This is a genomic window from Dokdonella soli, from assembly GCF_039523175.1.
Classification (GTDB): Bacteria; Pseudomonadota; Gammaproteobacteria; order Xanthomonadales; family Rhodanobacteraceae; genus Dokdonella_A; species Dokdonella_A soli.
Map to the genome: position 1 here is coordinate 56,661 of NZ_BAAAEU010000001.1, position 56,813 is coordinate 113,473.

The 56,813-nt window shown below is 65.8% G+C and carries 52 protein-coding genes (2 of these 52 cut by a window edge); 21 read left to right on the plus strand and 31 right to left on the minus strand.

Annotated features, from left to right (window positions below; translation table 11 throughout):
* The 3 genes in view from carB to carA are tightly spaced (at most 5 nt apart) and all read right to left on the minus strand, a layout consistent with a single transcriptional unit that may run on beyond the window.
* On the minus strand, positions 1-1,657 hold the 5' portion of the coding sequence (gene carB, locus ABD002_RS00260) for a carbamoyl-phosphate synthase large subunit (protein WP_343785938.1). Its footprint begins 1,568 nt before the window's first position; 1,657 of the gene's 3,225 nt are visible here — the first part of the coding sequence; the start codon lies at positions 1,655-1,657; its stop codon lies off the left edge, out of view.
* A gap of 5 nt (positions 1,658-1,662) precedes the next feature.
* Positions 1,663-2,061 (minus strand): hypothetical protein, encoded by a 399-nt coding sequence (locus tag ABD002_RS00265; RefSeq protein WP_343785940.1) that lies wholly within the window; start codon positions 2,059-2,061, stop codon positions 1,663-1,665.
* Positions 2,062-2,066: 5 nt separating this feature from the next.
* Complete coding sequence (gene carA / locus ABD002_RS00270; RefSeq protein ID WP_343785942.1) at positions 2,067-3,206, minus strand: glutamine-hydrolyzing carbamoyl-phosphate synthase small subunit; 1,140 nt, start codon at positions 3,204-3,206, stop codon at positions 2,067-2,069.
* A gap of 210 nt (positions 3,207-3,416) precedes the next feature.
* Here carA and ABD002_RS00275 point away from each other — a divergent pair, with 210 nt between their 5' ends.
* The 3 genes from ABD002_RS00275 to ABD002_RS00285 all read left to right on the plus strand — a co-directional run bounded on the left by ABD002_RS00275 (position 3,417) and on the right by ABD002_RS00285 (position 6,557).
* Complete coding sequence (locus ABD002_RS00275; protein WP_343785944.1) at positions 3,417-4,145, plus strand: 2OG-Fe(II) oxygenase family protein; 729 nt, start codon at positions 3,417-3,419, stop codon at positions 4,143-4,145.
* A 121-nt stretch (positions 4,146-4,266) separates the two neighbouring features.
* On the plus strand, positions 4,267-5,778 hold the full coding sequence (locus ABD002_RS00280) for a trypsin-like serine protease (protein WP_343785946.1): 1,512 nt from the start codon (positions 4,267-4,269) through the stop codon (positions 5,776-5,778).
* A complete protein-coding gene (locus tag ABD002_RS00285) occupies positions 5,778-6,557 on the plus strand; it encodes a TatD family hydrolase (RefSeq protein WP_343785948.1) in 780 nt (259 codons plus the stop codon). Before ABD002_RS00280 ends, ABD002_RS00285 begins: the two co-directional genes overlap by 1 nt.
* 54 nt (positions 6,558-6,611) lie before the next feature.
* On the opposite strand, the gene tcdA is transcribed toward ABD002_RS00285, so the two are convergent.
* Entirely contained in the window at positions 6,612-7,409 is a 798-nt protein-coding gene (gene tcdA / locus ABD002_RS00290) for a tRNA cyclic N6-threonylcarbamoyladenosine(37) synthase TcdA (protein WP_343785950.1), read from the minus strand.
* 76 nt (positions 7,410-7,485) lie between these two features.
* On the opposite strand from tcdA, the gene ABD002_RS00295 reads away from it, so the two are divergent.
* From ABD002_RS00295 to ABD002_RS00310, 4 genes are all read left to right on the plus strand, one after another.
* Complete coding sequence (locus ABD002_RS00295) at positions 7,486-7,878, plus strand: hypothetical protein (RefSeq protein ID WP_343785952.1); 393 nt, start codon at positions 7,486-7,488, stop codon at positions 7,876-7,878.
* 198 nt (positions 7,879-8,076) lie between these two features.
* Positions 8,077-9,570, plus strand: a complete 1,494-nt coding sequence (locus tag ABD002_RS00300) for an efflux transporter outer membrane subunit (protein WP_343785954.1) — start codon at positions 8,077-8,079, stop codon at positions 9,568-9,570.
* Positions 9,567-10,748 carry an HlyD family secretion protein gene (locus ABD002_RS00305; protein WP_343785956.1) on the plus strand — a complete coding sequence of 394 codons (1,182 nt, stop codon included), beginning with the start codon at positions 9,567-9,569 and terminating at the stop codon, positions 10,746-10,748. The genes ABD002_RS00300 and ABD002_RS00305 overlap by 4 nt, the downstream gene beginning before the upstream one ends.
* Before the next feature lie 12 nt (positions 10,749-10,760).
* Entirely contained in the window at positions 10,761-12,314 is a 1,554-nt protein-coding gene (locus ABD002_RS00310; protein ID WP_343785958.1) for a DHA2 family efflux MFS transporter permease subunit, read from the plus strand.
* A 37-nt stretch (positions 12,315-12,351) separates the two neighbouring features.
* Here ABD002_RS00310 and ABD002_RS00315 read toward each other — a convergent pair whose 3' ends face one another.
* The 6 genes from ABD002_RS00315 to ABD002_RS00340 all read right to left on the minus strand — a co-directional run bounded on the left by ABD002_RS00315 (position 12,352) and on the right by ABD002_RS00340 (position 19,952).
* Positions 12,352-13,248, minus strand: a complete 897-nt coding sequence (locus tag ABD002_RS00315) for a hypothetical protein (protein ID WP_343785960.1) — start codon at positions 13,246-13,248, stop codon at positions 12,352-12,354.
* Between the two features lie 217 nt (positions 13,249-13,465).
* Positions 13,466-16,663, minus strand: a complete 3,198-nt coding sequence (locus tag ABD002_RS00320) for a WD40/YVTN/BNR-like repeat-containing protein (protein WP_343785962.1) — start codon at positions 16,661-16,663, stop codon at positions 13,466-13,468.
* Positions 16,664-16,680: 17 nt separating this feature from the next.
* Positions 16,681-17,424: a hypothetical protein gene (locus ABD002_RS00325; protein ID WP_343785964.1), complete on the minus strand. Its 744-nt coding sequence runs from the start codon at positions 17,422-17,424 to the stop codon at positions 16,681-16,683.
* A 117-nt stretch (positions 17,425-17,541) separates the two neighbouring features.
* Positions 17,542-18,732: an acyltransferase family protein gene (locus ABD002_RS00330; protein ID WP_343785966.1), complete on the minus strand. Its 1,191-nt coding sequence runs from the start codon at positions 18,730-18,732 to the stop codon at positions 17,542-17,544.
* Positions 18,733-18,756: 24 nt separating this feature from the next.
* Complete coding sequence (locus ABD002_RS00335) at positions 18,757-19,059, minus strand: Mpo1-like protein (protein ID WP_343785968.1); 303 nt, start codon at positions 19,057-19,059, stop codon at positions 18,757-18,759.
* 17 nt (positions 19,060-19,076) lie between these two features.
* Positions 19,077-19,952: a pirin family protein gene (locus tag ABD002_RS00340; RefSeq protein ID WP_343785970.1), complete on the minus strand. Its 876-nt coding sequence runs from the start codon at positions 19,950-19,952 to the stop codon at positions 19,077-19,079.
* Between the two features lie 72 nt (positions 19,953-20,024).
* Here ABD002_RS00340 and ABD002_RS00345 point away from each other — a divergent pair, with 72 nt between their 5' ends.
* Positions 20,025-20,981 (plus strand): MBL fold metallo-hydrolase, encoded by a 957-nt coding sequence (locus ABD002_RS00345; protein WP_343785972.1) that lies wholly within the window; start codon positions 20,025-20,027, stop codon positions 20,979-20,981.
* A 30-nt stretch (positions 20,982-21,011) separates the two neighbouring features.
* On the opposite strand, the gene ABD002_RS00350 is transcribed toward ABD002_RS00345, so the two are convergent.
* From ABD002_RS00350 to ABD002_RS00370, 5 genes are all read right to left on the minus strand, one after another.
* On the minus strand, positions 21,012-22,115 hold the full coding sequence (locus ABD002_RS00350) for a DUF2235 domain-containing protein (RefSeq protein ID WP_343785974.1): 1,104 nt from the start codon (positions 22,113-22,115) through the stop codon (positions 21,012-21,014).
* 107 nt (positions 22,116-22,222) lie between these two features.
* On the minus strand, positions 22,223-22,483 hold the full coding sequence (locus ABD002_RS00355) for an RNA recognition motif domain-containing protein (protein ID WP_343785976.1): 261 nt from the start codon (positions 22,481-22,483) through the stop codon (positions 22,223-22,225).
* Positions 22,484-22,907: 424 nt separating this feature from the next.
* Positions 22,908-23,117, minus strand: coding sequence for a cold-shock protein (locus ABD002_RS00360; RefSeq protein WP_343785978.1), 210 nt, complete (start codon positions 23,115-23,117; stop codon positions 22,908-22,910).
* 261 nt (positions 23,118-23,378) lie between these two features.
* Positions 23,379-24,539 (minus strand): DUF4124 domain-containing protein, encoded by a 1,161-nt coding sequence (locus ABD002_RS00365; protein ID WP_343785980.1) that lies wholly within the window; start codon positions 24,537-24,539, stop codon positions 23,379-23,381.
* 24 nt (positions 24,540-24,563) lie between these two features.
* Positions 24,564-25,082: a DUF2127 domain-containing protein gene (locus ABD002_RS00370; protein ID WP_343786718.1), complete on the minus strand. Its 519-nt coding sequence runs from the start codon at positions 25,080-25,082 to the stop codon at positions 24,564-24,566.
* Positions 25,083-25,207: 125 nt separating this feature from the next.
* Between ABD002_RS00370 and ABD002_RS00375 the strand changes: the two genes are divergently transcribed.
* A complete protein-coding gene (locus ABD002_RS00375) occupies positions 25,208-25,840 on the plus strand; it encodes a hypothetical protein (protein ID WP_343785982.1) in 633 nt (210 codons plus the stop codon).
* A 105-nt stretch (positions 25,841-25,945) separates the two neighbouring features.
* Entirely contained in the window at positions 25,946-26,266 is a 321-nt protein-coding gene (locus tag ABD002_RS00380) for an EF-hand domain-containing protein (protein WP_343785984.1), read from the plus strand.
* 115 nt (positions 26,267-26,381) lie between these two features.
* On the opposite strand, the gene ABD002_RS00385 is transcribed toward ABD002_RS00380, so the two are convergent.
* The 4 genes from ABD002_RS00385 to ABD002_RS00400 form a co-directional block, all read right to left on the minus strand.
* Positions 26,382-26,681, minus strand: a complete 300-nt coding sequence (locus ABD002_RS00385) for a hypothetical protein (protein WP_343785986.1) — start codon at positions 26,679-26,681, stop codon at positions 26,382-26,384.
* A gap of 83 nt (positions 26,682-26,764) precedes the next feature.
* Positions 26,765-27,832, minus strand: a complete 1,068-nt coding sequence (locus ABD002_RS00390) for an aminopeptidase (RefSeq protein WP_343785988.1) — start codon at positions 27,830-27,832, stop codon at positions 26,765-26,767.
* Positions 27,833-27,909: 77 nt separating this feature from the next.
* Positions 27,910-28,671 (minus strand): NAD kinase, encoded by a 762-nt coding sequence (locus ABD002_RS00395; protein WP_343785990.1) that lies wholly within the window; start codon positions 28,669-28,671, stop codon positions 27,910-27,912.
* Between the two features lie 77 nt (positions 28,672-28,748).
* Positions 28,749-33,692 carry an NAD-glutamate dehydrogenase gene (locus tag ABD002_RS00400; protein WP_343785992.1) on the minus strand — a complete coding sequence of 1,648 codons (4,944 nt, stop codon included), beginning with the start codon at positions 33,690-33,692 and terminating at the stop codon, positions 28,749-28,751.
* Between the two features lie 364 nt (positions 33,693-34,056).
* Here ABD002_RS00400 and ABD002_RS00405 point away from each other — a divergent pair, with 364 nt between their 5' ends.
* Positions 34,057-34,845, plus strand: a complete 789-nt coding sequence (locus ABD002_RS00405) for a lytic transglycosylase domain-containing protein (protein WP_343785994.1) — start codon at positions 34,057-34,059, stop codon at positions 34,843-34,845.
* A gap of 56 nt (positions 34,846-34,901) precedes the next feature.
* The gene (locus tag ABD002_RS00410) at positions 34,902-35,657 is read left to right on the plus strand and encodes a class I SAM-dependent methyltransferase (RefSeq protein ID WP_343785996.1); all 756 of its coding nucleotides are present in this window, start codon (positions 34,902-34,904) and stop codon (positions 35,655-35,657) included.
* Positions 35,658-36,233: 576 nt separating this feature from the next.
* Here ABD002_RS00410 and ABD002_RS00415 read toward each other — a convergent pair.
* Together ABD002_RS00415 and ABD002_RS00420 are read right to left on the minus strand one after the other, a co-directional pair.
* Positions 36,234-37,394, minus strand: a complete 1,161-nt coding sequence (locus tag ABD002_RS00415; RefSeq protein WP_343785998.1) for an acyl-CoA dehydrogenase family protein — start codon at positions 37,392-37,394, stop codon at positions 36,234-36,236.
* 83 nt (positions 37,395-37,477) lie between these two features.
* The gene (locus ABD002_RS00420; RefSeq protein WP_343786000.1) at positions 37,478-38,278 is read right to left on the minus strand and encodes a carboxylesterase family protein; all 801 of its coding nucleotides are present in this window, start codon (positions 38,276-38,278) and stop codon (positions 37,478-37,480) included.
* Positions 38,279-38,388: 110 nt separating this feature from the next.
* On the opposite strand from ABD002_RS00420, the gene ABD002_RS00425 reads away from it, so the two are divergent.
* From ABD002_RS00425 to metH, 3 genes are all read left to right on the plus strand, one after another.
* The gene (locus ABD002_RS00425) at positions 38,389-39,315 is read left to right on the plus strand and encodes an ArsR/SmtB family transcription factor (RefSeq protein ID WP_343786002.1); all 927 of its coding nucleotides are present in this window, start codon (positions 38,389-38,391) and stop codon (positions 39,313-39,315) included.
* Positions 39,312-40,421 carry a homocysteine S-methyltransferase family protein gene (locus ABD002_RS00430; protein WP_343786004.1) on the plus strand — a complete coding sequence of 370 codons (1,110 nt, stop codon included), beginning with the start codon at positions 39,312-39,314 and terminating at the stop codon, positions 40,419-40,421. The genes ABD002_RS00425 and ABD002_RS00430 overlap by 4 nt, the downstream gene beginning before the upstream one ends.
* A 186-nt stretch (positions 40,422-40,607) precedes the next feature.
* Positions 40,608-43,316, plus strand: coding sequence for a methionine synthase (gene metH / locus ABD002_RS00435; RefSeq protein ID WP_343786006.1), 2,709 nt, complete (start codon positions 40,608-40,610; stop codon positions 43,314-43,316).
* Positions 43,317-43,408: 92 nt separating this feature from the next.
* Here the strand turns inward: metH and ABD002_RS00440 are convergent, their stop codons facing one another.
* From ABD002_RS00440 to ABD002_RS00475, 8 genes are all read right to left on the minus strand, one after another.
* A complete protein-coding gene (locus ABD002_RS00440; protein WP_343786008.1) occupies positions 43,409-43,822 on the minus strand; it encodes a DUF4279 domain-containing protein in 414 nt (137 codons plus the stop codon).
* A gap of 44 nt (positions 43,823-43,866) precedes the next feature.
* Positions 43,867-44,196: a lipid-A-disaccharide synthase N-terminal domain-containing protein gene (locus tag ABD002_RS00445; RefSeq protein ID WP_343786010.1), complete on the minus strand. Its 330-nt coding sequence runs from the start codon at positions 44,194-44,196 to the stop codon at positions 43,867-43,869.
* 125 nt (positions 44,197-44,321) lie between these two features.
* A complete protein-coding gene (locus tag ABD002_RS00450; protein WP_343786012.1) occupies positions 44,322-45,389 on the minus strand; it encodes a class III poly(R)-hydroxyalkanoic acid synthase subunit PhaC in 1,068 nt (355 codons plus the stop codon).
* Between the two features lie 20 nt (positions 45,390-45,409).
* Positions 45,410-46,693, minus strand: coding sequence for a class III poly(R)-hydroxyalkanoic acid synthase subunit PhaE (gene phaE, locus ABD002_RS00455; RefSeq protein WP_343786014.1), 1,284 nt, complete (start codon positions 46,691-46,693; stop codon positions 45,410-45,412).
* Positions 46,694-46,766: 73 nt separating this feature from the next.
* Positions 46,767-47,426 carry a class I SAM-dependent methyltransferase gene (locus ABD002_RS00460; RefSeq protein WP_343786016.1) on the minus strand — a complete coding sequence of 220 codons (660 nt, stop codon included), beginning with the start codon at positions 47,424-47,426 and terminating at the stop codon, positions 46,767-46,769.
* Positions 47,427-47,632: 206 nt separating this feature from the next.
* Positions 47,633-48,097, minus strand: coding sequence for a hypothetical protein (locus ABD002_RS00465; RefSeq protein ID WP_343786018.1), 465 nt, complete (start codon positions 48,095-48,097; stop codon positions 47,633-47,635).
* A gap of 77 nt (positions 48,098-48,174) precedes the next feature.
* Positions 48,175-50,367, minus strand: coding sequence for a bifunctional 23S rRNA (guanine(2069)-N(7))-methyltransferase RlmK/23S rRNA (guanine(2445)-N(2))-methyltransferase RlmL (gene rlmKL, locus ABD002_RS00470; protein WP_343786721.1), 2,193 nt, complete (start codon positions 50,365-50,367; stop codon positions 48,175-48,177).
* Positions 50,368-50,371: 4 nt separating this feature from the next.
* The gene (locus ABD002_RS00475; protein WP_343786020.1) at positions 50,372-50,884 is read right to left on the minus strand and encodes an alpha/beta hydrolase; all 513 of its coding nucleotides are present in this window, start codon (positions 50,882-50,884) and stop codon (positions 50,372-50,374) included.
* 146 nt (positions 50,885-51,030) lie between these two features.
* Here ABD002_RS00475 and ABD002_RS00480 point away from each other — a divergent pair, with 146 nt between their 5' ends.
* From ABD002_RS00480 to ABD002_RS00500, 5 genes are read left to right on the plus strand one after another with little or no spacing between them, the layout of a single operon-like run.
* The gene (locus tag ABD002_RS00480; protein WP_343786723.1) at positions 51,031-51,615 is read left to right on the plus strand and encodes an N-acetylmuramoyl-L-alanine amidase; all 585 of its coding nucleotides are present in this window, start codon (positions 51,031-51,033) and stop codon (positions 51,613-51,615) included.
* A gap of 46 nt (positions 51,616-51,661) precedes the next feature.
* The gene (gene tesB / locus ABD002_RS00485) at positions 51,662-52,534 is read left to right on the plus strand and encodes an acyl-CoA thioesterase II (protein ID WP_343786022.1); all 873 of its coding nucleotides are present in this window, start codon (positions 51,662-51,664) and stop codon (positions 52,532-52,534) included.
* Positions 52,535-52,593: 59 nt separating this feature from the next.
* Positions 52,594-52,983: a hypothetical protein gene (locus ABD002_RS00490; RefSeq protein WP_343786024.1), complete on the plus strand. Its 390-nt coding sequence runs from the start codon at positions 52,594-52,596 to the stop codon at positions 52,981-52,983.
* Positions 52,977-53,213 carry a hypothetical protein gene (locus tag ABD002_RS00495; RefSeq protein ID WP_343786026.1) on the plus strand — a complete coding sequence of 79 codons (237 nt, stop codon included), beginning with the start codon at positions 52,977-52,979 and terminating at the stop codon, positions 53,211-53,213. Before ABD002_RS00490 ends, ABD002_RS00495 begins: the two co-directional genes overlap by 7 nt.
* Positions 53,214-53,222: 9 nt before the next feature.
* On the plus strand, positions 53,223-53,930 hold the full coding sequence (locus ABD002_RS00500) for an arginyltransferase (RefSeq protein ID WP_343786028.1): 708 nt from the start codon (positions 53,223-53,225) through the stop codon (positions 53,928-53,930).
* A gap of 8 nt (positions 53,931-53,938) precedes the next feature.
* Here the strand turns inward: ABD002_RS00500 and ABD002_RS00505 are convergent, their stop codons facing one another.
* Both ABD002_RS00505 and purT read right to left on the minus strand, forming a co-directional pair.
* The gene (locus ABD002_RS00505; RefSeq protein ID WP_343786030.1) at positions 53,939-54,205 is read right to left on the minus strand and encodes a hypothetical protein; all 267 of its coding nucleotides are present in this window, start codon (positions 54,203-54,205) and stop codon (positions 53,939-53,941) included.
* 33 nt (positions 54,206-54,238) lie between these two features.
* Positions 54,239-55,420: a formate-dependent phosphoribosylglycinamide formyltransferase gene (gene purT, locus ABD002_RS00510; protein WP_343786032.1), complete on the minus strand. Its 1,182-nt coding sequence runs from the start codon at positions 55,418-55,420 to the stop codon at positions 54,239-54,241.
* Positions 55,421-55,556: 136 nt separating this feature from the next.
* Between purT and ABD002_RS00515 the strand changes: the two genes are divergently transcribed.
* Positions 55,557-56,813: the 5' portion of a transglutaminase-like domain-containing protein gene (locus ABD002_RS00515; protein WP_343786034.1), read on the plus strand. Its footprint extends 195 nt past the window's final position; only the first 1,257 of its 1,452 coding nucleotides appear in the window; its start codon is at positions 55,557-55,559; its stop codon lies beyond the right edge, outside the window.

Genomic DNA, 56,813 nt, shown 5'->3' on the forward strand with positions numbered 1-56,813 from the left:
CGCACTCTTCCTCGTAGGTCGAGTACATGTAGGCGGTCGTCGTCGCGAACTCGGCCGCGCAGGAGTCGACGCGCTTGTAGACCGGCCGCACGTTGAACGCGCGACGCAGATGGCGCACGGCGTTCTCGTCGGTGCCGACCAGTTCGGCCAGGCGCGCGTCGGAGAAACCCTTGCGCTTCAAGCGCAGCATGCGCGCGGCATCGAGCGCGGCGAGACCGCCGGTCTTGATCTCCGCTTCGGTTCGCACGAGATCCTCGATCTGCACGAGGAACCATGGATCGATATGCGTCAGCGCGAACACGTCCGCGCCGGAAAGCCCCGCGCGGTAGGCGTCGGCGACATAGAACACACGGTCCGGACCCGGCTCCTTGAGTTCGCGCTTGAGCGTCGCCAGCCCTTCCGGCGTCGCCGTGTCGAGCTTGCTCGGGTTCAGTCCGTTCTTGCCGGTTTCCAGTCCGCGCAAGGCCTTCTGCAGCGATTCCTGGAACGTGCGGCCGATCGCCATGACTTCGCCGACCGATTTCATCTGCGTGGTCAGGCGCGAATCGGTGGCCGGGAACTTCTCGAACGCAAAACGCGGAATCTTGGTGACCACGTAGTCGATCGCTGGCTCGAACGAGGCCGGGGTCTTGCCGCCGGTGATTTCGTTCCTGAGTTCATCCAGCGTGTAGCCGACCGCGAGCTTGGCCGCGACCTTGGCGATCGGGAAGCCGGTTGCTTTCGATGCCAGCGCGGACGAGCGCGATACGCGCGGATTCATCTCGATCACGACGACGCGGCCATTCTCGGCATTCACGCCGAACTGCACGTTGGAGCCACCGGTGTCGACGCCGATCTTGCGCAGCACCGCGATCGAGGCGTCGCGCAGGCGCTGGTATTCCTTGTCGGTCAGCGTCTGCGCCGGCGCGACCGTGATCGAGTCGCCGGTGTGCACGCCCATCGGGTCGAGGTTCTCGATCGAGCAGACGATGATGCAGTTGTCCGCAGTGTCGCGGACGACCTCCATCTCGAATTCCTTCCAGCCGAGCACGGACTCCTCGACCAGCACCTCGTGCACCGGCGAGAGGTCGAGGCCGCGCTTGACGATCTCCTCGAATTCCTCGCGGTTGTAGGCGATGCCGCCGCCGCTGCCGCCGAGCGTGAAGCTCGGCCGGATGATCGTTGGATAGCCGACCTTGGCCTGGATCTCCAGCGCCTGTTCGAACGACTTGGCGACTTCCGCCTTCGGACAGTCGAGGCCGATGTCGGCCATCGCGTGGCGAAACAGTTCGCGGTCCTCGGCCATGCGGATCGCATCGCGCGAGGCACCGATGAGCTGCACGCCGTACTTCTCGAGCACGCCGTGGTCGGCGAGGTCCAGCGCGCAGTTCAGCGCGGTCTGGCCGCCCATCGTCGGTAGCAGCGCGTCGGGTTTCTCCTTCGCGATGATCTTCTCGACGGTGCGCCAGTTGATCGGCTCGATGTAGACCGCATCCGCGGTCTCCGGATCGGTCATGATCGTCGCCGGGTTCGAATTGACCAGGACGACGCGGAAACCCTCTTCCTTCAGCGCCTTGCAAGCCTGCGCGCCGGAATAGTCGAACTCGCAGGCCTGGCCGATGACGATCGGGCCGGCGCCGATGATGAGGATCGTGTGGAGATCAGTTCTCTTGGGCACTGCGTTTACCTTGATTCCTGCTTTGCGCCTTGCTCTGGCTTCGCACCCGGCTCCGGCTGGGCCGGCACCGTGGACGGCAGCAGGCGGATGCTGCGCACGGTTTCGCGCGGCACCGACAATTCGATCGAGCCCGCTTCCGGGCCGAGCTGCAGCGTCAATGCCGGATTTGTGTACTTGACCAGCTTGCCGCGGCGCACCGTGTTCAGCGTGGTCTCGACGGCGATCTCGGCGCCGATGTGATGCTCGAGCGCCTCGTAGGCGACCGCTTCACCGACCGGGCGCACGACTTCGACCGTCTTCGCAACGGCCGCCGCGTGCTGCGCAGCGTGTACGGGCAGGCAGGCCGAGCACAGCGCGAACGCCGTGGCGGCGACTACGAGATGCAGATGGCGAGGTTTGAGCATATCGATTACGCCGCGGCAGCCGCGCGCGCCTCCATGAGTTGGATGAATCGATCGAACAGGCCGGCCACGTCGTGCGGGCCGGGACTGGCTTCCGGATGCCCCTGGAAACTGAATGCCGGTGCATCGGTGAGCATGATGCCCTGCAACGAACCATCGAACAGCGAACGGTGCGTCGTCTTCGCGTTCGCGGGCAGGGTCGACTCGTCGACCGAGAAGCCGTGGTTCTGGCTCGAGATCATCACGCGGCCGGTTTCGAGATCGATGACCGGGTGGTTCGCGCCGTGATGGCCGAACTTCATCTTGAGCGTGCGCGCGCCGACGGCGAGACCGAGCAACTGGTGGCCGAGGCAGATGCCGAACAGCGGCAGTCTGGCGCGGATGAACTCGCGCATCGCCGCGATCGCGTAATCGCAGGGCTCCGGATCGCCGGGGCCGTTGGACAGGAACACGCCGTCCGGGCGCAGCGCGAACACCTCGCTGGCCGGCGTCTGCGCTGGTACGACGGTAATGTCGCAACCGCGGTCCGCCAGCATGCGCAGGATGTTCTGCTTCACGCCGAAGTCGTAGGCGACCACACGGAAGCGCGGCGTACGCGCGGCGAACGCGGCGCGATCGAGGTCGTAGCTGCCTTCGCGCCAGACGTAGCGCTCGCGCACCGAGACGACCTTCGCGAGATCCATGCCGCTGAGTCCCGGGAACGCACGCGCCGCAGCCAGTGCTGCCTCTTCCGAAATCTCCGCTCCAGCGACGATGCAACCGCTCTGGGCGCCCTTGTCACGCAGGATGCGCGTGAGCCGGCGCGTGTCGATCTCGGCGATCGCGACCACATGATTGCGCTTGAGATACGCGTCCAGCGTCTCCTCGGAGCGCCAGTTGCTCGCCGCCAGCGGCAGATCGCGGATCACGAGGCCGGCGGCGTGCACCTGCGTCGACTCGGCGTCCACCGCGTTGCAGCCGGTGTTGCCGATGTGTGGATAGGTCAGAGTGACGATCTGCCGCGCATAGGACGGATCGGTCAGGATTTCCTGATAGCCGGTCATCGCGGTGTTGAACACGACTTCGCCGACCGTCTGTCCCTCCGCGCCAATGGAAACGCCGCGGAACAGGCTGCCGTCGGCAAGTGCGAGGAGAGCGGGAATCGTCATGCTTTCGCCTAAGGTCGTCGTGGGATGCACATCAGGGGTCGCGTCGACACCGGATGCGACAGCACCCGCGGGCTGGCAACGACCAGTCCGTGGGGCGTAAAAAAGGAATCAAGGCGAGCGCGGATTTTAGGGCTGCGCCGCCGCGCTGTCCACCGCGGAGTCTACAATCCGCATCATTGGGCAGCCTGACGACCGCAAGCCGGATGACCGATGAACGCTGTACCGCTTTCGCCTGACCGCAGCGCCGACGATGGTCACCTGCTCGATCCGGCGCGCCTGGACCGGCCGGATACGCTCGTGTGCACGCTGCCGTTTCCGTTCATGGTCGCGCATGCGCAGCTGCCGAGCGCTGCATCGGACGAGCTCGCGCGCGACTTCCCGCGTTATCCCAGCGCCGGCTTCTTCCCGCATGAGGTCGGCGACTGCGGCGCGAGCATCAACCGCCTGATCACCGAGCTGACATCGAGTGAATTCGCCGACGCGATCGGTGCGCGGCTCGGCGTACCGGAGCTCGGCACGTATCCGAGTCTGGTCACGATCTGCCGTGCCCTGAACAAGCGCCACGGCACGATCCATACCGACAGCAAGTCCAAAGTCGTCACCGCCCTGCTCTACCTCAACGAGAGCTGGCCGGATATCAGTGAAGGCTGCTTCCGTTTCCTGAACAGGATCGATGATATCGACGATGTCGTCATGTCCGAGATTCGCCCGCTGTACGGCAATCTCGTTGCGTTCAGGCGCGCCGACAACTCGTTCCACGGCCACCTGCCGCATGAAGGCGAGCGCCGCGTGATCCAGGTCGCGTGGCTGACCAGCGAGGACGAAAAGCTGCGCAAGACCCAGCGCGGAAAGCTCTCGCGCCTGTTCAAGAAGCTGTTCGGCGGTCTCGATCGCAGGCTCGGCGCCGGCCGCGATCGCAACGCGGCGCATCGCGACTGATCTGGCAGCCGCGCAGCGCGGTCTGCACACTGCACCACTCGCGGAGTGGCATCGCATGTTCGGCTTCCACTCGCGTCGCGGCACGCCGTATGCTCGCGCCCGTCGCGACAATGGACGAACCATGCGCCACCCCTTACTGAGCGCCGCCCTGACGTCGTTGTGCGCGCTGCTCGCCATGAACGCCGCACCGGCCCTGGCCCGCCAAGGCGAGCTTCCCTACAGCCTCGCGCACCGCGCCAAGTCCTCCATCGTCATACCTGTCGAGGACGTCGCCGCCATCGACGCTGTGCAGCAGCGTGCGGAGACGGACGCGGCGGCCACCATCATCGGCCCGCATGCGAAGCGTCTGCAGGTCGCGATCGGCAACCGCGTCTCGATATCGCCCGATCGCAGCGGTGTCTGGCAGACCTTGCCGGACGGATCACAGCTTTGGCGCGTCCAGCTGCGCGCAGTGGGCGCCACCGACCTGCGCCTGGGATTCGCTCGGTTCGCGTTGCCAGCCACTGCAACGCTCTACGTGATCGGCGCCGACGCGTACTACCAGGGCCCCTACACCGCGGCCGACGCGCTGAATGCGCGCTTCGATGCGCCGGTCGTGCCGGGTGATACCGCGACGGTCGAGGTGCGCGTGCCCACGAACACGTGGTTTTCACCCCGGATGCTGGAAGTGGTGAATGTCGGCGCGGGCTTCCGCGATCTGTTCGGCCGCAGCAAGGCCGTCTCCGGACCGGGCACCTCAGGCGCCTGCAACATCGACGTCGTCTGCCCGGCCGGCCAGCCCTATCCCGACGAGATGCGCGCGGTCGCCCGCTACGAATACCAGGCTGACGCCGACCGCAATCACTATTACTGCACCGGCACGCTGCTCGCCGACGTACCACGCGATCGCAGGAATTACTTCCTGACGGCTGCGCATTGCGCATCGACCGACAGCGAGGCCGCCTCGATGGTGGTCTACTGGAACTACCAGTCGACGCAATGCGGCATCCTGAGCGCGCCCGCCGCCGGCTTCTTCAACGACGACCAGCACGGCGCCACGCTGCGCGCGACGCGCGCCGATGTCGATTTCACCCTGGTCGAACTGGTCCAGGCACCCGATCCCGCGTGGAACGTCTACCGTGCCGGCTGGGATGCGAGCAACACGGTCCCTGTGGGCACGATCGGCATCCACCATCCGTCCGGCGACGTGAAGAAGATCACCGTGGGCCCGTCGCCCGCGACGACCGGCAATTGCATCGCCTCCACCCAGACGCTTGCGAGTACGCACTGGCGGACCGGACCGTACTCGCTCGGAACGACCGAGAGCGGCTCGTCGGGTTCCGGCCTGTTTTCGGTTGCCGACAGCAGCCCGCACGCGCGCCAGCTGATCGGCGTGCTCAGCGGCGGCGACGCCGCATGCGCGACCTCGCCGCCGACTTCGCCGAACGCGGGCAATGACTGCTACGGCAAGCTGGCGGTCGCCTGGGACGGCGCCAGTGCCGTGACGCGCCTGCGCGACTGGCTCGACCCCGCGAACACCGGCACGAAAAGCCTTGCAGGCGGTGACCAGCTCGTACCGCCGCCTCTGCCCCGATTGCAGCATTCGACGCACGTCATCCCGACGATCCTCCTGCAGCAGTCGCGACGGCGCTGATGCTGATCGACTCGCACTGCCATCTTGACGCCGCCGAATTCGACGCGGATCGTGCCGAGGTGATCGCGCGCGCCGAAGCCGCCGGCGTCAGCGCGCAGATCGTCCCCGCGATCGCGTTGTCGGGTTTCGCGAAACTGCGCGACTTGTGCGCCTCGAACACCAGCCTGCATCCGGCGTATGGATTGCACCCGATGTATCTCGCCGAACACCGGCCCGAGCACCTGCGTGCGCTGGGTGAGTGGCTCGAGCGCGAGCGGCCGGTCGCGGTGGGTGAATGCGGGCTGGACTTCTTCGTCGAGGGTCTCGACCACGACGCGCAGCGCATGTACTTCACGCGCCAGCTCGAACTCGCACGTGATTTCGACCTACCGGTGATCCTGCACGCGCGCCACGCGCTCGACGACGTGATGGCGGCGATCCGCCGCGTCGGTGCATTGCGTGGCGTCGTACACAGCTTTTCCGGCAGCGAAGAGCAGGCGCGCCAGTTGTGGAAGCTCGGATTCTGCATCGGCCTGGGCGGGCCGCTCACCTACGATCGGGCCAAACGCCTGCGTGCGATCGTGGCACGCATGCCCATCGAATATCTTCTGCTCGAGACCGACGCACCGGATCAGCCGCTCGCCGGCCATCGCGGCGAACGCAACGAGCCGGCACGGCTGGCCGAGGTGCTGGCAACCGTCGCCGAGCTGCGCGGTGAGGAAACCGCCGCCGTGGCGCTCGCGACCTCGCGGAACTGCGAAAGGTTGTTCCGATTGCCGCGCGCCGTCTCCGTCAACTGATGCCGGCGAATCAAGTGGTTCGCAGGCGAAATTCCGGCCTGCCGAGGACCAGGATCAACTGCCCGCGGCGACGCCGGAAAGCAGCTTCGACAACGCGCGCGACACCGCCGCGAACGCGAAGGCGGCGGTCACATGGGTCGCAGCGCCGAGGCCCGTGCCGCAGTCGAGTTTCAGCGCCTCGCCGTGCCCAGGCCGCGTGCCACAGACGCTGCCGTCGGCCTGCGGATAGCGCACGTTCTCGCGCGAATAGACCGCCTGTACACCGAAATAGCGTTTCGGCCCGCGCGGGAAGTTGAATTCCTCGCGCAACTTCTTGCGCACCAGCGCGAGCATCGCGTCGTGTTCGGTCTTCGACAGGTCGCGCACCGCGATCAGGGTCGGATCGGTCCGTCCGCCGGCCGAACCGCAGGTGATCAGCGACAGCTTGCGACGCCGGCACCAGGCGATCGTCTCGACCTTGACGCGGAACGCGTCGCAGGCGTCGATGACGAGGTCGTAGCCGCGATCGAGCAGGCCCACGAGATTGGAAGGCGTCACGAATTCCTCGACCGCATCGACCTCGATGCGCGGATTGATCGCACGCAGGCGCGCCGCCATCGCGGCGACCTTGGGCTTGCCGAACTCGCCGTCGAGCGCGTGCAACTGGCGGTTCGTGTTGCTGATGCAGATTTCGTCGGCATCGATCAGCGTCAGTCGACCCAGGCCGCTGCGCGCCAGCGCCTCGACCGCCCACGAGCCGACACCGCCGATGCCGACCACGCAGACATGCGCGCGCGCCAGGCGCGCGACGCTGCCGGTGCCATACAGGCGGTCGATGCCGCGGAAACGTTCGTCGATCAGTGACTGTTCCATGAGGGCGCGCAGGGTACCTTGTTTTGGCACTTCTGCGTCCGCACTAGAATTGCCGATCCCCGATTGAAATACTGCCATGCGCTACCTCGTCTGCCTGATCGTCGGCCTTGCCATCGGCGCCATCGTCGCGAGCATGACCGTCAATGCGTTCGCGCGCCGCGACGCCTGGCCGCGCGGGCTGATGAACGTGATGCAGCACGAACTCGTCGACGCACGCGCGGCGGCGCGCAGCGGCCAATGCGCAGCGCCGGCAACGCGCAACTCGGCGGCGCACCTGCAGTTGATCGCGGACGATCTCGAACGCGCCCTGCTCGCGCCGGGCACGAAGGATCGGGTACTCAGCCAGTATGCGAGTGACTTCCGCGCAGCCGTCGCCCAATGGGACAGCAGCGCCGATTGCGCGCGTCAGACCGCGGCACTGACTACCGTCGCGAACGCCTGTGATGCGTGTCATCGCGACTACCGCTAGTTCTCCTAACTCGCGAGCGGGCATTGCAGCCAATTATAAAACTCGATAGTATCGTTATTCCGATCTCCTCGTGACAAAAGAGATGACTGAGGCAGGCGTTTCGCGCGCAACATCGCGCCTGCAGCGGTTCACGGCACGGTTCATCACACGCGACGTGCGGACCGACTGTCCACCCCGATCCCCCGCACCAGTGCCCCGATGACCGCATCCGCTGCTCGTCCGCTCGTTGCCCTTGCCACCGCGCTCGCGATCGCGAGCTGTTCGATTCCCCCGAAACCGGATCTGCCAGACCTGCGCAACGAGGCGCCGCTGGCTGGCGTGGCCGCGCCGCAGGGCGGCGCCTGGCCGGACTCCGAATGGTGGAGACGTTACGCCGACGACCAACTCGATGGACTCGAACAGAAGGCGCTCGCGAGCGCGCCGTCACTCGACGAGGCGCGCAAGCGCTTTGGCACCGCGCTGAGTTCGGTCGAGATCGCACGCGCGGCCGGCGGTGCCTCGTTCCAGGCGAATGCGCAGGCGCAGCGTCAGCGCCTCAGTGAGCACGGACTGATTCCGCCGGAGTTCCTCGGCTTCACCTGGTACAACCAGGGCGACCTCAGCCTGCAGTTCCAGTACGACTTCGATTTCTGGGGCAAGACCCGGGCGGCGGTTGCCGCCTCGGTCGACGAGGCTCATGCGGCCGAGGCCGAACGCAGCGCCGCCGCCCTGCTGCTGACCACCGCGGTAGCGGATACCTACTTCGGCTGGCAGGCCGATCAGGTGCGGCTCGCGCTGGCGAAGGACACGGTTACCGCACTGGAACGCACTCGCGAGCTCGCGGCGAAACGCGTCGCACGCGGCATCGATGCGCCCGACACGGTGCACCAGGCCGACGCACAGATCGCAGCTGCGCGGGAACTCGAGGCCGGCTATGCGGGTTCCGCGCCGATCCGGCTCGCGGCGCTCGCGGCGCTGCTCGGTGTCGCACCGGCGGAACTGCCCGCGCTCGCCGCAAAGCCGCTGCCAATGGCCGAGGCCGCGTTGCCCAATGATGTCGGCATCGACCTGCTCGCGCGCCGCCCCGATATCGCGGCCAGCCGCTGGCGCGTCGAGGCAGCGCTGCAGCGCGTGAACCAGGCGCGCGCCGAGTTCTATCCGGACATCAGCCTCGGCGCGATGGTCGGGCTGTCCTCGATCGACCTCGACAAGCTGCTCACCGGCGGCAGCCGCGTTGCCGGCATCGGACCGGCGCTGCATCTGCCCGTGTTCGGGCAAGGCCGGTTGCGCGCGGCGTATGGAGTCACGCAGGCACAGCTCCAGGCCGCTGCCGCGCAGTACGACGCCGCCGTGGTCGATGCCGCGCGCGATGTCGCCACGCAGGCCCTGAACCTGCAGCAGATCGACGCGCGCCGCGGCCAGCGCATGCAGCAGGTCGATGCAACGCGTGCGCTCGAGGACACCGCTGCCGCCCGCGTGCGCCGCGGCGTCACCGACGATCGCAGCCTGCTCGGAGCCAAGGCGCAGGTGCTGCAGCAGCGCGACGCGGTCGCGACGCTGGATGCGCAGGCGATTTCCGCGCAGATCGCGCTGACCAAGGCGCTCGGCGGCGGCTATCGCATGCAACGCGCGACCGCTCCCGATGCTGCGGGCGGCGACACAACCGAATCCCCGAAACCCCCGATCAACGCCGAACGAGCCGACTCCCGATGAGCGATTCCCCTGCACTCACCGCCGAACAACCGAACGGCAATGGCAACGGAAAGCGCCGCGCGATCCTTCTCGCGATCGCCGCGGTCTTCGTGCTGGCCGGCATCGGCTGGTATCTGCTCTGGCTGTTCGTATTCTCGCTGCGCGAGACGACTGACGACGCCTACGTCGCCGGCAACCAGGTCACGATCTCCGCGCAGGTGGCGGGCACCGTGATCGCCGTGCTCGCTGACGACACCCAGCGCGTCGATGCAGGTCAGGTGCTGGTCAAGCTCGATCCGACCGACGCCGAAGTGAATCTCGCCAAGGCCAGGAGCGCGCTCGCCAACGCGGTACGCCAGGTGCGCCAGCAGACCGAGATGGCTTCGCAGTACGACGCCGGCATCACCGCACGCAAGCTCGACCTCGCGCGCGCCGAAGCCGATCTCACGCGCCGCCAGCCGCTGCTCGCCGACAAGGCGATCGCCCCGGAGGAAGTCGCGCATGCACGCGAGGCTGTCGACACCGCGAAGGCTGCGCTCGACGTCGCGACGCGCCAGGCGGCGGCCTCGCATGCGCTGGTCGATGGGACGGATATCGCGCGGAACGCGTCGGTGATGCAGGCCAAGGCCGCATTCCGCGAAGCCTGGATCAATGCCGAGCGCAATGCGATCGTCGCGCCGATCGGCGGCTACGTTGCGCAGCGCAGCGTGCAGGTCGGTTCGCGCGTGCAGCCGGGTCAGCCTTTGCTCACCGTGATCCCGCTGCACGACCTCTGGGTCGACGCGAACTTCAAGGAAAGCCAGCTCGCACATATCCGCATCGGCCAGCCCGCGAAGGTCGAGAGCGATCTGTACGGCGGCCGCGTCGAATACGAAGGCAAGGTGGTCGGACTCGGCGCCGGCACCGGTTCCGCGTTTGCGCTGCTGCCGCCGCAGAACGCGTCCGGCAACTGGATCAAGGTCGTGCAGCGTGTCGCGGTGCGCATCTCGCTCGATCCGGCACAACTCGACAAGCATCCGTTGCGCGTGGGTCTGTCGACCGCGGTCGCGGTCGACACGCACGACCGCTCGGGCCGGATGCTCGCCAGCGCGCCGGCAAACATGGCCGTCGCGCAGACCGGCGTCTACGAACGCGACTTCGCCAAGGCCGAGGCCGAAGCGGACGCGATCGTCGCCGCGAACCTCCCCGGCGCGCGCTGAGGCAAGACACCGATGGCCGCCGTTCCGAACGAGCGCCCTGCCCTGCCGCCGCTGCACGGCACGCCGCTGGCGCTGCTGACCGTCGCGATCGCGTTCGCGACGTTCATGGAAGTACTCGACATCACGATCGTCAACGTGTCGGTGCCGCATATCGCCGGCAGTCTCGGCGTGAGTCCGCAGGAAGGCACCTGGGCGATCAGCTCGTATTCGCTGGCCAGCGCGATCATGCAGCCGCTGTCCGGCTGGATCGGCAAGCAATTCGGGGAGGTTCGCGCGTTCTGCGTGTCGGCGATCCTGTTCGTACTGATGTCGATGCTGTGCGGCGTCGCGACGAGCATGCCGATGCTGGTCGTCGGGCGCCTGCTGCAGGGCGCCGGCTCGGGGCCGATGGTCGCGTTGTCGCTCAGCCTGCTGCTCAACAACTATCCGAACGAGAAGAAGGGGCTCGCGCTCGCGCTGTGGGCAATGACCGTCGTGGTCGCGCCGATCTTCGGGCCGATCCTCGGCGGCTGGATCACCGACAATTATTCCTGGCCGTGGATCTTCTACATCAACGTGCCGGTCGGCGTGCTCGCGGTGATCATCACCTGGGTTCTGCTGCGTCACCGCGAGTCGAAGATCATCAAGGCACCGATCGACACGATCGGCCTCGTGCTGCTCGTCGTCGGGGTCGGCTGCCTGCAATTCATGCTCGACAACGGCAATGACAAGGACTGGTTCTCGTCGCCCTTGATCGTGACCCTGGGGATTGTCGCGCTCGTGTGCCTGACGTTCCTGATCGCCTGGGAATTGACCGACAAGCATCCGATCATCGATCTGCACCTGTTCGCCAAGCGCAATTTCACGATCGGTGTCGCCGCGATGTCGCTCGGCTACTTCGCGTTCTTCGCCATCAACATCGTGTTCCCGCTCTGGCTGCAAACCGTGGTCGGCTACACCGCGACGTGGGCGGGACTCGCGGCTGCGCCCGTCGGCATACTCGCGTTCCTGATGTCGCCGATCGTCGGCCGCAACCTGCAGCGACTGGAACTGCGCTCGGTGGTCACATTCGCGTTCCTCGTGTTCGCGTTCACCTCCTACTGGTTCGCGAGTTTCCCGATAGATACGTCATTTGGGCAGTTCGTGCTGCCGCGCTTCATCATGGGCATCGGCATCCCGTGCTTCTTCATTCCGTTGAACCAGGTGATCCTGTCCGGTTTGCAGCCGCACCAGCTGGCGTCTGCATCTGGCCTGTCGAATTTCTTCCGCACGATCGCCGCGAGCATTTCGACCGCGGTGAACGTGACGCTTTGGCAGCATCGCAGCGATTACCACCACGCGGTGCTCGCCGAGCACCTCAGCAGCACGAGCGCGGCCACGACCAGCTACGTCAACGGCCTGAGTGCTCTGGGCGGTCCGCTGCAACGTGCCTGGACGGGCGTCGAAATGCTGGTCAATCAGCAGGCACTGACCCTCGCGGTCAACGACGTGTTCCTGCTTTGCACATTCATGTTCCTGGCCATGATCCCGGTGGTCTGGTTCGCGAAGCCGCCATTCGGAAATGTCGCGGCCGGAGCGAGTCACTGAACATCGAGCGCGGTCGGTTTTGCGTCCTCCGGCAGCATCACCTGGAGCCGGCGGATGCACGGCATTGCGCCAGCCGGTCGGGATCCACGGCGGACGGTTTGTCCAGTGCATCGAGCGCGTGACTCAACGCCGCGGGATCGGCGATCTCGTGTCCGCGCCGTGGCATCACCTCGCTCTCCAGATCGAACACGCACCGGGTACGCATGGAGCGCTGGCTGACCAGATCCGCGTGGCGATTGAATTCGTCGCGTTCGCCGGTCAGGTAAACCAGCCGCGTGGATTCCTGGAACCGGCGGAACAGGTCGGCGGGCGGCAAAGGCACCTGCTCATCGCCGATGGGGTCGCTGCCGGCGTTCAGCAGCGCGCCGCGGAATACATCCGGATAGGCCAGCGCGATGCGCAGGGCGACGCGCGAGCCGCCTGACAGGCCGCCGACATAGATGCGCCCGGGGTCGAGCGGATAGCGCCGGCGAATGTTCTCGTAGGCCAGCAGCGCGAGCGGCACGCGTCGATCGAACACGTTGGCGTCGTTGCCCGAATTCGCGGCACTGACATAGATCAGGTGATGCCGATCCAACGCCGGCGACCAGCTATCGGGCAGCTTCGCCTGCGGCCACGGCGGCACGAAAACCAGGAGGCCATAGCCCGTTTCAGGAGGCGCGCCTTCTGGGACATGGACGACGAACGTTTCCTGCGCCAGATCGATCGGCTGTTCGCGCAACGCATGGCCCTTCGCGGCCAGATAGGCCTGCGCGCGCTGCAACGCCAGCGGCGTCAACATGCGACGCGCGATTTCAGCACTGCGCGACAGCGGCGAGTAGTCGGTAAAGGTTACATTCTGCAGAAGCCCCGTCGCCGCAGGCTGGGCAGTCCATCCGTTGCCTGCCGCCGCGCAACTGCCGACAGCGACGAACGTGATAGAGCTGCGCGCCACCAGCAGCGGACCCTCATCATGGCGCGTGCGCCGACACGTCAGACCTCACTGCGACAGGACGATCTCACATCGCTGGCACGTATATCCCGCGGGCGGGCAATGGAACGACCGGCGAGCTCGGGGGTCCACTCCCGCGTCGCAGGCGTCCTGCGCTGCGACGCACCGCACTTCGCGCTCCGGATTGCACCGGAACGCGAAGTGATCCAGCGACTGCGCTTCAGTCGCGATCCCACGGCGCGTGCGCTTCCTCGCGCTCGGGCGAACTGGTCGTCGCCATCGCCGGCGCGGCCGCCGGCACCTTGATCTCGGGCAGCGTGGATTCACGCAGCTTCGCGTTGGTCTTCTCGAGATCGCTACTCTGGAAGTCGGCGAACTGTTTCTCGACGTCGCCGAGTTCGCGCTTGAGCGCATCGATGCGCGCCAACTGATAGTCGGTCGGCTTGCCGTCGTAGGCCATGATCGAGCCGTACAAGGTATCCATGTGCTCGCGCAGGCGTTCCTCGCCGGTGATCGCACCGCCTTCCTTGGTCGCGACGATCTTCTTGCGGATCTCATCGGCCTTGGCGGACAGCGCGGCGAGCTGCTTGCGCGTGGCATCCGTTTCGGGAAGTTTCGCGGCTGCCGCATCGGCTTGCCCGCGCACCGCGTTGATCTTGAACACGAGGTCGCTCATGTCGCCAAACAGAGCACGCACGTGCATCGCGGCATCGTATTGCGCACGGCGATCGACGACCGAGTACTTGGCGCGACGATCGAGGCCGACATCCATCTTCGTCTCGTAGACGTCCTTGCCCTTGGTCATGCGCACCGTGTAGGTACCGGGCGGAACGCGCGGACCTTGCGTCGAGTTGAACGCGATCTGCGCGGCGGGCGGCACGTGCGGCGGCTTCACGCGCATCGACCAGGTCACGCGATTGATGCCGCGGCGCACGCTGGCCGGAATCGTGTCGATGAGTTCACCCTTGTCGTCGAGCACGTCGATTTTCAGCTTGCCGAACAGATGACGACCCTTCTGGTAATAGGTGATCTCGGCACCGGTCGCGGGGTTCGGACCGCTGAAGGCTGCATCGCCCTCCGACCAGCCACCGAACGAATTGATGCGCTGCTGCACCGGCCGCGTCGCAAGGAACGCAGCCTCGCTCGCCAGCGTCTTCGCATCGAGCGCGCGCAGCGGAGTCAGGTCGTCGACGATCCAGATGCCACGGCCATGCGTCGCCAGCGCGAGCGAAGCGTCGCGGTTCTGGAACGCGAAGTCGCGCACCGCGACGGCCGGGAAATCGCCGCCCTTGAACTGCGCCCACTCCCTGCCACCGTCGATCGAGATCCAGAGGCCGAATTCGGTGCCGGCGTAGAGCAAGTCCGGCTTGACCGTGTCCTCCTTGATCACGTGGACATAACCACGCAGGCCCTTGTCCTTCGAGGTGCCCAGTGCAGTCCAGGTCTTGCCGTAGTCGCGTGTGCGGTAGATGTACGGCGCCATGTCGCCGAAGGTGTGACGGTCGAACGCGACCAGCGCGCTGCCGGCATCGAAGCCGCTGGCCTGCACCCACGACACCCAGGCATGCTCCGGCAGACCCTTGACGTTCTTCACGACGTTGGTCCAGCTCTTGCCATCATCACGCGTGAGCTGCACGTTGCCGTCGTCGGTACCGACCCAGATCACCCCTGCCTGCTTCGGCGATTCGCTGATCGAGTAGATCGTCGTGTGCATCTCGGCCGCCGAGTTGTCGACCGTGATGCCGCCCGATTCCTCCTGCTTCTGCTTCACCGGATCGTTGGTGGTCAGGTCCGGCGAGATGCGGTCCCAGCTCTGGCCGTGGTCACGCGAGCGGAACAGGAACTGCGCGCCGATGTAAATCGTGCCCTTCTCGTTCGGGCTCAACGCGATCGGTGTATTCCAGTTCCAGCGCAACTTCTCGTTGTAGTTCGCGGTGGGCTGGATGCTGCGGATCTCGTGCGTATAGCGGTTGACGCGAGCGATCGTGCCGCCCTGGTACTCGGCGTAGATGTAGTCGGCATCGGCCGGATCCTCGAACATCCAGAAGCCGTCGCCGCCGTACATGTTCTCCCAGCGCGAGTTGGTCACGCCGCCGGGATACGCGCTGTCGCCGACCCAGGAACTGTTGTCCTGCAGGCCGCCGTAGACATGGAACGGATCGGAGCCGTCGGTGCTGACATGGTAGAACTGCGACACCGGCAGGTTGTTTTGCTTCCACCACTTGTTGCCGCCGTCCCAGGACTGCCAGAGGCCACCGTCGTCGCCGCTGATCACGTGCTGCGTATCGGTCGGGTCGATCCAGATGATGTGGTGGTCGCCGTGCGTGCCGCCGCCGACGTTCGCGAAGCTCTTGCCGCCATCGAGGCTCTGGATCAGCGCCAAATCCGGCTTGAACAGACGATCGGGATTCTTCGGATCGACGATGAGGTTGGCGAAATAGAACGGACGCCAGACCATCATCTGGCTCTTGTCGCGCTTGTCCCAGGTCTTGCCGCCGTCATCGGAACGGTACAGCGCCGAATCGGTCGATTCGACGAACGCGTAGACGATGTTCGCTGCGGACGGCGCGACCGTGACCGCGATGCGTCCGTAGGGCTTCTTCGGAAAGCCCTTGTTGGCTGCATCGGTGACCTCGGTCCACGAACGGCCGGCGTCCGCGGAGCGGAACAAGCCGCTGGCGGACGGCGCCTCGGCGGAATCGCCACCGGAACGGAACGTCCAGCCCTTGCGGCGGAAATCCCAGAGCCCGGCGAAAACCACGTTCGCATCCTTCGGGTCGAAGCTGATCGAAGAGCAGCCCGTCGAAAGGTTCTTGCCCTTCAATACCAGGTTCCAGCTCTTTCCGCCGTCGGTCGTCTTGTACAGGCCGCGGTCGGCCGAATCGCTCCACAGCTTGCCGGGTACGCAGGCGTAGACCGTGTTGCCGTCACGCGGATCGACGAGGATCTTGGCGATGCGCTCGGAGTTGTCGAGACCGACGTGACTCCAGGTCTCGCCGCCGTCGGTCGACTTGTAGATGCCGTTGCCGATCGACACCGAATTGCGCGTCCACGGTTCGCCGGTGCCGACCCAGATCGTGTCGTGCTGCGACGGATCGATCGCGATCGCACCGATCGACTGCACCGGCTGCTTGTCGAATACGGTTTTGAACGTCGTGCCGCCGTCGGTCGACTTCCACACGCCGCCCGAGGCAGCGCCAACGAACAACGTGGTCTTGCCGTCTTTGCCCGGCACCGCGTCGAGCGCGGCAATGCGCCCGCTCATCGTCGCCGAGCCGATGTTGCGCGCGCCGAGACCGGAGATGACGCCGGCGTCGAAGCGCGGCGCCGGCGTTCCCGCCGTGCCGGCGAGCGCGACACCGCCGAACGAGACGGCGACCAGCGCCGACAGCGAAACCTTGCCGATAATGGATGTCATGGTCGTAGGTCCCCTGCTCATTTGCCGGCACCGGCGTGCGCCGCCGGGAATGCGAACTGGCTGTCGTCGATCGGTGCATTCGCTTCGGCATGCTCGATCGTGGTCTGCGAGCGACCGTCGCCTTTGGTTTCGGTCGCGATCGAGAACGGGAAGTACACGCCGGCGACCTGTTCGTAGTCGCCATAGTCGGTCACGCTCTCGACCTGGGTGCCACGCACGCTGCGCTGCGCGACCGTGCGGATCTCGAGGAAATGGTCCGGATCGAGGTAGACGTATTCGACGTCGCCGTTCTTCAGCGTGACCTTGAGCTTGTGCGCGTCAGTGCCGTCGACGTCCTCGGTGCCGAGGTATTCGATCTTGCTGCCGCGCTCGTGCGCGCCGATCAGCTGCCCGGCGATCGGTGCATCGTCGGCGAGCGACTTGGCATCATCGGCCGACATGCGTTCCGGATCCTTGCGGCCCTGGAACGGAGAGATCTGCCAGGCCTCCTTGCCGTCCCAGGCCTGCACTGCGGTCAGGCCCTGAATGCTGGCCTCGCTGCGCACGGAGTCGGGTGCCTTCTGGTATTGCGCCAGCCGCAGCTCGAACTGGCCGCCGAACAGCAGCTTGCCTTCGGTCTTCAGCGTCTTGATCACGGCCACCTTGTCGGCACCGCCGCGCGCCGCGAGATTCTTGGCGAGCAATTCATCGAGGCTGGTCGCGTGCGCGCCCGCGGAGGCGAGCATGAGCACGAACAAGCCACTTCCCAATCGAATGGACATGCGATTCTCCCGGCTTGGGCCGGTTCGCGACGTGAACCCCTGCAACGCACGCTCGCGATCCGGACATGGACACGTCGAGAGTATCGGATGAGTCTCATCCACGCGATGGGCAGAAAGTCATGCCGCCGGAGGCGCTGGCTCGTTCCCCGGCACGAAGCGCACGGTTTCCGCGAAGACCGCACCTTCGTCCTGTGCGCTCCGGCGTGCCCGATACTGCGCCCAGCGTGACGCGATGCGGTGACCGCATGCGATGCTCGGCTTTTCGACAAAGCGGTACACACAGGCGGCGACCACGATCGTCAACGCCGCGTTGACGAACAGGTACACGCCAAGATGCTGCGTACGCCACCACGACGTGGCCGGCTGTTGCAGCAACCACCACCACAGCGCCATGAACACGACCGGATGGAACAGATAGATCGAGTAGCTGATCCGTCCCAGCCAGTCGGTCAGTCGTGTCGATACCCGCAGCCAGCTCGTGCCGCCGATGAACACGGCCATTCCGAGCGCGCACGGAATCCATGCGTCGCGCTCGGCTCCGGTCATCAGGAGGCCGGCCGCCGGCAGGATCGCGAGATACCCTGCGAACAAGGCATACACGCTCGCACGCAGCCATGGCGCGCGCCGGGCTGCGCCATCGACCACGCAGGTGCGGTAAAGCGTCCCGCACAGCATGATCGACAGGTAGAAGCATGCAAGCGACACTTTCGCGTCCAGCAGCGGCATGCCCAGCGAGCGCGTCACCTCCGCCAGCGCATGGGCCAGACCGAGCCCAATCGCGAGCGCGCAGACACGACGCATGTTGGCCAGGCTGTTGGTCAGCAACAGCACGACGCACAAGGCATAGAACGTCCACTCGGCGAGCAGCGTCCAGTACAAGCCCTCGGCCGGACGCGCGCCAAGCACGTTCTGCAGCAGCGTGAGATTGATCGCGAAATCACGCGCGCTGAACTCGTTGCCCCAGATCCAGAAACCGGTGAGCGCACCGAGCGGTATCGACAACCAGTACGCCGGATAGATCCGGAAGAAACGCTTGATGACAAAACTGCCGACCGCCGCCGGGCGCCCGGCATGCATGCTGAACGGGATGACGAAACCGCTGATCAGGAAGAACACGATGACGCCGATACGGCCGACATCGACCGAATCCGCGATGGCGCGCAGCCAGCGCCCGCCGGCCATTCCGCTGGGGTCGGCGTGCACGTAGATATCGGCCACGTGTCGCCACAGCACCAGCAACGCGGCGATCGCGCGCAACGCGTCGATGTGACGCAGGCGCCGATCCTCTCCCACAAGGATGCTGTTCATGCGGTGATCATCGCGCAGTGCAACTCAGAGCCGCACACGGCCGCGCAGGATGTCCCAGTACATCACCCAGTCGCCGGCGAGGCTGTAGAAGGGTTGCTGGAACGTGGCCGGGCGATTCTTCTCGAACGCAAAATGGCCGATCCAGGCGAAGCCATAGCCGAACAGCGGCGCCAGCCACAGCCAGCGCGCATCGTGCATCAGCACTGCGGCGGCGACCGTCGCCAACACCAGCGTGCTGCCGACGAAATGCATGCGCCGGCAATTCCGGTTCGAATGCTCGGACAGATAGAACGGGTAGAACGCACGGAAATTCGCGTAGCGGGACATCGGAAACCTCGCAACCGTCAACGCTCCGGCAACGGGATGAATTCCGTCTCGCCGGGTACCTGGCCGAAGCGCTGCGCGAGCCAGTCGGCCTTGGCGCGTTCGATGCGTTCCCGGCTCGACGCGACGAAGTTCCACCACAGGTAGCGCTCGCCATCGAGCCGCGCGCCGCCGCAAAGCAGGAGGCGCGCGCTATCCGTGGCCACGATCTCGACGTCGCCCGTGCCGGGCAGAACGTACATGCGCTCGGCCAGCACCGCTTCTCCGTCGATGCGTGCCGTGCCACTGACGACATAGACCGCGCGCTCTTCATGTTCAGCCGGAACCGCCAGCGTGGCGCCCTGCGCGAGCTCCACGTCGACGTACAGCGTCGGCGCATAGATGCGTACCGGCGACTCCATCCCGAACGCGCGACCCGCGATCACGCGCAGACGTACGCCGTCGTGCGTGGACTCGGGCAGCACCTGCGCGTCGTAGTGACGGAACTCCGGCGCGTCATCTTCGTGCGCCAGCGGCAACGCGACCCAGGTCTGGATGCCATGCATGCGATGGCCGGCGGCGCGCTCCGCATCCGGCGTGCGCTCGGAATGCACGATGCCACGGCCGGCGGTCATCCAGTTCACGTCGCCGGGACGGATCACCTGCGCGAAACCGAGGCTGTCGCGGTGGGTCAACGCGCCTTCGTAGAGATAGGTGACCGTGGCGAGGCCGATATGCGGATGCGGACGCACGTCGAGTCCGCGGCCCGGCGGCAGCTCGGCCGGGCCGATATGATCGAAGAACACGAACGGCCCGACGTTTCTGCGCAGGCGGAACGGCAGCAGGCGGCGCACCATGAACCCCTCTCCGAGATCATGCAGACGCGGTTCGATCAGTAGCGGTTTCTCGGGAGACATGGAGCGCATGACAAGATGACGATGCATCATGATGCCATCATCGGGCCCGCGGTGAGAGGAATCTGTCCACCCATGCAGGAATCATCGCCGTTTGAATATCTCGGTGACGGCATCACCGCCATCGATATCGGGCTGGGGCGGCAACGCTTCGGCGCGTGCTATCTGATCGAGTCGAACGGTGCCGCCGCGCTCTTCGATGCGGGCACGAACTACAGCGTGCCGAGAATCCTGGCGGCGATCGCGGAACGCAGCCTCGCGCCGGATGCCGTGCGCTATCTGATCGCGAGCCACGTACATCTCGACCATGCCGGAGGCATCGGCGCGCTGCTGCGCGAGCTGCCGAACGCGAGCGTGCTCGCGCATCCGCGCGGTGTACCGCATCTGGTCGATCCGTCCATGCTGCAGGCAAGCGCCGAGGGCGTCTACGGCGTCGACGTGGTGGCGCAAACCTATGGCGAGCTGGTGCCGGTTCCGGCGCAACGCATCCGTGCCTTGGCCGACGACGAATGCATCGATCTCGATGGACGCACGCTGCGCTTCATGGACAGCCCCGGACATGCACGCCATCACCTGACGCTGTACGACGAAACCAGCGCCAGCTGGTTCACCGGCGATTGCTTCGGTATCAGCTACCGCGATTTTGATGGCGGCTCGGCACCCTTCATCTTTCCGACCACGAGCCCGATCCAGTTCGACCCGGACGCGATGAAAGCGACGATCGCGCGCATGCTCGAGCGAACGCCGCGCGCGATGCTGCTCACGCACTATTCGCGCGTCGAACACCCCGTCGAACGCTCGCGGGCATTGATCCGGATGATCGACGCGCAGGTCGAACTCGCGCGCGGATTCCACGGCCGCGCCGACGCGGTCGCCGCGCTGACCGAAGCCTTGCAACGGCTGTATTTCGCCGAAGTCCGGCGTCTGGGTGCGCCGGTCGCTGAAGCCGAATCGCGACGTCTGCTCGCGGTCGATGCGGAACTCAATGCGAAGGGCATGCTGATCTGGCTCGATCGCGAAGGAAAAGCCTGATCAGTACGGCAGGCGTCGGCATCGCCGACGTCAGGCGGTGATATCCGGCGGCAGCGCAATCGCGCGATTGCGCACGGCCTGCACCAGCGACGGCGGACGATATGCGGTATCGACACGCCAGCGCTGCCAGACCGAGTCGTCCACGGTTTCGTTGACACCGCCGCCGAGCACGCGGTCTTGCGGCGGTTTGACCAGATGGTAGAGGCCATCCATGAATTCGCGCCAGGAATCGCGCGGCACACCGAGGTCTGCGTCAGGTGGCGGCTCGCACAGCGTGCTGCAGCCGAGTCCGGCGCCGAACGCCTTGCGCTGCAACCAGGCCAAGGCAAGATCGGGCAACGGATCAGGCGCGCGGCCGACGCCATCGCGGTCGTTGCCGCCGCCGACGTCGCCGTGCGAGCCGATGAACCAGCGCTGCTCGATCTCGATCTGTCCCGCCTTCTTCGAGGTCAGCGTTTCTCCCGGCCCCAGCGTCGCCGGATTGCGCGTCCACAAGGTCGGCGCGAAGTCCGCGCGGCGTTCGTCGAGTGCCAGTGCATGGTAGGCGTACTTGACGATGCTGCTGAGCTCGGTGTCGTGGAAGCGATAGCGGGCCCGTGCATAGGGAAACCACGACGCGACATCCGGAATGCCGAGCGCACCCACGGTTTCCCATACGCCGATGCAGCGAATCTCGATCTCGACCGAATGCTGTGACCGCCAGTCGATCGCCTCGGCAGCATCCGGGTGGATGTCCGTGCGGTAGAAATCGTAGGCCGTGGACACATCGGCGGCGGAGACCGCGCCACTGCCGTTACGCTTCAGCAGCCCGCATTTGCGGATCATGCCGCCCAGGCTGCGCGCCGTGTACGCCCCACGGCTGAAGCCGAACAGGAAGACCGCGTCATCAGGCTGCCAGATGCCGGCCAGCCAGCGGTAGCCATCCTCGACGTTGCCGGACAGCCCGAGGCCGAACGCGCCGCCCAGCCAGTGCTCGATGCCTGAAGCCACGCCGACACCGGGAATGTACTCGACCTGTTGCGCGGTCCCGCCCGCCGGCGTGCCAAGCAACCGGCGCAGACGTTCGACATTGGTGTTCGATTCCGGCTTGCTCCAGGTGCCGTCGAACAGCAGGACAAGGTTGCGCCCGGCCACGATCCCCTCCGCCACGATGCCGCATTGCCACCCGCCGCACTGGTGCGGATCGCAATCGCGTCCGCTTAGCGACGCGGTCGGTCGCTATGGCCCGGATTGTGCGCCTGTCAGCGCCGGCCGCGCTGCGGACGGTCGCTGGCGAGACCGACGCGCAGGGTCGCGCCGTCCTGGGTCGAACCATCGAGGCCCGCGATCGCCGCGCGCGCCTCGTGCCCCTCCATCGCGAGTTCCGCAAAACCGCGGCACTCGTTCTTGAACGGATCGGTAGCGAGCTTGAGCTTGTGCACGCGGCCGAACTTCGCAAACAGTTCGGTGACGGAATTTTCAGTCGCACTGCGCGGCAAACCACGCACGTTAAGGGTCAGCATTGCATATCTCCTTGACCTTTTGGCTGCCGCCAGGATCTTCCGGCAAACCTTCGAGAAGTCTGCAAGGCCGGGCATCCCGCCGTGGCCTGCAAACAAGCGGTCGCGGCAAAAGCCGCGCCCATGTGTCGTGACAGGCACTTGCGCGCCCGTCGCGGCGGCACTTCCTGTGCCCGAGCGGTCTTGCACCGCTCCATTGTCGACCTATCCAGATGGAGGGACAGGATCGATTTTCAACTCTTCACGCAACACACGCCGTGAGCACTTGGCGTCGCAAGCATCGGATAAACAAGGGAATTCCTGCCGATACCCATCAGCAGTCGCCCCCTGAGGCCGCGACGCTGGTCCCCGCGTGCGCGGGCTCGATCAAAAAAGAAAGGCCGCGGCGCGAACGCCGCGGCCTTCGTCTTGTAACGGCAGCGTTGCTTCAGGCGGCAGTCACGTCCTCTGCCTGCAGGCCCTTCTGGCCCTGCACGACGCGGAACGAGACCTTCTGCCCTTCGGTAAGGGTCTTGAAACCGGTACCGCTGATCGCGCGGAAATGCACGAACACATCCGGCCCGTTGTCACGGCTGATGAAGCCGAAACCCTTGCTTTCATTGAACCACTTTACAGTGCCCACCTGACGATCCGACATGAAACTCTCCACGTGACTAGGTTGAAAATTGTTCATCCCCTTCAAGGGCATGTCGAACACTGGGTATGCAGGTGTACAGGTGAAGCGATGAAGCGGATCGTCGATCGGCGCTGCATCGGGTCACGAAACGCTGGGTGACCGTGCAAACACAGCGCAGCCAGTCTACCCGATTGTCAAGCCGCTGCAAAAGCTGGTGATTCGAACGAATCCACAATTCCCAATGGCTGCCCCGCTGCTGCCAACCGGGTGGTCCCGGAGCTCTCAGTACGCCTGGATGGCCGGTGGCGGGGCCCTCATGAAACCCGCCCAGGCTGAGGCAAGCGCCGGCAGGCCGCCCGGATAACGCGCATCGAGCAGGTTTTCGACCGCTATTGGCCGGCACGGGTCCGCCTGCTGGCCCGCGAGGAGCGCCGCCAACGCCGCCCTGCCGATGGCGTCGCGCATCAGCAGCGCCACCAGTGCATAGGAACGCAGATAGCGCTGCTCGCGGCCGGATGCGCCGCCATCCGCCGCGTAGAAGTCCGCACCGTCCCGCGCGAGCAGGTCGACCAGTGCATCCGAGCCATCGCCGCCCGGCGCGGCGCCGACGATTGCAGTGCGGTCGGCGCCGATGTCGATCTGCCCACCCATGCCGCCGACGCGGTAACGGCCGAAGTATTCGGCCAACCCCTCGTTGATCGACGTGGGCAGGTTGCCGATCGACTCGTGCGCCAGCGCATGTGTGATCTCGTGGCGCAGCACCGCGAAGCTCGCCTCGTCCTGTGTCTGCATGCGCACGTAGATCGTGCGCTGCGCCGTGGAATACGCGCCCGCGGACGTCGCCAGCGCCGGATCGCCGATCAACCCTGCATAGGTCGACGCATCCTTCACGAAAACCACTCGCAGCGTTGCGGCCGATGCGGCGACCCCGAGCGCATCGCGCAGCACACGCTGCACGCCGAGCGCATCGGCAACCGCGCGCTGCTGCAACTGGTCCGGCAGGTTCATATCGTAGCCTGAAGCCTGCACTGCGACCGGCGGCAGCCCCTGCACCTCGATGACTCGATGGTCCTTCACCGACGCGGCTGGCGGCTGGTCGGAATAGTGGGTGATCCCGGATGCATCGACCCAGCGATGCACGGCGATCGCACTTGCGGGCGCGTTCGCAGCGGTGTGCGCGAGGCAGGCCGCGGTCTGCTTGGGCAGGGCTTCGATCGCCGGCGCCATGGAGACGACAGGCACCGCGGCGACCTTTGCCGACGTGGTCGGTGTCGACGCCGGCTTCGGCGGCGCATCCGCTATGGCGCGGCGCGACGGCGCGGACGTGGCGTCCTCCGCCTGCTCGTGCCGGCAGCCGATCAACCCGAGGCCGACGACGAGCGCGATCGTCCATGCATGCCTGCACCACCGCGGTGGCGAGCGACGGCGTCGATCACCGTTCATCGGCGCCGTTCCGCCCCCGCGCATCTAGCGGATCTCCGCCGGCGCTCGCCGGCGCAGCAAATGGATCAGGTAGATGATGACCGCGACGTTGACCACCAGCACGACGAGCTTGAACAGCGAGAAACGGCGCAGCAGCTCCCAGATTTCGAACGGCAGCAACAGGCTGGTCTCGGCAACGACGAGGTACTCGGCCCAGCGCTTCCCGAACCACAAGCCCACGCCCTGCACGGCATACAGTGCCGCGTAGACGAGCGCCGCCGAACCGAACAGGCGGAACTGGTGCGGACCGAGGCCGAGCAACCAGTCGATCGCACGCATCGAGAAGCCGTGTCGCGTCGGCCAGGTCAACGATTCCAGCCAGCCACCGAACCACGCAGCCACCTCGGGCCGGACCAGATCGAATGCCGCCGCAGCCAGCATGGTGCAAGCGACGGCTTTGACCAGTTTGTACAGCGCGATCAGGGCCAGCGCGCGCGGGCGGGCATCGTGTCCGGCCGCGATGCCCGGCCGCGGTTCCGGCGAATCGATACGGGTGGACGGCATGGACACGTGGCGACATCAGGGAGCAATGCGCGCACCATACATCAGCGGATGAGTCGGAAACTTTGCGACCCTTCCGCCGTCGCAGGATCCGCTCGTTCCCTCCCCCACGCCATGGAGCCTTGAACATGTCTGCAGCCGGTTGTCACCCGCAAGCGCCGCACACGAAGCTTCGCGTTCCCGACTGGTTCGTCTCGAGTCTGATGCTCGACCGCGCGCTCGACGCAATCCTGCGCCGCGTCGGCAAGCTCGATCGCAGCCACGACGTGCCTTACCTTGCCGGCTACAGCCGCGACGGCAAGACGATCTACATCGATCGTCATCTGCCGAAGAGCTTCGTGCATCGCGGCCGGCGCATCGAGGTGGACCGCTACCTGATCCTGCACGAGGAAGTTGAGAAGACCCTTATCGACCAGCTCGACCTGCACTATCTGCACGCGCACCAGATCGCGACGCGCGCCGAGGAGGCCGCGGTGCTCGCCGAGCGCATCCCGTGGCGCGTCTATGACAAATTCATGCAGAAATACGTGAAGTCGATCGGCGACGAGCGCCTCACCAAAGTGCCGGCCGATCTCGACCTGAAACCGTACCGCGATTACCACGATTACGAACTGCTGCAGCGCATGCAGGCCGCAATCGACAAGAAGCGGCTGCCGCGGGCCAGCGCGAAGCTGCGCGGAGAACTGGCCGACTACGCAGCCGCATTCCGCGAGGAACATCGCATCGAGCGCAAGCGCGCGGCGCCGGTTCGGCGACGTTAAGAATGCCAGGGCGATGATTTCAGGCGTTCGCTGCAACGCCGTACGACGCGGATTCTTCGAGCGGCACTGCGGGAACGCCTTCGTCCAACAGCCATGGTGAAGCCGATGAAACTTCGAACATACGCCCTGGTCCCGCTCGCGCTGTCCTGCACGGCTGCCTTCGCGCAGGAAAGGAGCCCGGACATGCACACGACAACCTACGATACCCGACAGGGCGAACTGATCGTGCATTGGGGACAGCCCGCGCCAAGGAGCTACGGCCCTCCGCCCGCGTTCGCGCAACTCGACCGGCATGGCGTCGGCTACATCACCAGCGACGAGGCCGACGCGTATCCACCGCTCGCGAACGACTTCATCTACGCGGACACGAACCGCGACGGTCGCATCAGCCGGGCCGAATACGAGCACTGGCTGAAATCACGCTGATCCGCGCGGTATCCCGCGCCCCGCGAGGCACGGGTAGGCTGGAACGGGAACGGCCGTCCGCTCCGTCAGAGCGGACGGCCAGCGAGAGACCAGCGAGGGAATCGGCGCGGATTTGTCAGTGATGTGAACCGCGGCCACCATGCCACCTTCCGCCACCGTTCCACCCATGGCCGTGATGATGGTGGTGAAAATCGTCGTAGAAGATGCCAAGGCCGAACGACGGATAGCCGTAACCATAGCCGTAATAGCCAGGTCCATAGTCGTAGTAGTACGGCGCGCTGTAGTAGGTCGTGCCGTAGTAGGCGTCGCCGTAGTAGCCGTCGCCGCGCACATAGCCGTAGTCCGGGCCGTAGACGCAGCCGCCAAGGACCAGAGCCGCCGTCATCAACACTGCGGATTTGAGAACCGGTTTCATGGCGCGATCCTCCAACGACCTCGTCGACAAGACAGTACGCCTGAGCACGTAAATGCCTGCTGAGCACCCGGATTTAGCGCCGATCAATGCAAAACCGAATCGTGCGGCGCCGCATCGCGTGCTGCGAGTTCCGCCAGCACGCGCTCGCGCTCTGCTCCAGGCAGCAGCGCGAGCTTGCGCACGTGCGCATGGAACGCCGCCCACTGTCCGCGCACGTCCTGGAACAGCCGCGCAAAGGCGGACACCCAGCGTTCGTACAACCCGAACGGGACCAGTTTCGCGTTGTTGATCGGTGCAGCGACCCAGGCGTCGTAACGCCGGTCATCGCCCCAGCCGGCATCGCGCAACCGTGCGTAGCGCAGGCGGAAGTCCACGAACTCGCGTTGTTTCGCCGGGCGCATCTCGTCCACCGGAAGTTCCTTCGCAAACAGCACGCGCAGGCGCTCACGCAAATCGAGCACGAGGCGCGTGAACGCTTCGTCGTGCGCATGTCGGGTTTCGTCCGGCGCAGGCAGGCCGCGTTCCGCACGCCATTCAAGCAAGCCCTGCTCCTGCACGAAGCTCGCATACGACTCGTTGAACGCGGTATCGCCCTTCACATAGAGCTGCTGGTGCGCGAGCTCGTGGAAGATCACGCCGTCGAGTTCGTCGTCGCTCCAGCGCAGCATGCTGGAAAGAATCGGATCGGCGAACCATCCCAATGTCGAATACGCGGCGGCTCCCTCAATCGCGGTATCGTCGCCCTGCTCCACGAATCGCTTCTCTGCACGCTCGGCGCGCGCACGGTCGAAGAAGCCGAGATAGGCGACGCAACCGGCGAATGGAAAGCAGTGCGTGACCGGATCGACCGAGAATTCCGGCGTCGCGAACACGTTCCACGTCACGTACGGCCGGCCGAGATCGACGTAACTCGTGTAACTGCGGTTGCGCGGCAAAGCGAGATGGTCGGATGCGAATGCACGCGCCGCCTGCGCCTGCTGCAACCGCGCGCGCAACTTCGCATCGGCGGCCGGGTCGGCGATGATCACAGCGACCGGCATGCGCGCAGCGAGCAGGCCCAGCTCGCCGTGTGTCACATGCGCGTAGTAGCGCAACGTCGAGCACGCGCTCGCAGCGACTCCGGTAGATGTGATGAGCAGCAGCCTCAGCATCGGCGCGGCACCGCGCAATCGCTTCGGAAGGCAGGGACCCGGCATCGCCATGTCTACCCGCTCAACCAGCTCCGTGGCTACAGCTCGAACTGCTCGTTGAGGATGCGTTCCTCGAGGTTGTGCTCGGGATCGAACAGCAGGGTCATCGTGCGTTCGCGCGACTCGCGGATGCTGACCTCGACGATATCGCGCACCTCATGCGAATCCGCGGTCGCACTGACCGGCCGCTTGTACGGATCCAGGATCTCGAACTTCACCTCGGTGACCGCCGGCAGGATTGCGCCGCGCCAGCGCCGCGGCCGGAACGGGCTGATCGGCGTCATTGCCAGCAGCTGCGAACCGAATGGAAGGATCGGCCCGTGTGCGGACAGGTTGTAGGCGGTCGAACCGGCCGGTGTCGCGACCAGGACGCCGTCGCAGATGAGTTCGTCGAGCTTGACCACGCCGTTCAGCGACACTCGAAGATGTGCAGCCTGCTTGGTCTGGCGCAACAACGAGACCTCGTTGAACGCAAGCGCCGAGATCGTGCTGCCGGCCTCGTTCGCCGCCTCCATCAGCAGCGGGCGCAGCACGGCTGGCTGCGCGCGTGAGATGCGTTCGGGAAGATCGGCGACGTGGTGCTGGTTCATCAGGAACCCGACCGTGCCCAGCTTCATGCCGTAGACCGGCAGCGCACGCGCCAAGTGCCGATGCAGCGTGCGCAACATGAAACCGTCACCGCCGAGCGCGACGACGACCTCGGCCTCCTCGATCGGCGCATCGCCATAGCGCGACGTCAACGCCGCACGCGCGGCCTGTGCTTCCTCGGTCTGGCTGGCGACAAATGCAATGCGCTTCATCGGATTCCCTTCTCAGGGCGACGCCGCGAACCTGCGGCGCCGTGTCCGGGAAGCTACCACGACCAGGGGACGCGCGATCAAGCCGCCTTCGCCGCCGCTTGCACGAGCTGCGCGAAACGGCGCAGCGCGACCGAGGCGATCGGGTAGTCGACCGTTTGCGAACGGATCTCGCCAAGCAGGCCGAGCGTGAATTTCAATGTCGGATCGTCGCGTTCGAGCCACTGCGCGACCGGGTGCTCGACTGCGTCAGACGCGCTGGCGAGGATCTGCGATGCCAGTGCGCGGTGCTGCGTGGCGAGTTCATCGCGCAGCGAACCGCGCGCCTGCGCATGCCAGCGGCTTTCGACCGGCAGCCCCTCGATCTGATGGCGCAGGCCGTCGATCTCGAGCGCCTGACCGAGTTCGAAGAACACCGATGCGACGCGGTCGACGGGCCGTCCGCTCTCGAGCGCGACCTCGACGATGTCGAACGCGACACCGAGCACCGGAATCGTGGCGAGCCGCTGCGCCAACGTCTCGGAAACACCGAGGCCCTGCCACTTCTCGACGTCGGCTTCGTAGTCGGCGCGGCCGGTCGCGGTCAGCACACGCGGCAGCGCGCCGCGCAACTGGGCGACACCGGGCGTGTAGCGCTCGACGATACCGGCGATGTCGAGGCCGGCGCCACGATGGTTGAGCAGCCAGCGCGTCAGGTTGCGCAGCAGATCCCACATCTTCAGCAGTGCGTCGATCTGCACGGACTCGCCGACCTTGCCGTCGAGCGCTTCGATCTCCGCCCACAGCGAGCGCGCGTCCATGATCTCGCGGACCGCCGAATAGGCCTTCGCGATCGCCGCCGGCGGCTGGCCGGTGTCCTCCTGCATGCGCAGCACGAAGGTTGCGTCCATGCGATTGACCATGGAATTGGTCACCGCGGTCGCGATGATCTCGCGCTTCAGGCGGTGCCGCTGCATGTGCTCGGCATAGCGCGCGCGCAGCGGCTCCGGGAAGTAGCGCGAGAGTTCCTTGGAAAGGTAGGGATCCTCGGGCACGTCGGAATCGAGCAACTGCTGGAACAGCTTGATCTTCGAATACGACAGCAGCACGGCCAGTTCCGGGCGCGTCAGCCCCTGGCGGCGCGCCTTGCGCTCGGCGATCTCGGTGTCGGTCGGCAACGACTCGATCTGGCGGTCGAGCAGGCCCTCGGCTTCGAGCGTGCGGATGAAATGCGCGTTCGAGCCGAGGCGATGCACCGACATGTGCTCCATGACCGTGATCGCCTGGTTCTGGCGGTAGTTGTCGGACAGCACGAGGCGTCCGACTTCGTCGGTCATCGCCGCGAGCTGCGCGTTGCGCTGCTCCACGGTCAGCTCGCCGCGCTGCACCGCGTCGTTGAGCAGGATCTTGATGTTGACCTCGTGATCGGAGGTGTCCACGCCGGCCGAATTGTCGATGAAGTCAGTATTGAGCAGTACGCCGTGCTGGGCGGCCTCGATGCGGCCCTTCTGGGTGAAGCCGAGGTTGCCGCCCTCGCCGATCACCTTGCAGCGCAGCTCCCTGCCGTTGATGCGCAGCGCGTTGTTGGCGCGGTCGCCGGCGTCGGCGTTACTCTCGCTTTCAGCCTTGACGTAGGTGCCGATGCCGCCGTTCCAGAGCAGGTCGACGGGCGCCTTCAGGATCGCGTTGACCAGTTCGATCGGCGACATCGCGGTCACTTCAGCAGGAATACCGAGGGCTTCACGCACTTCCGGCGTCAGCGCGATCGACTTCGCGCTGCGCGGATACACACCACCGCCCTTCGAGATCAGCTTCACGTCGTAGTCGGCCCACGACGAACGCGGCAGCTTGAACATGCGCTGGCGTTCGGTGAACGAAGTCGCCGCATCCGGATGCGGATCGAGGAACACGTGGCGATGGTCGAACGCCGCGACCAGGCGGATGTGCCTCGACAGCAGCATGCCGTTGCCGAACACGTCGCCGGACATGTCGCCGACGCCGACGCAGGTGAAATCCTGGCTCTGGCTGTCGCGGCCCAGTGCACGGAAGTGGCGCTTGACCGACTCCCAGCCGCCCTTCGCGGTGATGCCCATGCCCTTGTGGTCGTAGCCGACCGAGCCGCCCGACGCGAACGCGTCGCCGAGCCAGTAGTTGTGCTCGGCGCTGACGCCGTTGGCGATGTCGGAGAACGTTGCGGTGCCCTTGTCGGCGGCGACGACCAGGTACGGATCATCGGCGTCATGGCGCACGACGTCCTGCGGGTGTGCGACCGCGCCTTCGACGAGGTTGTCGGTAATGTCGAGCAGGCCGTTGATGAACATCTTGTAGCAGGCGATGCCTTCGGCGAGCACCGCATCGCGCTCGCCGCTCTCCGGCGGACGCTTCACGAAGAAACCGCCTTTCGAACCGACCGGCACGATGACCGTGTTCTTGACCATCTGCGCCTTGACCAGGCCAAGCACTTCGGTGCGGAAGTCCTCGCGACGGTCCGACCAGCGCAGGCCACCACGCGCGACCGGCCCGAAACGCAGATGCACGCCCTCCACGCGCGGCCCGTAGACGAAGATCTCGCGGTACGGACGCGGCTTGGGCAGGTCCGGGACGCGCGCCGGGTCGAACTTGAAGCTGATGTAATCCTTCGGCTTGCCATCGCGCGACTGGAAAAAATTCGTGCGCAGGGTCGCGCCGATCACGCCCAGGTAGGCGCGCAGGATGCGGTCCTCGTCGAGGCTTGCGACGTTCTCGAGCAACGCCTTGATCGCCGCGATCACCGCTTCGATCTGGCGCATGCGCGGCGCCGAGCGCGCAGCGACAAGCTCATCGATGAAATGTGGATTCGTCTTCGTCACCGCTTCGGGAACCAGCGCGCGCAATTCGCATGCGAGTTCCTTGCCGGCCGCATCGATGGCCGCCTTGCCGGCGCTTTCGCGCTGCGGATTGAAACCCGCCTCGAACAACTCGACCAGCAGCCCCGCGATGGCCGGATAGCGGTTCAGCGTCTCCTCCATGTAGGACTGCGAGAACGTCACGCCTGTCTGCAGCAGGTACTTGCAGTAGCCGCGCAGCACGCTGACCTGTCGCCAGTCGAGCCGCGCCGTCAGCACGAGATTGTTGAAACCATCGTTCTCGGCGCGACTGCGCCACAGCGCCTCGAAGCCGCGCTCGAAGCGAGCGTGCAGATCGGCCAGATCGAACTTCAGCGGCGCCTTCGGCGTCAGCTCGAAGTCGTGGATGGTCAACGCGCGGCCCTGCCGGTCCAGCGTGTAGACGTGCTCGGCAACCACGCGCACGCCCATGTTCTCGAGCATCGGCAGGGCGTCAGACAGCGAGATCGGCACGCCGAAATGCATCACCTTGAAACGCAGGCCGCCATCCCGCGGATCCTGGTACAGCGTCATGTGGATGTCGTCGTCGGCCTTGAGCGCGGCCAGCGCGCGCACGTCGACGGCGGCGATCTGCGGCGTCACGTCTTCGACGTAGCCGGCCGGCAGCGCACGAGCGTGGCTCGCCAGCGCCATGCCCTGCTGCTCGCCGAGTTCGCGCACCAGCGTGTCACGCAGTTCGTCGTGCCAGTTGCGCACGATGCCGACGATCTTCGCCTCGAGATCGGCCACGTCGTAGTCGGCACGGTCGCCTGGCTTCGGGCGGATCACCAGGTGCAGGTGCGCCAGCGGCGATTCGCCGACCTGGATCGATGAATCGATGCGTTCCCCGTGCAGCGCGCCCTTGAGCAGTGCCTCGATGCGCTCGCGGACTTCGCTGCTGAAGCGGTCGCGCGGCAGATAGACGAGGCAGGAATAGAAGCGTCCGTACAGGTCGCGGCGCAGGAACAGGCGCGTGCGCGGCCGTTCGCGCAACGCGAGGATGCCGGTCGCGGTCGCGCAGAGTTCATCTTCGCTGCACTGGAACAACTCGTCGCGCGGCAGCAGCTCGAGCACGTGGCGCAGCGCCTTGCCGGAGTGCGAATCGCGGCGCAGGCCGGAGCGACGCATGACCGCCTCGACCTTGCGGCGCACCAGCGGCACATCCTGCGGGCGCGCCATGTAGGCGTTGGTCGTGAACAGGCCGAGGAACCGCTGCTCGACGACCGGCACGCCGGCCTCGTTGAAACCGAGCACGCCGATGTAGTCCATGTAGCCGGGACGATGCACGCTCGCACGCGCATTGGTCTTGGTCAGGATGATCGCGTCCATCGAACCGGATTGCGGCAGATCCTTGGCGACCAGGGTGCGCAGCGAGCGCGGCGCGACGGAACGCTCCGAGCCGTGCAGGATGCCGAGGCCAGAACCCTCGACCGCCTGCAGGACTTCGTCGTCGCCGGACTTCACGACGTGGTATTCGCGATAACCGAGGAAGGTAAAATTGTCGTCGGCGGCCCAGCGCAGGAAATCCTGCGCCTCGGCGACGCCGGCCGCGTCGAGCGGCATCGTGCGCTTGCCGAGTTCATCGGCGAGCGCGAGCATGCGCGCGCGCATCGGCTGCCAATCCGTGACGCTCGCACGCACGTCATCGAGCCCATCGAGGATGGCTTGCTTCAGGCGATCCAGATCGGCCGTGTCGGCGACCCGGTCCACCTCGAAGTGCATGATCGACTCCGTCGCGCCGGCGGTACCGTCGATCGGTGCCACACCGACCATGCGACCTTCGGCATCACGCTCGATGCGAAACACCGGATGGATGACCGAATGGATCGCCAGCCCCGCATTCGCGATCGCCATGCCGACCGAATCGACGAGGAACGGCATGTCGTCGGTCACCACCTCGACGATCGTGCGCCCGGCCAGACCGCTCGCTCCTGCCCCAGGGTTGACCACACTCACCTTCGCCGTGCCAGCACGGCGCTCGCGTGCCAGGTCGAGCACACCCTGCGCCCGATCCGCCCAATCGGCGGCGTTGCGCGCGACCAGCTCGTCGGCAGGAACCCGGCGCAGGAATTCGCCGGCAAAGGTCTGTGCTTCGCGCAGCTGCGCGCCGCTGAATCGGGTGGACAGACAATTGAGGACAGGATCGACGGGCGTGCCGGACACGGCGCCTGGAGAGGTCATGAGGGGTCCGAAAAAGGAAGAAAATAGCGGGCCGCAGAGGATACGCCGCGCTCCCTGAGGAATCCATAAGCGACGCCGGTGGAAGCCGCTTGCAACGCGGCTTCGACAGCGGTTGCGTGCATGTACTCCTGCAGATGGATGAGCGCTGCCCGCAGCGGGATAGTTGCGATCTGCTCGCGACTTTCACGTGGCTTCGGGAGAATCGTGGTGCACGCTTGCGAATGCTGTACTGCCCCGCTATGACGGAACGAAATACGTGATCCCTGCCGGGCTGTCTACGTTTCCGTGATCGATACGCGGGCTCGCCCTCCGCACGATGAAGGGCGAGCCCGATCGTTCAGGGAGCGGCCTTACAATCGCGCGGATGGCGCGCCGGCTGATCCCTGCCCTGCTGATCCTGCTCGCATTCGCAATACCGCCGAAAGCGCGCGCGCGGACGGTCTATCGCTGTGTCCGCGACGGCACGGTCAGCCTGGCTACCGCGCCGGAACCGGGTTCCCAGTGCTTCGCCAAGGAACTCGACGACAACGCGGCGATCCTGCCGAATCTGTGGGGCACGATGGGCGTGGTCCACGGCACCCTGTACCAGCGCACGCAGGACGGCAAGACCGTCTACAGCACGCGCAACCTGCCCGGCTCGACCAGGGTGCTCGCGTTCACGGTGAAGACGCCGGAGGGATCGCCCGCGCACGCCGGCCTCGGCAAGGTCGGCGCGCCGCGGCTTGGCGAGTTTCCGCGGCAATTCAAGGCTGCCGCGAACGCGACCGGTGTCGATGAAGCCTGGCTGCGCGCGATCGCGCACGCGGAGAGCGCCTACGACGCGAACGCGATCTCCGTGAAGAACGCGAAGGGCGTGATGCAGCTGATGCCGGACGTGATCGCCGACTACGGTGTCAAGGATCCGTTCTCCGCGAAGGAATCGATCATGGCCGGCGCGCGCCACCTGAAGACGCTGCAGACGCTCTACGAAGGTGACCTCACCCTGGTCGCCGCGGCCTACAACGCCGGCATCGGCGCGGTGACGCAATACGGCGGCGTGCCGCCGTATGTCGAGACCCAGGAATACGTTGCCAAGGTGCAGGCGCTCTATGCCCGCTATCGCAAGGCCATGGGCCTCGCAGCGCTGCCCGTACAGCTGCAGCCGGCGCAGTAGCCGACTCCGCCGGCGCAAACCGCTAGAATCGCGGTTTGCCCACTACGCCTGCCGCAATGAGCGCGATCGAAGACCGCATCCTCGACAAGACCTGGTTCTACCGCTTCCGCCTGCCGAGCGGCAGGATCACCACGACGTATGACGACGGCGCGCTCGACCAGATCCACGACAGCCGCCTCGCGATGCTGAAGCAGGTGGTCGATCAGCGCTTCGGCGGCACGCTCGCCGGCCACAACGCGATCGACATCGCCTGCCACCAGGGCTGGTTCTCGACCAAGCTGGTCGAGTGGAACGCGGACGACGTGCTCGCAGTCGACGCACGCGCCGAACACGTCGCCGACACCACGCTGATCCGCGACGCATTGAACCTCTCCAAGCTGCGCGTGATGCAATCCGACGTGCATGCGATCGACACTGCGAAGCTCGGCCAGTTCGACCTCGTGCTGATGCTGGGTCTCATCTACCACCTCGAGAACCCGATCGGCGCGCTGCGCCAGGCGCGCGCGCTGACGCGGCACATGTGCGTCGTCGAGACGCAGATCGTGCCCGGCATGACCGGCATGGTCGACTACGGCAGCTACCGCTTCGTGCGCCCGCTCAAGGGCTCGTTCGGCATCATCGACGAAACCGACGACACGCACGGGCCTGAGGCCAGCACGACCGGCATCTGCCTCGTCCCAAGCCTCGAAGCGCTGTTCTGGATCATGCGCAAGATCGGCTTCGCGCGCGTCGAGCTGGTGCCGCCGCCGGAAGATGCGTACGAGCAATTGCGCTATGGGAAGCGAGTGATGGTCGCTGGGTACGTCGAGTAGCAGACTGTCAGTTCGCTGGGATGGGCCAGCAGACATCAACACTCGTGTCGTCACTGGCGTCGGGCATCACTTCGTTCAACCCGACTTACCGATCCACATTAACGCCCACCGGGCATGATGTGGAAACCAATACCTAGCCCCGTTAGTATCATCATGACGCCCGCGACCACCAAGATCGCAAAATGAAAGAACGCCATATTGCGATGGCGAGGACTAGAAACATTTTCACAGATCCACATGAGGCCACGAAGAAAAAAAGACTTATGGCTGCAGTAGTAACTTGCAAGAAACATGAGGCCCATCGCGACTAAGAGCATTCCGCCGAAGAAAACACTTGGCGCGCATATCAAGGGAGATGTCGTTGGAAACGTCAGCGATGCCCATAACAACACGACTAGAGTCCCAACGAGTACGAGGCTCAGTGCATAACCAGGCTTTTCTTTTTTTGCGGGCCGAATCACTACCTACCCTTCTCAGAAATATGTAGTGCGTAGGTTGGGGGTGAGCCTGCGAACCCCAACGCCCACGTCGCCGATGTTGGGCATCGCTTCGCTCAGCCCAACCTACCCGCTCCGCTCAACGCACCCCGGTCTCGTTGCGCGCAATCACCAACCGCTGGATCTCGCTCGTGCCCTCGTAGATCTCGGTGATCTTCGCGTCGCGGAAGTAGCGCTCGAGCGGCATTTCCTTTGAGTAGCCCATGCCGCCGTGGATCTGCACGGCCTGGTGGGTGATGAACATTGCGGCTTCCGACGCGTACAGCTTGGCCACCGAGGCTTCGGTGCTGAAGCGGCCGCCGTTCTTCTCGGTCTGCGTCTTCGCAAATGCGGCGCGCAACACGAGCAGGGTTGCCGCGTCGAGGCGGCACTTCATGTCGGCGATCTTGGCCTGGATCATCTGGAACGAGCCGATCGGGCTGCCGAATGCCTTGCGCTCGCGCACCCACGTGAGGCTGGCCTCGTAGGCCGCACGCGACAGGCCGATCGCCTGCGAGGCGATGCCGATGCGGCCGGCGTCGAGCACGCCCATCGCGATGCCGAAACCCTTGCCTTCCGCGCCGAGCATGTCGGCTGCGGGGCACACGTAGTCGCTGAACTCGATCTCGCAGGTCGCCGACGCGCGGATGCCGAGCTTGGGTTCGGTCTTGCCAGCGTGGAAGCCGGGGCGCGCAGTGTCGATGATGAACGCTGATACGCCCTTGGCGCCGATGCCGGGCGTGGTGATCGCAAACAGCACGATGTACTTCGCGACCGGGCCGGAGGTGATCCAGCTCTTCTTGCCGTTGATGACCCAGTCGCCGTTCGCGTTCTTCGTCGCGCGCGTATGCATCGCGGACGCGTCCGAGCCGGACTGCGGTTCGGTCAGCGCGTAGGCGCCGATCGCCTCGCCGGTCGCGATCGCGCGCACGTACTTCTGCTTCTGCTCCTCGGTGCCGTACTTCAGGATGCCGTTGCAGTACAGCGAGTTGTTCACCGACATGATCGTCGAGTGCGCGCAGTCGGCCTCGGCGATCTCCATCATCGCGAGCGCGTAGGCGATCGTGTCCATGCCGGCGCCGCCGTACTCGTGCGGCACCTCGATGCCCATCAGGCCGAGCTGGCCCATTTCGCGGATGTTGTCGAGCGGGAACTCGCCGGACTTGTCGAATTCGGCGGCGACCGGCGCGATGCGCTTCTGCGCGAAGTCGCGCGCGATAGCCTGGATCGAAAGCTGGTCGTCGGTGTAGCGGAAGTCCATGCAAGCTCCTCGGATCGGCACGCCGGGCGGCGCGCGATGCGCAAACGTGGGGGAAGGTTGCCGATTTTAGCGGTTCCGCCGCATCAGCGCGCGGGTGCCGCGAAGTCGCAGGGTTTCCCGCGCAGGCGCTGATCGAGCATCCAGGGCAGCAGCGCGTCTTCGGCGTAGGCGCGCGCCCAGATCACGTGCTTCTCGCCCGCATATTCGGTGTAGCGCGGCGTGCCGCCCATCGCGCGCAGCGCGCGCACGACTGCGCGCGAACCGAGCATCGCGCCGTCGTAGCCGGTTTCGATGTCGGTGTCGTCGTCCTCCGCGCCATGGAAGGCCCATTGCGGCACGTCGCGGATCGAGCCGAGGCCCGCGAGTTCGGTCATGCCGGACATCGGCACGCCGGCTGCAAAGCAGCGCGGATAGGCCTTGAGCACGTCCCAGACGCCGGTCCCGCCATCCGAAATGCCGGTCAGATAGACACGGCGCGGATCGATCGGCCAGCGCGCGAGCGCGTCGCGCACGACTGCGACAACGCGGTCTGGCAGCCAGTACGCGCCGGTCGTCTGCGGCACCACATAGACCAGCGGGATGCCGCCGTCGCGCGCGGTATCGACGAGTTCGTACGAGCCGTTGCCGCGACCGGCGAGCTGCGATTCGTTGTCGGTGCCGTCCTGCCAATCGCCGTGCAGGAACACGATCAGTGGCAGCCGTTCGTGGTTGCGCCGGCCGGGCGTCTCGATCGCGCGATACGGAACGTGCTGTGCGTCGGGCGTCCAGAACTTCGCGAGATCGGCGTCCTCGAGCTCGGCGGCCGAAGGCCGCGCACAGGTCCAGCAGAACAGCAAAGCAGGCAGCAGGCGCCAGGTGCGTGCGCCGAAGAATGATCCAAGCATGCGCGAAGCATACCTTTTCACCGCGGCCCCGCGCCCGACCGACATTGACGAAGGCCCGCCGCGCCGCTACCCTGCTCATCTATCTTTCGATCAAGATGAAAGGATAAATCTTGGATCTTGCCGCGACCTCGGCGCTGCTGCGGCTGCTTTCGGACCCGACGCGCGTACGCCTGCTCGCCTTGCTCGAGCGCGAGGAACTCACCGTCGCCGAACTATCGGCCGTGCTGCGCCTCGCGCAGCCGCGCGTGTCGACGCATCTGGCCAAGCTCAAGGAAGCGGACCTCGTGCGCGACCGCCGCGCAGGCGTGTCCTCGTATTACCGCTACAACGGTGAACTCGATCCGAAGGAACGCGCGTTGCTGCAGGCGCTGAAGGACAGCGTCGACGATGCGCTGCTGCGCGACGACGAGCGCCGCCTGCCTGCTGCGCTCGCCAAGCGCGCGCGCGCCGAGGGCTGGGCCGACACGGTCGCCGGGGACATGGAACGCCACTACTCGCCGGGCCGCACCTGGGAAACGCTCGCGCGTGGCATGACTCAGCTGGTCGAGACCGGCGACGTGCTCGATGTCGCGTCCGGTGACGGCGTGCTCGCCGAACTGCTCGCGCCGCGTGCGCGCTCGATCGTCTGCGTGGACGCGAGCCAGCGCGTCGTCGATGCGGCGCGCCAGCGCCTGAAGAGTTTCACGAACGTCGAGGTGCGCACCGGCGACATGCATGCGCTCGACTTCCCGGCCGCGCGTTTCGACCTCGTGCTGCTGATGCACGCGCTGACCTACAGCGACAAGCCGGCTGCGGTGATCGCGGAAGCCGCACGCGTGTTGCGTCGTGGCGGTCGCGTGGTCGCCGCGACGCTCGGCCGCCACGCGCATCGCGCCGTGGTCGAGCCGTTCGAACATCGCAACCTCGGTTTCACGGTCGACGAACTCGGCGACTTCGCGCGCAAGGCCAAGCTCGACGTGATCGCCTGCGAGCGCCTGACCCGTGAACGCCGCCCACCGCATTTCGAAGTCCTCAGCCTGCTCGCGAGGAAACCATGAGCATCCAGTTGCCGTATCTCCATCCCGAACGCGTGAAGGCGCTGTACGACGCGCTTGCGCAACGCATCCTCGTCATCGACGGCGCGATGGGCACGATGGTGCAGAGCTACCGGCTCGACGAGGCGGACTACCGCGGCGAGCGCTTTGCCAACGGCTTCGACCGTCTGCACGAGCCGCAGCGCGACGCCACGACACACCCGGGCCACGACCTCAAGGGTAACAATGACCTGCTGACCTTGACCCGTCCGGACGTGATCAGCGCGATCCACACGGCCTATCTCGATGCCGGCGCGGACCTGGTCGAGACAAACACGTTCAATTCAACGTCGGTCAGCCAGGCCGACTACCACCTCGAGCACGTGGTCTACGAGCTCAACCGCGAAGGCGCGCGGCTCGCTCGCGCGTGCTGCGACGCGGCCGAGGCGAACGCGCTTGATGGAGGCGGGCCCGACAAGCCGCGCTTCGTGATCGGCGTGCTCGGCCCGACCAGCCGCACCGCATCGATCAGCCCGGATGTGAACGATCCGGGTTTCAGGAACACAAGCTTCGAGGAGCTGCGCATCACGTATCGCGAGGCGACCGCGGGCCTGATCGACGGGGGCGCCGACACGATCATGGTCGAGACGATCTTCGACACGCTGAACGCGAAAGCCGCGCTGTTCGCGATCGAGGAAGAATTCGAGGCACGCGGTTCGCGCCTGCCGGTGATGATCTCCGGCACGATCACCGATCGCTCCGGCCGCACCTTGTCCGGCCAGACCGCCGAGGCGTTCTACGCCTCGGTCGCTCACGCGCGTCCGCTATCGGTCGGCCTCAACTGCGCGCTCGGCGCGAAGGAGCTGCGCCAGTACGTCGACGTGCTCGCACAGGTCGCAGGCTGCTACGTGAGCGCACATCCGAACGCGGGCCTGCCGAATGCATTCGGCGAGTACGACGAGACGCCCGAAGAAATGGCCGCAATGATCGGCGAGTTCGCGCGCAGCGGTTTGGTGAATCTCGTCGGCGGCTGCTGCGGCACGACACCCGCGCATATCAAGACGATTGCGGAGGTGGTAGCCGGCGTCGCGCCACGAATGCTGCCTGCCTCGCTTGGAATCGCTGCCTAGAGGATCCGGCGGAGACGAAACTTTCAGACCGTTCGTGCTGGGGTATCGAAGCATGAACGGTCGCGATGACCGACCGATTGCGAGGATCGCCCTGCCTCAGGCAAACGGAAGGTTCCGAACGACCTCGTTGTAGCGCCGTTCCAGCCAACCCACGGAACGGTGGAGAAGAAGAGCCAAAACTATCGTATGAACGCAACACCCCGCCCCACTCGCCTCTCCGGTCTCGAACCACTGCTGATCACACCGGAACTGCTGTTCGTCAACGTCGGCGAGCGCACCAACGTCACCGGCAGCGCGCAGTTCAAGAAGCTGATCAAGGAAGACCGCTACGCCGAGGCGGTGGCGGTCGCGCGCCAGCAGGTGGAAAGCGGCGCGCAGATCCTCGACGTGAACATGGACGAAGGCTTGATCGATTCGGAAGCCGCGATGGTGCGCTTCCTGAACCTGATCGCGTCCGAACCGGACATCGCACGCGTGCCGGTGATGGTCGATTCCTCGAAGTGGAGCGTGATCGAAGCCGGTCTGCGTTGCCTGCAGGGCAAGGGCGTGGTCAACTCGATCTCGCTGAAGGAGGGCGAGGAGGTCTTTCTCGACCACGCGAAGAAGGTGTTGCGCTATGGCGCCGCCGCGGTGGTGATGGCGTTCGACGAACAGGGCCAGGCCGACACCTGCACGCGCAAGGTCGAGATCTGCACGCGCGCCTACACGCTGCTCACCGAACGCCTCGGCTTTCCGCCCGAGGACATCATCTTCGACCCGAACATCTTCGCGATCGCGACGGGTATCGAAGAACACGACAACTACGCGGTCGACTTCATCGAGGCGACGCGGATCATCAAGCAGACGCTGCCGCACTGCCATGTGTCAGGCGGCGTCTCCAACGTGTCGTTCTCATTCCGCGGCAACGAGACCGTGCGCCAGGCGATCCACGCGGTGTTCCTCTACCACGCGATCCGCGCCGGCATGGACATGGGCATCGTCAACGCCGGCGCGTTGCCGATCGTCGACGATCTCGATCCGGAACTGCGCGAACGTGTCGAGGACGTGGTCCTCAACCGGCGCAAGGACTCGACCGAGCGACTGCTCGAAGTCGCCGAGCGCTACAAGGCGAAGAAGGGTGAACCCGTCGTCGAGAACCTGGCCTGGCGCGCGATGCCGATCCGCGAACGTCTCGCGCATTCGCTCGTGCATGGCATCGATACATTCGCCGAACAGGATGCCGAGGAGGCGCGCCAGCTCACGCCGCGGCCGCTCGACGTGATCGAAGGTCCGCTGATGGACGGCATGAACATCGTCGGTGACCTGTTCGGCGCCGGCAAGATGTTCCTGCCGCAGGTCGTGAAATCGGCGCGCGTGATGAAGAAGGCGGTCGCCTGGCTGCTGCCGTTCATCGAGGCGGAGAAGCTGCGCACGGGTGACGCCGGCAAGTCGAACGGGAAGATCGTGATGGCGACGGTCAAGGGCGACGTGCACGACATCGGCAAGAACATCGTTGGCGTCGTGCTCCGCTGCAACAACTTCGACGTGGTCGATCTCGGCGTGATGGTGCCGGCACAGAAGATCCTCGACACCGCGATCGCCGAGAAGGCCGACATGATCGGCCTGTCGGGACTGATCACTCCGTCGCTCGAGGAGATGAGTCACGTCGCGCGCGAGATGCAGCGCCAGGATTTCCATCTGCCCCTGCTGATCGGTGGTGCGACGACCTCGCGCGCGCACACCGCGCTGAAGATCGAACCGCACTACAAGTCGCCGTGCGTCTGGGTCAAGGACGCCTCGCGTGCGGTCGGCGTCGCGCAGTCGCTGATCTCAAAGGACATGGTCGATGCGTTCATGGCGAAGATCCGCAGCGAATACGCGGAGATCCGCGAGCGTCACAAGGACCGTGGCGGCGCCAAGCGGCTGGTGTCGCTGGACAAGGCGCGCGCACAGCGGTTCGATGGCGGCTGGACGGACTACACGCCACCGGTTCCGCTCAAGCCGGGCATCACGGTATTCGACGACTATCCTCTGGCCGAACTCGTCGACACCATCGACTGGTCGCCGTTCTTCAACGCATGGGAACTCGCCGGCCACTATCCGGCGATCCTCGACGACGCGGTCGTTGGCGCACAGGCCAGAGAGCTGCATCGCGATGCGCGTGCGATGCTGAAGGCGATCATCGACGAGAAGTGGCTGACCGCACGCGGCGTGATCGGGTTGTGGCCGGCGAACAGCGTGGGCGATGACGTCGAACTCTACTCTGCCGGCCCCGGCGGCACCGGCCGCGAGCGCGTAGCTACCCTGCACTTTCTCCGCCAGCAAGTCGACAAGCCAGTCGAGCGACCGGACTTCTGCCTTGCCGACTTCATCGCGCCGAAGGACTCGGGCGCAAGCGACTGGGTCGGCGCATTCGCAGTCACCGCCGGCATCGGGATCGACGAGCACGTGGCGCGCTTCGAACGCGACCATGACGACTATTCTGCGATTCTTCTGAAAGCATTGGCGGATCGCCTCGCCGAGGCGTTCGCCGAACGTCTGCATCAACGCGTGCGTCGCGAGCACTGGGGCTACGCAGGCGATGAGGCGCTGGACAACGATGCGCTGATCGCCGAAAAGTATCGCGGCATTCGCCCTGCGCCCGGCTATCCGGCGTGTCCCGATCACACCGAGAAGGAAACCCTGTTCCGCCTGCTTGATGCGACCAACAACGCTGGCATCTCGATCACCGAGAGCTTCGCGATGCTGCCTACCGCGGCCGTTTCAGGCTGGTACTTCTCGCATCCCGGCAGCCAGTACTTCGTGGTCGGGCGCCTGACCAAGGAACAGGTCGAGGACTATGCGAAGCGCAAAGGCTGGACGCTGGCCGAGGCCGAACGCTGGCTGGCGCCGAACCTGGATTACGATCCGGATTAGGTCGTAGGTTGGGGTGAGCTTGCGAACCCCAACGACACAAGTGGCGTTGGGCGTCGCTGCGCTCAGCCAACCTACGGCGCGGGAATCAGCCGTCAGATGTCGTGCCCGCCATCATCCACGTAGTAGAAATCGAGGTCAAAGCACAGGCCAAGTTGGGCGGCTTGGCGGATTTGCTCGCGATCAAAATGCATGCCGTGGCCAGTCGGCAAGTAGTAGCCAACACATCGCAAGGTGAGATCGTACTCAACCCAAAGGCAACGTAATCGTTCAGCTCGCGGGTGGAGCAGCAGCAGAATGTTCTGAATGTGTTGATCGAGCGGTTTCGTGTCGTCCAAGCCGCTCTTCACTTGCCAACACATCGACGTCCGTGGTCGTCCGTTGCGTGGATTGATATCTCCGATGTTCCATGCTTCAGAGGGTTTGTAGCCCATGAGCTCAGTTACGTGTTCGTGGGTTCCGGGGCCGGTCACGTGAAAATACGCATATTCGCGTGCAGTCAAAGCCATCTACGTCGCTACCTATGGTTGGAGCGAAGCCATACCCTAGCATGTCAACTCTCTTCAGATCCGCCTGGGCTGACGACTTCCGGCTGATGATGTCGCAGGTGCACAAACACGTTGTAGGCGGAGACGAACATCGGGAAGGCGTTCTGGATGATGCCGACCGAATCGTTCTTGCCCCAGACGAAGTACGCGAGTGTCATCACGCTGCCGACAATCGACAGATACCAGAACGACATCGGCATGACCACGCGCTTCAACTTCCTGGTCGCGTAGAACTGCACGAACCAGCGCGCGGTGAACAGGAAGGTGCCGACATAGCCGATCAGCTTCCACGGCGTGATCGTGAGACCGTGCAGATGGAACAGGACGTCGTTCATGGATGTGCGCTCGATGCGTAAAAAAGGGCGCCAGCTTGCCGCAACGGTTCTTTCGCCGTGGTTTCACCGGGTAGCGAGGCGTGTGGCTGGATGACTGCGGCTTGCGCCGCGAAACGCATGCGCCTTCAGCGTGCGCGCGCCGCCAGCCAGTCGTGGATCGCGGTAGGCACTTCGCGTTGCGCGCGCCCGGACACATAGATGCCGATGTGACCGCCGCGGAACGCGACCTGCGTATAGTCCTCGGTGCCGACATGCTCGCCGAGCACGCGTGAGGACGCAGGCGGCACCAGGTGGTCCTGCTCCGCGAACACGTTGAGCACCGGCATCGTGATGTTGCCGAGACGCACTTCACGCCCGCCGATCTTCAGGCCGCCCTTGACCAGTTTGTTGCCCTGGTAGAAGTCCTTGATGAACTGTCGGAACGCCTCGCCGGCCTGGTCCGGTGAATCGAAGATCCATTTCTCCATGCGCAGGAAATTCTCCATCTCGACCTTGTCGTCGAGGATGTCGACCAGCCCGATGTATTTCTGCTGGTTCAGGCGAACCGGCTTCAGCATCAGGTAGCACAGGTTCATCAGGTCGGCCGGCACGTTGCCGAGCGTGTCGACGAACAGATCGACATTCATCTCGCGCGTCCAGTTCGACAGCATGTTGTCCGGCGTGTGGAAATCGACCGGCGTGACCATCGTGATCAGGTTCTTCACCTTCTCCGGATGCATCGCGGCGAAGCACAGCGAGAACGCGCCGCCCTGGCAGATGCCGAGCAGGTTGATCTTCTTCACGCCCGCGCGCTTTGCGACCGCATCGACCGAACGCGCGATATAGCCGTTGATGTAGTCGTCGAGCGTCAGCCAGCGATCGGCGCCATCCGGATAGCCCCAGTCGATCAGATAGACGTCCTCGCCCTTCGCGAGCAAATTCCTGACCAGCGAGCGGTCGTCCTGCAGGTCGACCATGTACGGCCGGTTGACCAGCGCGTAGACGATGAGAATCGGCACCTTCGCGGTCGGCGGCCGCTCGCCCTTGAAGCGGTAGACGACCAGCTTGTCCTCGCGGTAGACGGCTTCCTTATCGGTCACGCCGAAGTCGACGTCATCGACCTCGCGCAGCGTTTTCAGCGCCGCCGCGAGCTTGCGTTGCGTGGTCAGCGCCTCATCGAGCGCCTTTGCCGGTTCGATCTTGATCGGGCCCATGCTGCGTCCTCGCTATGCGCTCAGCGCTTCTTCTTGTTCCTGGGTGCATCCGCCCGCTTTTCCGGACGATGCGATTTCGCGCGCGCGGTGCCCAGCGACGCATTCGCGAACTTCGCGATGCGCGACGCGAAATTCTTGGACGGTGCGGCGGTGTCATCCTTCGCATCACGCGTGGCCTTCGCCTTCCGCTTCTTCTTCGATGCGGGCACGACGGCTGGCTGCGCCACCACGCGGGCCCTGCGCGCACGCTTCTTGGGCGGTGCAGACCGCCCCGGCTCCGGATCGATTCCGGTTTCAGCTGCCTCGTTTGCTGTCGGGCGTGCGCCCTTCATGGCCGCCTTGAGCGCTGCGAATTCCTCGCGCAACGCGGCGACTTCGTTGGCGAGCGCATCGTCCGAGCCTTTGCCGCGTCCGCGCACTTCGCGGCGCAGCGCCTGCAAGCGTTCGCCGATACTGTTGAGCTCGCTGCGCGTCGGCATGCCGAAATCGACGCTGACACGCTCGACCTCCTGCTGGACCTGCGAGCGCACGCGCATCTGCGCATTGACCAGCGCGCCGTACGCCTCGCGGAATTCCATCGACAGCGCAATCTCGGCGTAGCCCTCCTCGGCCGCGTCGACCCAGAGGTCGTACAGCGCACGCAGGGATTCGATCTGCCGCCCCGGCTGCTCGCGTTCGGCGAGCTTGCCCTCGAACAGCTCGAAACCGCGCTGGCTCGCCCTGAGCATCAGCGCGTTGTAGCGGCGCATCTGCTCCTGGTAATCGACCCAGGTCACGGCCATCTTCTGGTAGTGCTCCTGATGCTCGCGCATAACGCCGAACGCGGGCAGGTTGAGCCACGCCTTGAGTTCACCGAAATCCGCAGGCGGCGGCGAACGCAGAGCACCCAGAGCGCTCATGAACTGCGCGAAGCCGTTGCCGCCCTGCCCGGCCAGTCCCTGCCATGCGCGCGCCATCGGATGCTCGAACAGCGAGGCGCCCGCGGGAATCGCGAAACCCTGGCGCAGAGCATCGGTCCATGGCGCGCCGTCACCTTGTGCGTTCGCAGTGAAGGCCGCGATCATCGATTGCATGAAGGCGGCATAGCTCTTTGCACTGTCGATCACGCGATCAATCGTCTCGCTCTGGCCGCCACCCGCGGCGAACAGGCGCGACCATTGCTCGAATCCCTCGTGCCACGGCGCCGATGCCGATGGCTGCGGCGCGGTGACGCCGCCGCGTGACGCGTCCTGCCACGCGCTCAGGTACTGGCGGGCGAACGCCTGCCACTGGTTCATCCAATCGGGGTTCGGCGATTCGCCCACGGCCTGTCCTCTGGGTTGCGCGTGCTTGCGCGCATCATAACGCGGCGCTGTTGCGGTACGACTGCGCGCGATATCAGACCGAGTCGCCGACGCGGACGGCATGAATCGGGGTCGAGCGGTTGCGCGTGTAGACGTAGATCCTGGCCGGCGGGACATTCCTCCATGCGACGCCGGCGCGGCGCGCATTGAGACCCAGTTCGTCGAGGAGTTCGCGCGGGATCGGACTCGACGGACCGTAGGTGAACTGGATCAGCGGCCGATCCGGCCCGAGCACGGAAAACACGGCCTGAAGGATGTCCTTTTGCAACTGGCGCGGCATCGCGAGGAATCCAAGCCCGCTGATCACCGCGTCGACACCGCTGGGCCCGGCGAAGCCGGTGCGCCCGACGATCCCGGCCAGGTCGCGGGCATCGCCGTTGACCACATGCGCATCGGGAAACCTCTGGCGCAGGAGCTGGTAGAGCTCGCCATTGAGTTCCAGCACGAGCAGATCGCGAGGTGCGATACCCCGCTCGATCAAGGCGCGCGTGAACGCGCCGGTTCCACCGCCGAGCTCGACGACACGCTGCGCTCCAACCGGCAGTTGCGCGACCATCTGGCGTGCCAGCTGTCGTCCCGATGGCGAGAAGGCTGCCATCGCGCGCGGATTCTTCAGCCACTGGCGGAAGAACGTCCATGCCGCCGGTATTTCGTCCGGCGCGGTCATGCCGGGTCGCGTGGGGTCGTTGCTCATGCGGGGATCAGGTCTGGAACAAAGCGGTCCATCATAACCCGATGCCGCCAACGCAAACCGCCCGCCCCGTTCGCTGATTCGACCGTTCGCCGGAAGGCATCGCGCAACTGGATAAAGAAACCCCGCGACGATCAGGGGAAATCGTCGCGGGGCGGGACGCTGACGGCGGGGAAGGGGGAGGGGTGCGCCGCCAGCGTGACGGGTGATCAGCGGCGGTAGTACCCGTCGCGATCGTAGTAACTGGCCCGGTGTCCGTAATCGCGATCGCGATCACGGCCGCGATAGGAGCGGTCACCGCGGTCGTAGTAGCGGCCCGAGTAGTACGTACGCACCGGCGCGTCGTAGTACACCGCGCCGTACGCCGGAGCGCTGTAGTACACCGGGGCTGCGTAGCCGTAGTCGTAGTAGCCCGGCGCATAGTACGCAGGCGCATAGTATGCAGGAGCGTAGTATGCAGGAGCGTAGTATGCAGGAGCGTAGTACTGCGCGTAGCCGCCGTAGTAGCCACCCCAGCCGCAGTGATGGCAGCCGGAAGCGTAGCCCAGGCTCACGCCCGGGAATCCAAGATTGATGCCAACGCTCCAGTGGCCGCGCGCGAACGCCGAGGGCGCAAGCGCAAGACCCGCGGCGATCAGCAATCCGAACAGCGAGAAACGAACCCTGCTGCGCATTTCCACGCCCTCCACCAACATGGATCGCATGCTGCGATCGGGCGGCTGAATCGGGACTGAAATAATTTCGCGAGACGTTAAGAAAACGCTGATCCGTGCCCTCGATGACGCAGTTCGTAACATCGATGGATGCGCGCATTGCGCGCGAAGTCGAAGGGAATCGTCGATGGCGTGATGTCACGCACGTCGAACGTCTGCAGCGATGTGGCATCCAGCGCGAAGCGGCGCGAGTTGTTCGAGAACACGATCAGCCCCTCGGGCGCGAGTCGCTCACCGCACAGCGCGAGCAGTTCGGCGTGATCGCGCTGCACGTCGAAATCGTCGGCGCGCTTCGAATTCGAGAAGGTCGGTGGATCGACGAACACGAGATCGTATTCGCCACGGTCGTGGCGCAGCCATTCCAGCACATCGGCCTGGACGAGCTGATGTCTCGCACCGGCGATGCCATTCAGCGCGAAGTTGCGTGTCGCCCACTCGAGATAGGTCGCCGACAGGTCGACGCTGGTCGTCGTGCGTGCGCCGCCGGCTGCGGCGTGCACGCTTGCGGTCGCGGTGTAGCAGAACAGGTTCAGGAAACGCTTGTCGCGTGCGGATTCGCGGATGCGCGCACGAGCGGGGCGATGGTCGAGGAACAGGCCGGTGTCGAGATAGTCGAACAGATTCACACGCAGCTTGAGGCCGCCCTCCTCGACCACCAGGAACTCGTTGCGCTGGTCGAAGCGGCCGTACTTTGAGCCCCCTTTGGCCTTGTAGCGTGTCTTTACCGCGATACGTTCGCGCGGCACCTCGAGTGCGACGCCGGCGGCGTGCACCAGATCGCGCAAGCGATCGCGCGCGACCTGTTCAGGGATATCGGCCGGCGGCGCGTATTCCTGCACATGCAACCACGTCTGCGGAAATGGCTCGACCTGCGCGGTGGAAACGTCGCGACCGATCGCAGTGTAGACGTCGATCGCCGCGGCGTATTCGGGAATGTCCGCGTCGTAGATGCGGTAGCACGAGATCCCCTTGCGCACCAAGCGCTTGCGCAAGTGCTTGTGCGACTTGCCGATCCGGTTCGCGACCGCCTGCGCACCTTCCGACAAGGGTCGCGCGGTCCGCTCACGCGGCGCAGATTCCGCAACGAGATCGAACGTCAGCAGGCGGCATTCGAGCGCGCCGTTGTAGAGCACGTAGCGTTTGTCCGCGCGCAGGCCGAGCGCGTGGCCAAGCTCGTCATCGGACACGATCACGGCCGCGTGCCAGCCTGTGAAATCGGCACGCAATCGATCGCCGAATGCGCGATACAGGCCGGCAAGGCGCTCGCGTTCCCCAAGGCGCTCGCCGTATGGCGGATTGCAGATCACCAGGCCCGGCACGTCGCAGCCGACCGGGCGATGCAGATGCTCGGCCGATTGCCGTGCGAGCTGCACGAACCCCGCGACGCCGGCGGCCTGCGCGTTGCGCTTGGCCTCGTTCAGCACGTTGGGATCGTGGTCGTAGCCGTAGAACACTGACCCGAGCGCACACAGGCCCTGCTCGGCACGCGCGCGCGCCTCCGCGATCACCGCCTGCCAGACCCCATCATCATGTCCACGCCATCCGAGGAAGCCGAAGTACGCGCGCCGGAGCCCTGGCGCGACATCAGCCGCGATCAGCGCTCCCTCGATCAGCAGCGTGCCGGCGCCACACATCGGATCGACCAGCGCGCCCCCTGCGGCATGGATCGCAGGCCAGCCCGCACGCAGCAACATCGCGCAGGCCAGGTTCTCCTTCAGCGGCGCGTCGCCCTGCCCCTGCCGCCAGCCGCGCCGGTGCAGCGGCGTGCCGGACAGGTCCAGCGACACCGTTGCGCGCTCGCGATGCAGGCGCACGTTCAGACGGATCGAAGGCTGGTCGACCTCGACATTCGGCCGCTCGCCCGTGCGCTCGCGGAACTGGTCGACGATCGCATCCTTGGTGCGCAGCGCGATGTATTGCGTGTGCTTCAGCGCGCTCGCGCCGCCCACCGCATCGACCGCGAACGTGCCGTCCGGCGCCAGATGCTGCGACCAGTCGATCGCCTGCACGCCCGCGTACAGCGCATCCGCGTCCGCCGCGTCGAACTCGGCAAGGCGCAGCAGGACGCGGCTGGCCAGCCGCGACCACAGGCAGGCGCGATAGGCGAGTTCCAGCGTGCCGCTGAAATGCACGCCGGCCAGCGCCTCGCGCGCGTCGTCGGCGCCGAGCGCGCGCAGTTCGTCGCGCAGCAGGTACTCGAGCCCCTTCGGGCAGGTGGCGAACAGGGTCAGCATGTCAGCCGAGGTCCGCGAGAAAACGCTGGAACATCGCAGCGCAATACGCGACATGCGCGCCCAGCCGATGGTCATCACGCACCAGATGCAGGGTCGCGCCGCGCTCGCGCGCGAAATCGATCGCGGCATCGACCGGGCAGAGCTCATCGCTCCAGCCGTGGACCAGCGCGGTCGGCACGTCCGCCGCGGCGAACCCATGCGGATAACCCGGAATCGCGGTCGGCAGCGCGAGCAGGAACAGGCCCTCGCAGGCGCGCCTGATCGACGCGAAGCCGGAGATGAACGCGCCCATGCTGGATCCGGCGAACACGACTCGGCCGTGCGGCGGCGCATGCTCCAGCGCGAGCGCGATGCGCGCGTCGATCGCGAGCGGATCGCGCGGCGCATCGATGTCGCGGTAGTCGGGTCGCACGTGCGCCCAGCCGAGCGCGTCGCAGACCTCGGCGAGCGCACTGACCTTGGTCGCCTGCGGCCCGCTTTCGAGACCGTGCGAGAGGATGACCGTACCTTTCATCGGGGAGCCGTGATGGGTGATTCGTGATTCGGAAGAGCGGAAGGCTACAGGCTTTTGCAGCTGCCGGCGTGGGCGCCCGCTTCGCCGCACCGGTGATGACCCGCTATGCTTCCACCAATCACGAATCACCAATCACCGGCTCCTGCATGCCCGCGCTTGCGATCGACAACTGGCCCCTGCCCTACGAGGAACGCCTCGCCGAGCGTCCGTCTGCGGCGATCGACCTTGTCGTGATCCACTGCACCGAGCTGCCGGACATGCAGATGGCGCGCGAGTTCGGCGAGCGCATCCACTATGCCGGCACGCAGACCGGCAACAGCGGCCACTACTACATCGACCTCACCGGCAAGGTGTTCCGCTTCGTCGCCGACACCCGCGTAGCGAACCACACGTTCGGCTACAACCCGCGTTCGATCGGCATCGAGCTGGTCAATATCGGCCGCTATCCGCATTGGGGTGACAGCCGCCACCAGGCGTTCACCGTGCCGTACACGCACGAACAGATTGACTCGCTGCGTGCGCTGCTCGCGCAGCTGCGCAACGATCACGCGAACCTGCATTGGATCGCTGGCCACGAGGACCTCGACCGCCGCCTCGAACCGGCCATCGACGATCCGGCGAAACTATTGCCCCGCCGACTGGATCCGGGCCCGCTGTTCCCATGGGCCGAGGTGATCGACGGCAGCGGCCTGGAACGGTTGTCGCCGCCCGCAAGCGAGCATTCGCACTAGTCCGGCACGGCTATACTTGCGCGCCTTTTTTCCAGCGCGCGCGCTCATGACCACGCCCCCCGTCGACGAACTGCTCTCCCTGCTCCAGTTGGAACGCCTCGAGGACAACCTGTTCCGGGGCGAGAGCCGCGACATCGGTACGCGCTACGTGTTCGGCGGCCAGGTGCTCGGACAGGCGCTGTCGGCGGCCCAGCAGACCGTCGAGGACGACCGCAGCGCGCATTCGCTGCACGCGTATTTCCTGCGCGCAGGCGACATCGACAAGCCGATCGTGTACACCGTCGAGCGCACGCGCGACGGCGGCAGCTTCTCGATGCGTCGCGTGACCGCGATCCAGCACGGCCAGCCGATCTTCAATTTCGCAGCGTCGTTCCAGGTCGACGAGCCCGGCGTCGAGCACCAGTTGCCGATGCCGGCCGTACCCAAGCCCGAGGACATCGAGCCGACCGCGCCATTGCCGGCCGAGGAACTCGCGAAACTTCCGCCGAAGCTGCAGCGCTGGTTCGGGCGCTCCGGTCCGTTCGAATTCCGCCATGTCTATCCGCGCGACGAGCTCAATCCGCCCAAGCGGCCGCCGTTCCAGCAGGTCTGGTTCCGGTTGAGCCACAAGATCGACGCCAACCCGGCGCTGCATCGCGCACTGCTTGCGTACTCGTCGGATTTCCATCTGATCGGCACGACCATGTTCCCGCACGGCATCTCGTTCCTGCAGCGCAACGTGCAGGTCGCCAGCCTCGACCACGCGATGTGGTTCCATCGCCCGCTGCGCGTCGACGAGTGGCTGCTGTACTCGTGCGACAGCCCGACGGCGCAGGGTGCGCGAGGCCTCGCCCGCGGCATGATCTACAGCGAGGATGGCCGCCTGGTCGCCTCGACCGCGCAGGAAGGGCTGGTACGGCTGCGGCCGGAATCGGCGTGACCCGAACGATCGCGCACATCGGCAGCCGCGGTTTCGCCACGTCCTGCTAAAATCCGCCCATGCGCCAGATCTACACATCACCGCGGATGGAGAACATCCAGCGCGTCGTCGCCTTGATGGCCGAGCACGGCATCGAGACCTCGATCAGCAATCGCCGCGCCTACCAGGGCGCGGACTGGAAGCGCTTCAGCTACACCGCGAAAGGCGACCGCGATTCCTGGCCGCAGGTGTCGGTCGTGCGCTCGGAGGACCAGACCCGCGCGCGGCAGGTGCTGCGCGATGCGGGGCTGGAACCGGCGATCCGCTTTGCCGACGAGCTCGCGGCCTCACGTGGCGTTGGCGATGACAACGGCCGTCGTCGCCTCTCGATGCGCCTGAAACTGGTGATCCTGGCCCTGATTGGCGGCGTCGCCGCGTTGATTGCGATCAGCCAATACCAGCAGTGGTGATTGCGGAACTCCATCCGGCATCGACGTCCGGATTCGTCAGCGAGACGCGCATCTTGCCGATCCTCGCGTTTCAGCCGCATCTTCAGTTTTGCGCGATCCGGCAGAATGCGGCGCGTCGCCTGCGCGGCGCAGGAGAAGAGCTGGCGGGGCTTTGGGGGCACATCGACGCGACGGCGCGGCGAGCGCGCCGCCTCGACGCCGGCAAACACCGCTGCCTCGCGTACGCGTAGAATCCCCCCATGCGTTCGGATGTCGTCCGCCTGTTTCAGACCCTGCCGCACCCGTGCGGCTATTTCAGCGAACGCACCGCACAGAACATCGTCATCGACCCGAGCGCGCCGCAGCTGCCGCAGATCTACGATCTGGCGGTGCAGCGTGGCTACCGCCGCGCCGGTGGCCATGTCTACCATCCGCAGTGCGGCGGCTGCCGTGCCTGCATCGCCTGCCGCGTGCCGGTCGCGCGCTTCCGCGCGGATCGCAGCCAGCGCCGCTGCCTCGCGCGCAACGACGACCTCGTCACGCACGTCATGCCGGCGAGTTACACGGACGAATATTTCTCGCTGTATCGGCGCTATCTGCGTGCGCGCCACCCGGACGGCGGCATGGACGATGCGCGCCCGGAGGACTTCGCACGCTTCCTCTATACCGCCTGGAGTCCGACCCGCTTCATCGAGTTCCGCCAGGGCGACCGCCTGCTCGCGGTCGCGGTGACCGATTTCTGCGCGGCCGGACTTTCAGCCGTCTACACGTTCTTCGACCCGGACGAGGAAGCCCGTGGTCTCGGCACGTTCGCGATCCTCAGCCAGCTGCGTCTCGCGTATGAACAGGCGCTGCCGCACGTCTATCTCGGCTTCTGGATCGATAGCCACCCGAAGATGCACTACAAGACGCGCTACCGGCCGCTCGAGGTGCTGCGCGAAGGCAGCTGGCACGAACTGGAAGCGTAGCCGGCGGTTCAGACAAAGCCGATCTCGTGCTCGCCGTGCATCGACATCACGAGCTTGACCATCGACACCGGCACCATGATCTCCAACTTGAGTGACTCGCCCTGTGGACCCGTGCCAGCCAGAGTCATGCCGAACAGCGGGCCGGACGAATCGATCTCCGCACAGACGATATGCGGGCCGCCGGGCGCGTCGCGCAGGTACGGCTTGATCGCTTCGCCGAGCGCTTCGATCGCTTGGGGGAACAGGAACACGGCGTAGTTCGGTGCGTCGGTCATGTGCGGTCTCTCACTGGATTTCGATAGTGGATGTCACGGTTCGACGCCAAGCTGCGCGGCGGCGCGGATCGCCTTGGCGACCGCCGACTCGATATCGACATCGCGCGCCAGCGTGACCGCCATGCGGCGATGTCCCTGCACTTCCGGCTTGCCAAATAGCCGCAGCATCGTGTCCGGCTCGGCTAGCGCGGCGGCGACGCCGGTGTAGCGCGGGCGATTGCCCTGCCCGCTCGCGAGCACGGCGCACGATGCGGACGGTCCGAGCTGGCGGATCGCCGGGATCGGCAGACCGAGGATCGCGCGCGCATGCAGCGCGAATTCGGAAAGATCCTGCGAGATCAGCGTGACCAGGCCGGTGTCGTGCGGCCGTGGGCTGACCTCGGAAAAGATCACGTCATCGCCCTTGACGAAGAACTCCACGCCGAACACGCCGCGCCCGCCGAGCGCACCGGTAATCGCGGCGGCCTGGCGCTGCGCCTCGGCAAGCGCCTTGTCGCTCATCGCCTGCGGCTGCCAGGATTCGCGGTAGTCGCCCTGTTCCTGGCGATGGCCGATCGGCGCGCAGAAGCGGGTGCCGCCGGCGTGGCGCACGGTTAGCTGAGTGATCTCGTAGTCGAAGTCGACGAAGCCCTCGACGATGCAGCGGCCCTTGCCGGCGCGGCCACCGGACTGCGCGTAGTCCCAGGCCGCATCGACTTCACCGGCGCCGCGAACAGTGCTCTGACCCTTGCCGGAGCTGCTCATGACCGGTTTGATCACGAACGGCAGGCCGATGTCGGCGATCGCCGCATCGTATTCCTCGCGCGTGTCGACGAAGCGGTAGCGCGAGGTCGGCAGGCCGAGTTCCTCGGCCGCGAGACGTCGGATGCCTTCGCGGTCCATCGTGAGCCAGGCCGCACGAGCGGTCGGGATCACGGTCAGGCCCTGCTGTTCCAGTTCGACCAGCGTGGGCGTATGGATCGCCTCGATCTCCGGGACGACGTAGTCGGGTTTCTCGAGCTCAATGACCCGGCGCAGCTCGGCGCCGTCGAGCATGTTGATCACATGCGAACGATGCGCAACCTGCATCGCCGGCGCATTCGCATAGCGGTCCACCGCGATCACCTCGACCGCCAGACGTTGCAGCTCGATCGCGACCTCCTTGCCGAGTTCACCGGAGCCGAGCAGGAGCACGCGGATTGCGGTGTCGGTATGCGGGGTGCCGAACGGTTTCATGCAGGGTTCCGGGAAAAACGGGCCGGCGATTGTAATCGACGCGCCGCTTGGCCGTTCCTGAGGAGCGTCCAACCACGCGCGCGAGCGCCGCCCGCTTTCGCTGGCACAATGCCCTCTCGCTCAACCGGATCCGCACATGCACTTTGTTATTCGAAGGAACGTCTGGCTCGCCGGCCTGCTCGCGCTGCCATTGCTAGCGCACGCCACGCCACTGGAGGACCAGTGGTTCACGGTGCTGCTCGACGGTCGCAAGATCGGCGCGTTCGAATCGAAACGCGAGGTCAAGGGCAGCCAGGTCGTCACCACGCAAGCGCTCGAGCTGGTACTCGACCGCGCCGGTTCGCACGTCGCGCTCGGCAGTACGGAAACCTCGACCGAGACCGCCGACGGCCAGCCACTCGCGTTCCGCAGCCTGTCGCGGCTTTCCGGGAACGAAACCATCGTTGACGGCCGCCTCCGCAATGGCGCAGCCGACATCACCACGCGGAGCAGCGGCGAGACCCGGCAGCGCCGCCTGCCATGGCCGAACGGCGCGCTGCTGCCGGAAGGCCAGCGCCTTGCCGGCCTGCGTGCCGGATTGGCGCCGGGCACGAAATACCGCGCGCTGTCGTTCCAGCCATCCAGCCTCGATGCGGCCGAAGTCGTCAGCGTGGTCGCGGCACCGGAGGAGGTGGATCTGCCCGGTGGGCGCATGCGCCTGTATCCGGTCGAGCAGACCATCGCATTTCCCGGCGCGCCGATGAAGACCCGCGCCTGGGTCGATGCGGACCAGACGATCCACAAGCTGACCATGCCGATCATGGGCGTCGAACTCACCCTGCTCGCCTGCGACCACGCCTGCGCGACTGCGCCGAACCAGGGCACCGACGTGTTCGAGCGCACGCTGATGCCATCGCCGCGGCCGCTGCGCATCGAGGAACTCGCGGGCGCGATGCGCTACACGCTGGCGGCGCGTGACCGCGACGCGAAACTCGCGTTACCCGAGACCGACGAACAGCGTGTCGAGCGCAGGGACGGCGCCGTCGTCGTCACGATCCGGCGCACCGCCGCGGCGCACGCCGAGGCCAAGCCGGATGCCAACGACTACGCACCGAACGACTGGCTGCAGAGCAAGGCGCCGGAGATCGTGCGTCTGGCGCAGCGTGCGGTCGGCGACGCCCGTGCGCCGCGCGAGCGGATGCAGCGCATCGAGGCCTTCGTGCGCGGCTTCATCCGCACCAAGAGCCTCGATGTCGGTTATGCCTCCGCGCTCGAAGTGGCACGCAAGCCGGAAGGCGACTGCACCGAACACGCGGTCCTCGTTGCCGCGCTCGGCCGCGCGCTCGGTATCGCGACGCGGGTCGTCGACGGGCTTGCCTACGCGCCAGGCTTCGCGGGCAAGGACCAGGTCTTC

Bases quoted from the DNA above. Each gene is read 5' to 3' on its own strand.
- ABD002_RS00265 (WP_343785940.1), bottom strand. From the start codon at position 2,061: ATGCTCAAACCTCGCCATCTGCATCTCGTAGTCGCCGCCACGGCGTTC.
- carA (WP_343785942.1), bottom strand. From the start codon at position 3,206: ATGACGATTCCCGCTCTCCTCGCACTTGCCGACGGCAGCCTGTTCCGC.
- ABD002_RS00275 (WP_343785944.1), top strand. From the start codon at position 3,417: ATGAACGCTGTACCGCTTTCGCCTGACCGCAGCGCCGACGATGGTCAC.
- ABD002_RS00280 (WP_343785946.1), top strand. From the start codon at position 4,267: ATGCGCCACCCCTTACTGAGCGCCGCCCTGACGTCGTTGTGCGCGCTG.
- ABD002_RS00285 (WP_343785948.1), top strand. From the start codon at position 5,778: ATGCTGATCGACTCGCACTGCCATCTTGACGCCGCCGAATTCGACGCG.
- tcdA (WP_343785950.1), bottom strand. From the start codon at position 7,409: ATGGAACAGTCACTGATCGACGAACGTTTCCGCGGCATCGACCGCCTG.
- ABD002_RS00295 (WP_343785952.1), top strand. From the start codon at position 7,486: ATGCGCTACCTCGTCTGCCTGATCGTCGGCCTTGCCATCGGCGCCATC.
- ABD002_RS00300 (WP_343785954.1), top strand. From the start codon at position 8,077: ATGACCGCATCCGCTGCTCGTCCGCTCGTTGCCCTTGCCACCGCGCTC.
- ABD002_RS00305 (WP_343785956.1), top strand. From the start codon at position 9,567: ATGAGCGATTCCCCTGCACTCACCGCCGAACAACCGAACGGCAATGGC.
- ABD002_RS00310 (WP_343785958.1), top strand. From the start codon at position 10,761: ATGGCCGCCGTTCCGAACGAGCGCCCTGCCCTGCCGCCGCTGCACGGC.
- ABD002_RS00320 (WP_343785962.1), bottom strand. From the start codon at position 16,663: ATGACATCCATTATCGGCAAGGTTTCGCTGTCGGCGCTGGTCGCCGTC.
- ABD002_RS00325 (WP_343785964.1), bottom strand. From the start codon at position 17,424: ATGTCCATTCGATTGGGAAGTGGCTTGTTCGTGCTCATGCTCGCCTCC.
- ABD002_RS00330 (WP_343785966.1), bottom strand. From the start codon at position 18,732: ATGAACAGCATCCTTGTGGGAGAGGATCGGCGCCTGCGTCACATCGAC.
- ABD002_RS00335 (WP_343785968.1), bottom strand. From the start codon at position 19,059: ATGTCCCGCTACGCGAATTTCCGTGCGTTCTACCCGTTCTATCTGTCC.
- ABD002_RS00340 (WP_343785970.1), bottom strand. From the start codon at position 19,952: ATGTCTCCCGAGAAACCGCTACTGATCGAACCGCGTCTGCATGATCTC.
- ABD002_RS00345 (WP_343785972.1), top strand. From the start codon at position 20,025: ATGCAGGAATCATCGCCGTTTGAATATCTCGGTGACGGCATCACCGCC.
- ABD002_RS00355 (WP_343785976.1), bottom strand. From the start codon at position 22,483: ATGCTGACCCTTAACGTGCGTGGTTTGCCGCGCAGTGCGACTGAAAAT.
- ABD002_RS00360 (WP_343785978.1), bottom strand. From the start codon at position 23,117: ATGTCGGATCGTCAGGTGGGCACTGTAAAGTGGTTCAATGAAAGCAAG.
- ABD002_RS00365 (WP_343785980.1), bottom strand. From the start codon at position 24,539: ATGAACGGTGATCGACGCCGTCGCTCGCCACCGCGGTGGTGCAGGCAT.
- ABD002_RS00370 (WP_343786718.1), bottom strand. From the start codon at position 25,082: ATGCCGTCCACCCGTATCGATTCGCCGGAACCGCGGCCGGGCATCGCG.
- ABD002_RS00375 (WP_343785982.1), top strand. From the start codon at position 25,208: ATGTCTGCAGCCGGTTGTCACCCGCAAGCGCCGCACACGAAGCTTCGC.
- ABD002_RS00380 (WP_343785984.1), top strand. From the start codon at position 25,946: ATGAAACTTCGAACATACGCCCTGGTCCCGCTCGCGCTGTCCTGCACG.
- ABD002_RS00385 (WP_343785986.1), bottom strand. From the start codon at position 26,681: ATGAAACCGGTTCTCAAATCCGCAGTGTTGATGACGGCGGCTCTGGTC.
- ABD002_RS00390 (WP_343785988.1), bottom strand. From the start codon at position 27,832: ATGCTGAGGCTGCTGCTCATCACATCTACCGGAGTCGCTGCGAGCGCG.
- ABD002_RS00395 (WP_343785990.1), bottom strand. From the start codon at position 28,671: ATGAAGCGCATTGCATTTGTCGCCAGCCAGACCGAGGAAGCACAGGCC.
- ABD002_RS00400 (WP_343785992.1), bottom strand. From the start codon at position 33,692: ATGACCTCTCCAGGCGCCGTGTCCGGCACGCCCGTCGATCCTGTCCTC.
- ABD002_RS00405 (WP_343785994.1), top strand. From the start codon at position 34,057: ATGGCGCGCCGGCTGATCCCTGCCCTGCTGATCCTGCTCGCATTCGCA.
- ABD002_RS00410 (WP_343785996.1), top strand. From the start codon at position 34,902: ATGAGCGCGATCGAAGACCGCATCCTCGACAAGACCTGGTTCTACCGC.
- ABD002_RS00415 (WP_343785998.1), bottom strand. From the start codon at position 37,394: ATGGACTTCCGCTACACCGACGACCAGCTTTCGATCCAGGCTATCGCG.
- ABD002_RS00420 (WP_343786000.1), bottom strand. From the start codon at position 38,278: ATGCTTGGATCATTCTTCGGCGCACGCACCTGGCGCCTGCTGCCTGCT.
- ABD002_RS00430 (WP_343786004.1), top strand. From the start codon at position 39,312: ATGAGCATCCAGTTGCCGTATCTCCATCCCGAACGCGTGAAGGCGCTG.
- metH (WP_343786006.1), top strand. From the start codon at position 40,608: ATGAACGCAACACCCCGCCCCACTCGCCTCTCCGGTCTCGAACCACTG.
- ABD002_RS00440 (WP_343786008.1), bottom strand. From the start codon at position 43,822: ATGGCTTTGACTGCACGCGAATATGCGTATTTTCACGTGACCGGCCCC.
- ABD002_RS00445 (WP_343786010.1), bottom strand. From the start codon at position 44,196: ATGAACGACGTCCTGTTCCATCTGCACGGTCTCACGATCACGCCGTGG.
- ABD002_RS00450 (WP_343786012.1), bottom strand. From the start codon at position 45,389: ATGGGCCCGATCAAGATCGAACCGGCAAAGGCGCTCGATGAGGCGCTG.
- ABD002_RS00460 (WP_343786016.1), bottom strand. From the start codon at position 47,426: ATGAGCAACGACCCCACGCGACCCGGCATGACCGCGCCGGACGAAATA.
- ABD002_RS00465 (WP_343786018.1), bottom strand. From the start codon at position 48,097: ATGCGCAGCAGGGTTCGTTTCTCGCTGTTCGGATTGCTGATCGCCGCG.
- ABD002_RS00475 (WP_343786020.1), bottom strand. From the start codon at position 50,884: ATGAAAGGTACGGTCATCCTCTCGCACGGTCTCGAAAGCGGGCCGCAG.
- ABD002_RS00480 (WP_343786723.1), top strand. From the start codon at position 51,031: ATGCCCGCGCTTGCGATCGACAACTGGCCCCTGCCCTACGAGGAACGC.
- tesB (WP_343786022.1), top strand. From the start codon at position 51,662: ATGACCACGCCCCCCGTCGACGAACTGCTCTCCCTGCTCCAGTTGGAA.
- ABD002_RS00490 (WP_343786024.1), top strand. From the start codon at position 52,594: ATGCGCCAGATCTACACATCACCGCGGATGGAGAACATCCAGCGCGTC.
- ABD002_RS00500 (WP_343786028.1), top strand. From the start codon at position 53,223: ATGCGTTCGGATGTCGTCCGCCTGTTTCAGACCCTGCCGCACCCGTGC.
- ABD002_RS00505 (WP_343786030.1), bottom strand. From the start codon at position 54,205: ATGACCGACGCACCGAACTACGCCGTGTTCCTGTTCCCCCAAGCGATC.
- purT (WP_343786032.1), bottom strand. From the start codon at position 55,420: ATGAAACCGTTCGGCACCCCGCATACCGACACCGCAATCCGCGTGCTC.